At 62.4% G+C, this 57,310-nt stretch carries 54 protein-coding genes (2 of these 54 only partly in view); 33 read left to right on the forward strand and 21 right to left on the reverse strand.

All coding sequences use genetic code 11. The annotated features are described in order from the left end of the window. The 5 genes from AC1DLT_RS21730 to coxB all read right to left on the reverse strand — a co-directional run. Positions 1–522 carry the 5' portion of a cytochrome c oxidase assembly protein gene (locus AC1DLT_RS21730; RefSeq protein WP_038548842.1) on the reverse strand. Its footprint begins 114 nt before the window's first position, so the window shows 522 of its 636 coding nt (coding positions 1–522); it begins with the start codon at positions 520–522; the stop codon falls past the left edge of the window. A 10-nt stretch (positions 523–532) separates the two neighbouring features. Beyond that, a complete protein-coding gene (locus AC1DLT_RS21735; protein ID WP_162182318.1) occupies positions 533–673 on the reverse strand; it encodes a hypothetical protein in 141 nt (46 codons plus the stop codon). Next, on the reverse strand, positions 670–1,626 hold the full coding sequence (locus AC1DLT_RS21740) for a heme o synthase (RefSeq protein WP_477488126.1): 957 nt from the start codon (positions 1,624–1,626) through the stop codon (positions 670–672). The genes AC1DLT_RS21735 and AC1DLT_RS21740 overlap by 4 nt, the downstream gene beginning before the upstream one ends. A 67-nt stretch (positions 1,627–1,693) precedes the next feature. Then, positions 1,694–3,397 (reverse strand): cytochrome c oxidase subunit I, encoded by a 1,704-nt coding sequence (gene ctaD, locus AC1DLT_RS21745; RefSeq protein WP_038540628.1) that lies wholly within the window; start codon positions 3,395–3,397, stop codon positions 1,694–1,696. An 18-nt stretch (positions 3,398–3,415) separates the two neighbouring features. Next, entirely contained in the window at positions 3,416–4,300 is an 885-nt protein-coding gene (gene coxB, locus AC1DLT_RS21750) for a cytochrome c oxidase subunit II (protein ID WP_046601497.1), read from the reverse strand. Positions 4,301–4,711: 411 nt separating this feature from the next. On the opposite strand from coxB, the gene AC1DLT_RS21755 reads away from it, so the two are divergent. From AC1DLT_RS21755 to tldD, 3 genes are all read left to right on the forward strand, one after another. Then, positions 4,712–5,362 (forward strand): invasion associated locus B family protein, encoded by a 651-nt coding sequence (locus AC1DLT_RS21755; protein WP_477488127.1) that lies wholly within the window; start codon positions 4,712–4,714, stop codon positions 5,360–5,362. A gap of 28 nt (positions 5,363–5,390) precedes the next feature. Further along, complete coding sequence (locus AC1DLT_RS21760; RefSeq protein ID WP_247036838.1) at positions 5,391–5,879, forward strand: YcxB family protein; 489 nt, start codon at positions 5,391–5,393, stop codon at positions 5,877–5,879. A gap of 85 nt (positions 5,880–5,964) precedes the next feature. Then, positions 5,965–7,380: a metalloprotease TldD gene (gene tldD / locus AC1DLT_RS21765; RefSeq protein ID WP_477488128.1), complete on the forward strand. Its 1,416-nt coding sequence runs from the start codon at positions 5,965–5,967 to the stop codon at positions 7,378–7,380. A 79-nt stretch (positions 7,381–7,459) separates the two neighbouring features. Here tldD and AC1DLT_RS21770 read toward each other — a convergent pair whose 3' ends face one another. Continuing rightward, entirely contained in the window at positions 7,460–7,768 is a 309-nt protein-coding gene (locus tag AC1DLT_RS21770) for a pyrophosphatase (protein WP_477488129.1), read from the reverse strand. A 127-nt stretch (positions 7,769–7,895) separates the two neighbouring features. Between AC1DLT_RS21770 and AC1DLT_RS21775 the strand changes: the two genes are divergently transcribed. Together AC1DLT_RS21775 and AC1DLT_RS21780 are read left to right on the forward strand one after the other, a co-directional pair. Then, entirely contained in the window at positions 7,896–8,687 is a 792-nt protein-coding gene (locus tag AC1DLT_RS21775) for a sulfite exporter TauE/SafE family protein (protein WP_477488130.1), read from the forward strand. Positions 8,688–8,852: 165 nt separating this feature from the next. Next, positions 8,853–9,836 (forward strand): polysaccharide deacetylase family protein, encoded by a 984-nt coding sequence (locus AC1DLT_RS21780; RefSeq protein ID WP_477488170.1) that lies wholly within the window; start codon positions 8,853–8,855, stop codon positions 9,834–9,836. A 15-nt stretch (positions 9,837–9,851) separates the two neighbouring features. Here the strand turns inward: AC1DLT_RS21780 and pdxH are convergent, their stop codons facing one another. Beyond that, the gene (gene pdxH / locus AC1DLT_RS21785; RefSeq protein ID WP_477488131.1) at positions 9,852–10,472 is read right to left on the reverse strand and encodes a pyridoxamine 5'-phosphate oxidase; all 621 of its coding nucleotides are present in this window, start codon (positions 10,470–10,472) and stop codon (positions 9,852–9,854) included. Positions 10,473–10,536: 64 nt separating this feature from the next. On the opposite strand from pdxH, the gene AC1DLT_RS21790 reads away from it, so the two are divergent. From AC1DLT_RS21790 to AC1DLT_RS21805, 4 genes are all read left to right on the forward strand, one after another. Continuing rightward, positions 10,537–10,995: an RT0821/Lpp0805 family surface protein gene (locus AC1DLT_RS21790; RefSeq protein ID WP_477488132.1), complete on the forward strand. Its 459-nt coding sequence runs from the start codon at positions 10,537–10,539 to the stop codon at positions 10,993–10,995. A 278-nt stretch (positions 10,996–11,273) separates the two neighbouring features. After that, on the forward strand, positions 11,274–12,440 hold the full coding sequence (locus AC1DLT_RS21795; RefSeq protein WP_477488133.1) for a DnaJ C-terminal domain-containing protein: 1,167 nt from the start codon (positions 11,274–11,276) through the stop codon (positions 12,438–12,440). Positions 12,441–12,591: 151 nt separating this feature from the next. Then, positions 12,592–13,410: an enoyl-ACP reductase FabI gene (fabI, locus tag AC1DLT_RS21800; RefSeq protein WP_038540600.1), complete on the forward strand. Its 819-nt coding sequence runs from the start codon at positions 12,592–12,594 to the stop codon at positions 13,408–13,410. Between the two features lie 22 nt (positions 13,411–13,432). Further along, on the forward strand, positions 13,433–14,020 hold the full coding sequence (locus AC1DLT_RS21805) for a histidine phosphatase family protein (protein ID WP_477488134.1): 588 nt from the start codon (positions 13,433–13,435) through the stop codon (positions 14,018–14,020). Between the two features lie 57 nt (positions 14,021–14,077). Here AC1DLT_RS21805 and AC1DLT_RS21810 read toward each other — a convergent pair whose 3' ends face one another. After that, a complete protein-coding gene (locus AC1DLT_RS21810; protein ID WP_038540593.1) occupies positions 14,078–14,338 on the reverse strand; it encodes a DUF1344 domain-containing protein in 261 nt (86 codons plus the stop codon). Between the two features lie 301 nt (positions 14,339–14,639). On the opposite strand from AC1DLT_RS21810, the gene AC1DLT_RS21815 reads away from it, so the two are divergent. From AC1DLT_RS21815 to AC1DLT_RS21835, 5 genes are all read left to right on the forward strand, one after another. Beyond that, complete coding sequence (locus AC1DLT_RS21815) at positions 14,640–17,801, forward strand: bifunctional diguanylate cyclase/phosphodiesterase (protein ID WP_477488135.1); 3,162 nt, start codon at positions 14,640–14,642, stop codon at positions 17,799–17,801. Between the two features lie 134 nt (positions 17,802–17,935). Beyond that, entirely contained in the window at positions 17,936–19,048 is a 1,113-nt protein-coding gene (gene aroC / locus AC1DLT_RS21820) for a chorismate synthase (RefSeq protein WP_038540587.1), read from the forward strand. 12 nt (positions 19,049–19,060) lie between these two features. Next, on the forward strand, positions 19,061–20,161 hold the full coding sequence (ribB, locus tag AC1DLT_RS21825) for a 3,4-dihydroxy-2-butanone-4-phosphate synthase (RefSeq protein ID WP_038540584.1): 1,101 nt from the start codon (positions 19,061–19,063) through the stop codon (positions 20,159–20,161). Positions 20,162–20,250: 89 nt separating this feature from the next. Further along, a complete protein-coding gene (locus AC1DLT_RS21830) occupies positions 20,251–20,499 on the forward strand; it encodes a BrnT family toxin (RefSeq protein WP_477488136.1) in 249 nt (82 codons plus the stop codon). After that, positions 20,496–20,810, forward strand: coding sequence for a BrnA antitoxin family protein (locus tag AC1DLT_RS21835; protein ID WP_477488137.1), 315 nt, complete (start codon positions 20,496–20,498; stop codon positions 20,808–20,810). The genes AC1DLT_RS21830 and AC1DLT_RS21835 overlap by 4 nt, the downstream gene beginning before the upstream one ends. Positions 20,811–20,816: 6 nt before the next feature. Here the strand turns inward: AC1DLT_RS21835 and AC1DLT_RS21840 are convergent, their stop codons facing one another. The 11 genes from AC1DLT_RS21840 to AC1DLT_RS21890 form a co-directional block, all read right to left on the reverse strand. Then, positions 20,817–21,818: a Gfo/Idh/MocA family protein gene (locus tag AC1DLT_RS21840; RefSeq protein WP_477488138.1), complete on the reverse strand. Its 1,002-nt coding sequence runs from the start codon at positions 21,816–21,818 to the stop codon at positions 20,817–20,819. A 25-nt stretch (positions 21,819–21,843) separates the two neighbouring features. Then, on the reverse strand, positions 21,844–23,019 hold the full coding sequence (uxuA, locus tag AC1DLT_RS21845; RefSeq protein WP_477488139.1) for a mannonate dehydratase: 1,176 nt from the start codon (positions 23,017–23,019) through the stop codon (positions 21,844–21,846). Positions 23,020–23,040: 21 nt separating this feature from the next. Next, positions 23,041–24,108: an ABC transporter ATP-binding protein gene (locus AC1DLT_RS21850; RefSeq protein ID WP_477488140.1), complete on the reverse strand. Its 1,068-nt coding sequence runs from the start codon at positions 24,106–24,108 to the stop codon at positions 23,041–23,043. Between the two features lie 4 nt (positions 24,109–24,112). Next, on the reverse strand, positions 24,113–25,345 hold the full coding sequence (locus AC1DLT_RS21855; protein WP_477488141.1) for an AGE family epimerase/isomerase: 1,233 nt from the start codon (positions 25,343–25,345) through the stop codon (positions 24,113–24,115). 2 nt (positions 25,346–25,347) lie between these two features. After that, on the reverse strand, positions 25,348–26,241 hold the full coding sequence (locus AC1DLT_RS21860; protein ID WP_477488142.1) for a carbohydrate ABC transporter permease: 894 nt from the start codon (positions 26,239–26,241) through the stop codon (positions 25,348–25,350). Beyond that, entirely contained in the window at positions 26,238–27,125 is an 888-nt protein-coding gene (locus tag AC1DLT_RS21865) for a carbohydrate ABC transporter permease (protein ID WP_477488143.1), read from the reverse strand. Before AC1DLT_RS21865 ends, AC1DLT_RS21860 begins: the two co-directional genes overlap by 4 nt. Positions 27,126–27,244: 119 nt before the next feature. Further along, a complete protein-coding gene (locus AC1DLT_RS21870) occupies positions 27,245–28,552 on the reverse strand; it encodes an ABC transporter substrate-binding protein (protein WP_477488144.1) in 1,308 nt (435 codons plus the stop codon). Between the two features lie 89 nt (positions 28,553–28,641). Then, positions 28,642–29,913 (reverse strand): neutral/alkaline non-lysosomal ceramidase N-terminal domain-containing protein, encoded by a 1,272-nt coding sequence (locus AC1DLT_RS21875; RefSeq protein ID WP_477488145.1) that lies wholly within the window; start codon positions 29,911–29,913, stop codon positions 28,642–28,644. Continuing rightward, positions 29,910–31,049, reverse strand: coding sequence for an N-acetylglucosamine-6-phosphate deacetylase (locus AC1DLT_RS21880; RefSeq protein WP_477488146.1), 1,140 nt, complete (start codon positions 31,047–31,049; stop codon positions 29,910–29,912). Before AC1DLT_RS21880 ends, AC1DLT_RS21875 begins: the two co-directional genes overlap by 4 nt. Positions 31,050–31,051: 2 nt before the next feature. Next, on the reverse strand, positions 31,052–31,831 hold the full coding sequence (locus AC1DLT_RS21885) for a sugar isomerase domain-containing protein (RefSeq protein WP_477488147.1): 780 nt from the start codon (positions 31,829–31,831) through the stop codon (positions 31,052–31,054). Then, the gene (locus AC1DLT_RS21890) at positions 31,824–32,612 is read right to left on the reverse strand and encodes a 6-phosphogluconolactonase (protein ID WP_477488148.1); all 789 of its coding nucleotides are present in this window, start codon (positions 32,610–32,612) and stop codon (positions 31,824–31,826) included. The genes AC1DLT_RS21885 and AC1DLT_RS21890 overlap by 8 nt, the downstream gene beginning before the upstream one ends. A 212-nt stretch (positions 32,613–32,824) precedes the next feature. Here AC1DLT_RS21890 and AC1DLT_RS21895 point away from each other — a divergent pair, with 212 nt between their 5' ends. The 7 genes from AC1DLT_RS21895 to glgB all read left to right on the forward strand — a co-directional run bounded on the left by AC1DLT_RS21895 (position 32,825) and on the right by glgB (position 45,047). Beyond that, entirely contained in the window at positions 32,825–33,817 is a 993-nt protein-coding gene (locus tag AC1DLT_RS21895; RefSeq protein ID WP_247136043.1) for a LacI family DNA-binding transcriptional regulator, read from the forward strand. 56 nt (positions 33,818–33,873) lie between these two features. Next, positions 33,874–34,164, forward strand: a complete 291-nt coding sequence (locus tag AC1DLT_RS21900) for a DUF3175 domain-containing protein (RefSeq protein WP_477488171.1) — start codon at positions 33,874–33,876, stop codon at positions 34,162–34,164. Between the two features lie 25 nt (positions 34,165–34,189). Beyond that, the gene (locus AC1DLT_RS21905; protein ID WP_477488172.1) at positions 34,190–34,714 is read left to right on the forward strand and encodes a cupin; all 525 of its coding nucleotides are present in this window, start codon (positions 34,190–34,192) and stop codon (positions 34,712–34,714) included. A 306-nt stretch (positions 34,715–35,020) separates the two neighbouring features. Beyond that, positions 35,021–36,001 (forward strand): Bug family tripartite tricarboxylate transporter substrate binding protein, encoded by a 981-nt coding sequence (locus tag AC1DLT_RS21910; protein ID WP_477484303.1) that lies wholly within the window; start codon positions 35,021–35,023, stop codon positions 35,999–36,001. 259 nt (positions 36,002–36,260) lie between these two features. Further along, on the forward strand, positions 36,261–39,515 hold the full coding sequence (locus tag AC1DLT_RS21915; protein WP_477488149.1) for a maltotransferase domain-containing protein: 3,255 nt from the start codon (positions 36,261–36,263) through the stop codon (positions 39,513–39,515). Positions 39,516–39,534: 19 nt separating this feature from the next. Beyond that, positions 39,535–42,840 carry a maltose alpha-D-glucosyltransferase gene (treS, locus tag AC1DLT_RS21920; RefSeq protein WP_477488173.1) on the forward strand — a complete coding sequence of 1,102 codons (3,306 nt, stop codon included), beginning with the start codon at positions 39,535–39,537 and terminating at the stop codon, positions 42,838–42,840. Then, entirely contained in the window at positions 42,837–45,047 is a 2,211-nt protein-coding gene (gene glgB / locus AC1DLT_RS21925; protein WP_477488150.1) for a 1,4-alpha-glucan branching protein GlgB, read from the forward strand. The genes treS and glgB overlap by 4 nt, the downstream gene beginning before the upstream one ends. A 230-nt stretch (positions 45,048–45,277) precedes the next feature. Here the strand turns inward: glgB and AC1DLT_RS21930 are convergent, their stop codons facing one another. Then, the gene (locus tag AC1DLT_RS21930; protein WP_477488151.1) at positions 45,278–46,471 is read right to left on the reverse strand and encodes a winged helix-turn-helix domain-containing protein; all 1,194 of its coding nucleotides are present in this window, start codon (positions 46,469–46,471) and stop codon (positions 45,278–45,280) included. 108 nt (positions 46,472–46,579) lie between these two features. On the opposite strand from AC1DLT_RS21930, the gene AC1DLT_RS21935 reads away from it, so the two are divergent. From AC1DLT_RS21935 to AC1DLT_RS21945, 3 genes are read left to right on the forward strand one after another with little or no spacing between them, the layout of a single operon-like run. Beyond that, on the forward strand, positions 46,580–47,257 hold the full coding sequence (locus AC1DLT_RS21935; protein ID WP_477488152.1) for an energy-coupling factor ABC transporter ATP-binding protein: 678 nt from the start codon (positions 46,580–46,582) through the stop codon (positions 47,255–47,257). Further along, positions 47,254–47,859 carry an energy-coupling factor transporter transmembrane component T family protein gene (locus AC1DLT_RS21940; protein ID WP_477488153.1) on the forward strand — a complete coding sequence of 202 codons (606 nt, stop codon included), beginning with the start codon at positions 47,254–47,256 and terminating at the stop codon, positions 47,857–47,859. The genes AC1DLT_RS21935 and AC1DLT_RS21940 overlap by 4 nt, the downstream gene beginning before the upstream one ends. Before the next feature lie 29 nt (positions 47,860–47,888). Continuing rightward, positions 47,889–48,452, forward strand: coding sequence for a biotin transporter BioY (locus AC1DLT_RS21945; protein WP_038540528.1), 564 nt, complete (start codon positions 47,889–47,891; stop codon positions 48,450–48,452). 14 nt (positions 48,453–48,466) lie between these two features. Here the strand turns inward: AC1DLT_RS21945 and AC1DLT_RS21950 are convergent, their stop codons facing one another. Further along, positions 48,467–48,865 carry an acyl-CoA thioesterase gene (locus AC1DLT_RS21950; RefSeq protein ID WP_247034434.1) on the reverse strand — a complete coding sequence of 133 codons (399 nt, stop codon included), beginning with the start codon at positions 48,863–48,865 and terminating at the stop codon, positions 48,467–48,469. Between the two features lie 147 nt (positions 48,866–49,012). Here AC1DLT_RS21950 and AC1DLT_RS21955 point away from each other — a divergent pair, with 147 nt between their 5' ends. From AC1DLT_RS21955 to dxs, 9 genes are all read left to right on the forward strand, one after another. Further along, positions 49,013–49,945 carry a histone deacetylase family protein gene (locus tag AC1DLT_RS21955; protein WP_477488154.1) on the forward strand — a complete coding sequence of 311 codons (933 nt, stop codon included), beginning with the start codon at positions 49,013–49,015 and terminating at the stop codon, positions 49,943–49,945. A gap of 3 nt (positions 49,946–49,948) precedes the next feature. Then, complete coding sequence (locus AC1DLT_RS21960; protein ID WP_038540522.1) at positions 49,949–50,203, forward strand: exodeoxyribonuclease VII small subunit; 255 nt, start codon at positions 49,949–49,951, stop codon at positions 50,201–50,203. A 158-nt stretch (positions 50,204–50,361) separates the two neighbouring features. Continuing rightward, positions 50,362–51,297: a TAXI family TRAP transporter solute-binding subunit gene (locus AC1DLT_RS21965; protein WP_038592907.1), complete on the forward strand. Its 936-nt coding sequence runs from the start codon at positions 50,362–50,364 to the stop codon at positions 51,295–51,297. Between the two features lie 185 nt (positions 51,298–51,482). After that, a complete protein-coding gene (locus AC1DLT_RS21970; RefSeq protein ID WP_477488155.1) occupies positions 51,483–53,591 on the forward strand; it encodes a TRAP transporter permease in 2,109 nt (702 codons plus the stop codon). A gap of 10 nt (positions 53,592–53,601) precedes the next feature. Beyond that, positions 53,602–53,964: a DUF1850 domain-containing protein gene (locus AC1DLT_RS21975; RefSeq protein WP_477488156.1), complete on the forward strand. Its 363-nt coding sequence runs from the start codon at positions 53,602–53,604 to the stop codon at positions 53,962–53,964. Positions 53,965–54,005: 41 nt separating this feature from the next. Beyond that, positions 54,006–54,317, forward strand: a complete 312-nt coding sequence (locus AC1DLT_RS21980) for a nucleotidyltransferase family protein (protein WP_046599439.1) — start codon at positions 54,006–54,008, stop codon at positions 54,315–54,317. 16 nt (positions 54,318–54,333) lie between these two features. Beyond that, positions 54,334–54,669: a HepT-like ribonuclease domain-containing protein gene (locus AC1DLT_RS21985; protein ID WP_477488157.1), complete on the forward strand. Its 336-nt coding sequence runs from the start codon at positions 54,334–54,336 to the stop codon at positions 54,667–54,669. 10 nt (positions 54,670–54,679) lie between these two features. Beyond that, entirely contained in the window at positions 54,680–55,603 is a 924-nt protein-coding gene (locus AC1DLT_RS21990) for a pirin family protein (protein ID WP_477488158.1), read from the forward strand. Between the two features lie 100 nt (positions 55,604–55,703). Next, positions 55,704–57,310 carry the 5' portion of a 1-deoxy-D-xylulose-5-phosphate synthase gene (dxs, locus tag AC1DLT_RS21995; RefSeq protein ID WP_477488159.1) on the forward strand. The gene runs 313 nt beyond the window's last position, so 1,607 of the gene's 1,920 nt are visible here — the first part of the coding sequence; the start codon lies at positions 55,704–55,706; its stop codon lies off the right edge, out of view.

The following is a 57,310-nucleotide window of genomic DNA, read 5'->3' on the forward strand; positions in this document are numbered from 1 at the left end:
CAGAGTGATCGTCTTGATGTTCTTGGTCTCTTGGGCCGTGGCGAACTCCGGGTCAACGAAGAACACCACCGGCATCTGGACCGACTGGCCGGGCTGCAGCGTCTGCTCCGTGAAGCAGAAGCACTCGACCTTGTTGAAATAGGCGCCCGCTTCCATCGGCGTGACGTTGAAGACGGCGCTGCCCGTCGTCGGCTTCGACGATCGATTGGTGGCGCTATATTCGATCTGCACGGTCTCGCCGATCTTCGGGCTGACTGCCTTGGCGGGCTTGAACTCCCAGTTCAGGCCCGGCGAAATGTTGGCGTCGAACGTCACCTGGATCGACTTGTTCAAGATCTTGTCGGAATACTGCTCGACGCGCTGGGTGGTGCCGTTATAGCCGGTGACCTGGCAGAACAGCCGGTAGAGCGGCACGGACGCATAGGCGGCGCCGACCATGCCTGCCACGAAAACAGCGCAGCCGGCGAAGATCGCGGCGTTGCTCACCCGTTTTGCCTGACCGTTCTGAATTCCGTCCGCCATCGGTTCCACCCTAGTTCCCGACCCCGCCGATTTTCACCAGCGTCATGATGTAGAAGAGGACCACAAGCCCGGCCAAAACCAGGCCGAGCGCGATATTGCGGTTGCGGCGCGACTTCTTCTGGACTTCGCTGAGCTTGACTGTCTCGATCACAGCAAACCTCCCAGGAGGTGCGGCACCCCCGCCAGCAGCCGGTCGGCCAGCAGGCCCGAGAAGATCGCAAAGAGATAGATGATCGAATAGGCGAACATCTTCTTCGCCGGCATCATCTTCTCGTCGCCGTCTGGCATGCGCCGGACGGCGATGGAACAGATGACGAAGATCGCGCCAAGCACGGCGGCGAAGATGCCGTAACCGAAGCCGGCAAGACCGGTGAAGGTGGGAGCGACCGCAATGACAGCGGTCAGCACAGCATAGACGATCATCTGGTTCTTGGTGGAGGCTTCGCCTGCAACATTCGGCATCATCGGCACGCCGACCGAGCCGTAGTCGCGCATCTTGAAGAGCGCGAGCGCCCAGAAATGCGCCGGCGTCCACAGGAAGATGATCAGGAACAGAAGAATGCTGTCGAGCGACACGCCGCCCGTCACGCAGGCCCAGCCAATCATCGGCGGGAAAGCGCCGGAAGCGCCGCCGATGACGATGTTTTGCGGCGTCGAACGCTTCAGCCACATCGTGTAGACGACGGCGTAAAAGAAGATCGTGAAAGCGAGCAGGCCGGCTGAAAACCAGTTGACCGCGAGGCCGAGGATGACCACCGAAAAGACCGAAAGCGTCAGGCCGAAAGCGAGCGCTTCCTCGGGCAGGATGCGCCCGGCCGGAATTGGGCGCTTGGCGGTGCGGCTCATAATGGCGTCGATATCGGCGTCGTACCACATGTTGAGCGCCCCGGAGGCGCCGGCGCCGACGGCGATGCAGAGAATGGAAATCACGCCGAGGACCGGATTGATCTGACCTGGCGCCAGAATGAGGCCGGCGAATGCGGTGAAGACCACGAGCGACATCACCCGGGGCTTCAGGAGCTCGAAGAAATCGCGCGCGCTCGCTTCCGAGAGGCGCGAGCCTCCATCGGTGCCGAGAGCGTCGTGATTGTCCATAACCGTCATTGAACCGTCCTGTTTGGTATTTCAAGGCATCGCGCTGCCGCGATGCCCTTCTTCAAAGATGAACCGCTTACTTGACGCGCGGCAGCTGTTCCCACTGGTGGTACGGCGGCGGCGAAGAAAGCTGCCATTCCAGCGTCGTCGCGCCTTCGCCCCATGGATTGTCGCCGGCAACGCGCTTCTTTGCGAAGGCTTCCCAGACGCCGAAGAGGAAGATCAGCACGCCGACGAAGGAGATGTAGGAGCCGACGGAGGAAACGTAGTTCCAACCGGCGAATGCATCCGGATAGTCGATGTAGCGGCGCGGCATGCCGGCGAGGCCGAGGAAATGCTGCGGGAAGAACACCAGGTTCACACCGATGAACATGACCCAGAAGTGCAGCTTGCCGATGAACTCGTTGTACATGTAGCCGAACATCTTCGGGAACCAATAATACCAGGCCGCGAAGATGGCGAAGACCGCGCCGAGCGACAGAACGTAGTGGAAGTGGGCCACGACGTAATAGGTATCATGCAGCGACCGGTCGAGGCCGGCATTGGCGAGCTGAACGCCCGTGACGCCGCCGACGGTGAACAGGAAGATGAAGCCGATCGCCCAGATCATCGGCGTCGAGAAGGTCAGCGAGCCGCCCCACATCGTCGCGATCCAGGAGAAGATCTTGATGCCGGTCGGAACCGCGATGACCATCGTCGCGAAAACGAAGTAACGCTGCGTGTCGAGCGACATGCCGACCGTGTACATGTGGTGGGCCCAGACGATGAAGCCGACGGCGCCGATCGCGACCATGGCGTAGGCCATGCCGAGGTAACCGAAGACGGGCTTCTTCGAGAAGGTCGAAACGATATGGCTGATGATGCCGAAGCCGGGCAGGATCAGGATGTAGACTTCCGGGTGACCGAAGAACCAGAACAGGTGCTGGAACAGGATCGGGTCGCCGCCGCCTTCCGGAGAGAAGAAGGTGGTGCCGAAGTTGCGGTCGGTCAGAAGCATGGTGATGGCGCCCGCCAGGACCGGCAGCGAAAGCAGCAGCAGGAAGGCGGTAACCAGAACCGACCAGGCGAAGAGCGGCATCTTGTGCAGCGTCATGCCCGGAGCGCGCATGTTGAGGATCGTGGTGATGAAGTTGATCGCACCGAGGATCGAGGACGCGCCGGCGACATGCAGCGCGAAGATCGCCAGGTCGACTGCCGGTCCCGGATTGCCTGCAGTCGAGAGCGGCGGATACATGGTCCAGCCGCCACCGACGCCATAGGCGCCTGCCGGGCCCTCGACGAACATCGACAGCAGCAGCAGCAGGAAGGCCGGAACGATCAGCCAGAAGGAGATGTTGTTCAGGCGCGGAAAAGCCATGTCCGGCGCGCCGATCATGATCGGCACCATCCAGTTGGCGAAACCGCCGATCATCGCCGGCATGACCATGAAGAAGATCATGATGAGTGCGTGAGCGGTGGTGAACATGTTGAACATCTGCTTGCCGCCATCGATCGCGGCGTCGCCTTCGTAGCCGTAGACTATCGCGGCCAGGCCGTGGAAGATCTGGATGCCAGGCTCCTGCAGCTCCATGCGCATGGCAACAGAAAGAAGGCCGCCAATGATGCCCGCGATGATCGCGAAGATCAGGTAGAGCGTGCCGATGTCCTTGTGGTTGGTCGAAAACAGCCAGCGGGCGGCAAAGCCCGGCTTATGCGAATGATCATGATGATCGTCGTGAGCATGCGCATCGTGAGAGGTGCGAGCCTGAGCGTGATCGTCGTGAGCGGAATGTCCAGCCATTGTCCTCACTCCCCTTGATTACTTGGATTCGTTTGCGGCGACGGCGAAGTTGCCGGCCGGCTTGTCGACGGCTGCCATCAGGCCCTTGTAGGCGCCCGGCAGGTCGGTCGCAGCAGCAGCGAGCCAAGCCTTGTACTTGTCTTCAGACACGACGCGGATGGCGATCGGCATGAAGGCATGGTCCTTGCCGCAAAGCTCGGAGCACTGGCCATAATAGAGGCCTTCGTTCTCGGCCTTGAACCAGGTTTCGTTGAGGCGACCCGGAACGGCGTCGATCTTGATGCCGAAAGCCGGCATGGCGAAGGCATGGATAACGTCGGACGGAGCGGCCGTCACCAGCATGCGCACGGTCTTGTTGACCGGGATGATCAGTTCGTTATCGACGGCCAGCAGCTTCGGATAGACGGCGAGATCGGTCTTGCCGGCGCTCGCGCGATCGGGATCCTTCAGCAGGTACGAATCGAAGGCGACCGGGGTCTGCATGCCTTCATATTCGTAGTTCCACTGCCACTGGGTGGCAGTGGCCTTGACGGTCATGTCCGAGTCCGGAATTTCGAGCTGGGCATTCAACAGGTTGAAGGAGGGGATGGCGAGGAAGAAGAGAATGAGAACCGGGCCAAGCGTCCAGATGATCTCGATCGCCGTATTGTGGCTGACGCGCGACGGCACCGGATTGGCGCTCGCACGGAACTTCACCGCGACGACGACCAGCAGCGCCAGGACCAGCAGCGTCACCGGCACGATGAACCACAGGGTATAATGGTTGAACCAGCGGATCTGGTGCATGATCGGCGTTGCAGCCGCCTGGAAATCAATCTGCCACGGATGCGGCTGGTCCGCAAAACCTGCGGAAGCAAAGAGCAGACAGATGAGCGCCGTCATCACTGCAAAAGCCCTGTTCATCACTACATATCTCCCCATGCGTCTGATCTCGATCAAACCGAACGCAGAATCCAAGCTATATGGTCTGCTTCAATCACAGTTTGCCTGCCGCCGCAATATCTGGCGGGAAAAGCCCGTGCGGCATTTTTGCGCCTCCCGGAGAAGCCCGAAATCGTGCCATAATGATAGGCTATAGAGTCCCCTTTTTGGGGCGTTCGGCCCGTATTCCATAGGCCTTCCACACTTTCGGCGGCCTAACTATAGCCCTGCGCCGACCAAAATCCGGCGATTTCTTTATAATAATGTCGGTGGCGCCACTGGCCCGGGCCGAGTCCCATTTTCGCCGTACTCCACTGGAAAGAGGTCAGGGCTTTTCATTTCGCCCGGCGAACGCCAAGAATAGCCGCACTGATTCGTCTTCCAGAGGTTTCCATGGGTCGTCCCTCCCTGATCTGCGCCGGTCTAGCCGTGATGCTTGCAGCCGCCGTTTCGCTTCCCGCGTTCGCGCAGCAGCCGCAGCCCGCCCCGCGCCCCGCCGCGCCCCAGCCGGCCCCCCTGCCGGCTCAGGGCGCGAAACCGGGGCCACAGCCGCCCCGGCCGGCGCCGAACGGTGGGCAGGCCCAGCAGCCCCCGGGGCAGCAGGCGCAACCGCCCGGCAATGTGCGTGAAAACCACGGCGCATGGTCGATCATCTGCGACCGCCCGGCCGGCGCTTCCGCCGACCAATGCGCGCTGATGCAGAACGTCATTGCCGAGGACCGGCCGGAAGTCGGCCTGTCGGTGGTGGTACTGAAGACCGCCGACCGCAAGGCGCGCATCCTGCGCATCCTCGCGCCGCTCGGCGTGCTCCTGAAGGATGGCATGGAACTCTATGTCGACAACAACAATATCGGCCGCGCCTATTTCACCCGCTGCTTCTCCGAGGGCTGCTATGTGGAAGTGGAGATCGACGAGGAACTGATGCGCATCCTCCGGGCCGGCAAGGCCGCCGTCTTTGCCCTGCGCGAATCCGCCGATCAGGACCGGGTCGGTATTCCGATCGAGCTGACCGGCTTCGGCGAAGGTTACGACGCACTTCCGTGATCACGTTATTATAAAGAAACGATCGTTCATGGAGCTTCGCGGCAGCCATACCTTTCCCGTCCATTTCGACGACGAGGTCGTGCGCGATGCGGTGCGCGTGTTCGTCATAGAGCGCACGATGCGCGAGCAGAAGGGGAAGTGGGCGGCGGCGGGGCTGGTGGTCGTCGCCGGCGTCGTACTCCTGTTCCAGGGCAACTTCACCCTCGCGCTGCTGGCGTTCCTCGTCGCCTGTTTCCCGGCGATTTTCAGCGCCGTGGTCTGGCGCGCGCATTCCGCCAGCGCCTTTGGCCGCTACAGGCGCATGACCGATCGCAGCGCCGAAGTCACCATCGATCCGGATGGGTTCGGCATCGCCTCCAACCTCGGCGACGGGCGGCTCAACTGGCCCAATGTCACCGAGATCTGGGAAAGGCCGCTTTCGTTCATGCTGTTCAGCGGCACATCGGCCTTCAATATCCTGCCGCGAAAGGCCATGCCGCAGGAGGTGCAGGCCTTCCTTAGCGCAAAAGCCATCTGAAGACAGGCTTGCTTCGGTCCCTCCCCGGACCTACATCGGTTGGAACAGAGCGCGTCTTCCAGTGGCAGCGCAGAAGGAGCATCCCATGAATACCGACCTTCTCAACCTTTTCGACTGCGACGAGACCAAGCTGCGCTCGATCCTCTCCGAGGCGCTTACCGGCGCCGATGACGGCGAGCTTTTCGTGGAACATGCCCAGGCGGAATCGCTGACCTTCGACAATGGTCGCCTGAAGGGCGGTTCGTTCAACACCGACCAGGGTTTTGGCCTGCGCTCGGTCGCCGGCGAAGCGGTCGGTTACGCGCATGCGGGCGAGCTTTCCGCCGCAGCGCTGTCCCGTGCCTCGGATGCGGTGCGGGCAGTGACCTCCGGTTATTCCGGCTCCTACGCGGCCGCCCCACAGCGCACCAACAAGAAATATTACGGCGACGAGAACCCGATCGGCAGCCCCAGTTTCGAAGAGAAGGTCAAGCTGCTCACCGAGATCGACGCCTATCTGCGCTCCAAGGACGACAAGGTGCGGCAGGTGACGGCGACCGTTTCGGCAAGCTGGCAGGTGGTCGACATCCTGCGCGCCGATGGCCACCGGGTGCACGACATCCGCCCGATGACCCGCATCAACATTTCCGTCGTCGTCGGTGACGGCGACCGGCAAGAATCGGGTTCGTTCGGCACCGGCGGCCGCATCGGCTTCGGCGATTTCGTGACGGAAGGCAACTGGCAGACCGGCGCCGACGAGGCGCTGCGCCAGGCGCTCGTCAACCTTTCCGCAATCGACGCGCCGGCCGGCACCATGGATGTCGTGCTCGGCTCCGGCTGGCCGGGCGTGATGCTCCACGAGGCGGTCGGCCACGGGCTGGAAGGCGATTTCAACCGCAAGAAGACCTCGGCCTTTGCCGGTCTTTTGGGGGAAATGGTCGCGGCTCCGGGCGTCACCGTCGTCGACGACGGCACGATCGACAACCGCCGCGGCTCGATCACCATAGACGACGAAGGCACGCCGTCGGCCTACAACGTGCTGATCGAGAACGGCAAGCTGGTAGGTTACATGCAGGACCGCCAGAACGCCCGGCTGATGGGCGTCGCGCCGACCGGCAACGGCCGCCGGCAGGGTTATGCCTATACGCCGATGCCTCGGATGACCAATACCTACATGCTCGGCGGCGACAAATCGCCCGAAGAGATCATCGCCTCGGTGAAGAAGGGCATCTACGCCGTCTCCTTCGGCGGCGGCCAGGTGGACATCACCTCCGGCAAGTTCGTGTTCGGCTGCACCGAGGCCTACATGATCGAGGACGGTAAAATCGGCCCGGCCATCAAGGGAGCCATGCTGATCGGCAACGGCCCGGATGCGATGCGCCGCGTCTCGATGGTCGGCAACGACATGAAGCTCGACACCGGTATCGGCAATTGCGGCAAGGGCGGCCAATGGGTCCCCGTCGGCGTCGGCCAGCCGCATCTGCGGATGGACCAGGTGACGGTGGGCGGGACGAAGGCGTAAAGCCGGAGCAATTTGCCTGACGATAGAAACGCCGAAGTTTCTATCGTCAGATCCCGATGCCGGAGAATGAGCCTGAACTTCACCCCTCATCCGGCCTGAACAGCCATTTCCGCTCGATCGCCGATACAAGATCGATCCGGTTGTTGCGGGCAAACAGCAGGATATGGCCGAGAAGATCGGCCGTCTCGTCGGCAAGGTCGCGGCTGAGATCCGCGTCGCTCCTGCCCTTTTTCCGTCCGCGGCCGGTGGCGCGGTTCCAGGCCTGGGTCAGTTCGCCCATCTCCTCCTGCAGCTTCAGGAGAAACCAGTCGGGATCGCGGATCATTCCGTGGGTTTCGGCATAAGTTGCGGATGCGGCCTCGAATTGTTCGGTAAGTTTGCCCAGCATAACGTTCTCCTTTTGTATCCACAGGAGAATGCCGATTCCAGCGCCGTGTCCAGAGGGTTTGCTTGACACCCTCACCCAAATCCCGGCAGGTGCGGGCCATCCGATCTCATCCGCATCACGGCATTCCATGGACTCCGCCAATCCGATTTCTGCCTTGCTGGACGCATGGGTTCCGGGCCACGGGGCGGCGCAGCTCGTCTTTCTTTTCCTCTCGGCGCTGATCGCCGGACTGGCACGCGGGTTTTCCGGGTTCGGCGGAGCGCTGATCTTCGTTCCGCTTGCAGGTGCTGCCGTCGGCCCGAAGATCGCCCCGGCCCTGCTGCTCGTCATCGACGGGGTGACGACGCTCGGCATGCTGCCGGATGGGTGGAGGCGGGCGAACCGGCGAGAAGTGGGCACGATGCTGATCGGTACGCTGGTCGGCGTGCCGGCGGGTACGACGCTGCTGGCCCTGATCGATCCAACGGCGTTGCGCTGGCTGATCTCGGTCGTCGTGCTCTGCCTGCTGATCTTCCTGATTTCCGGCTGGCGTTACCATGGCAAGCCGAAGACGCCGCTGACCATCGGCGTCGGAGCGCTTGCCGGCCTGTTCGGCGGTGCGGCGCAGCTTTCCGGCCCTCCGGTCGTCGCCTACTGGCTCGGCGGCGCCATTCCGCCGCTCACCGTACGCGCCAATCTCATCCTTTATTTCGCGCTTTCGACGGTGATTTCGGCCACCGCCTATGTCATCGGCCACCTTTTGACGCTCGACGTCCTTGCCCTCGCACTGATCGCGGGGCCGGGTTACGGCCTCGGTGTGACCGCCGGTTCGAAACTGTTCGGATTTGCCTCCGAAGGCACCTTTCGGCGCATCTGCTTCCTGCTGATCGCCATGGCGGCGATCGTCAGCCTGCCGCTTTTCGATGTGCTGCGGCCCTGAGCAGGATTCAGCACGGCGTTATTCAGCAAGACTTAACCCGTCCGAGAGTAGGGTCGGCCTCACCGAAGTAACGTGGGCGTGATCGCGGTGGGGAACACGAAGGAGAGGTTTCAGGCGCTTTGGCGCCGGGATGTCAAACGCCGGCTTGTCGCCGGTGGCCTCGACATGGCGGCAGCGCTTGCACGTGCCGGAATGATGCCCAATGCCCGCGGCCACGGCGCCATCTTCACACTTCATCACGTGCGGCCGAAACAGAGCCGCCCGCTGAAACCGAGCGGCCATCTCGAAGTGACGCCGGATTTCCTCGGCGAAGCGATCGAACGGCTTTCGGCGGAGGGTTACGAGTTCATCCCCTTGAGCGACGTGCCGGCACGGCTTGCCGCGCCGACCAAACAGCCGTTTGCCGCCTTCACGCTCGACGACGGTTATCGCAACAACGCCGAATACGCCCTGCCCGTTTTTGCCCGCTACGGCGTGCCCTTCACCATTTTCGTCACCCGCGGATTTGCCGAGCGGACCCATTCGCTGTGGTGGGAAACGGTTGCCGAACTGCTCGGACGCGAACGCGAGGTGACGTTCGACTTCGGCGGCGGGCCTGAAATCCTCGACCTCACCTCCGAGGCGCGCAAGTTCGACGCCTTCGACCGGTTCTCCAGCTATGTCCTCGAAGTCGAGGAATCGACCGCCGTCTCGCGGATCGATGCGCTGGCGAGAAAACACGGCATCGACCCGCTAAAAATCACTGCCGATCTCACCATGAATGCCGAGGAGCTCCGCTCGGCCGCCGTCCATCCGCTGGCTTCGCTCGGGGCCCATACAACGAGCCACCGCGCCGTCGCCCGGCTTTCGGCGGAAGAGGCCCGTGCGGAGATGAAGCAGTCAGCCGACTGGATCGAGGCTTTGACCGGCGAACGGCCGCAAACAATCGCCTATCCCTATGGCAGCCGCGCCGCGGTTTCCGAGCGCGACTACGCAATTGCCAAGGAACTCGGCTTTTCAGTCGCGGTGACGACGCAGCCGGGCACGCTCTGCGCCAAATATGTCAACAGGCTTACCGGCCTGCCGCGCATCTCGCTCAACGGTTATTACCAGCAGCCGCGCTACGTCTCGGCCCTCGCGTCAGGCATCCCGTTCGCGATCGGGCGATGAGAGCCGCCCTCCCCTTCACGGATACATCCGCACCTTTTCCCACGGGCCGTCGGCGATGGGGCGGCGGAATTCGATGCGGTCGTGCAGGCGGAACTGGCGGTCGTGCCAGAACTCGATCGATACCGGCTTGATGCGGAAACCGGACCAGTAGGGCGGACGCGGAATGTCGCCGATCGCGTATCTTGCGGTGTATTCGGCAACCGATTTTTCGAGCGCGAAACGGGTTTCGAGCGGGCGGGACTGTTTCGACGCCCAGGCGCCGATGCGGCTGCCGCGAGCGCGAGTGGCGTAATAGGCATCCGCCTCCGCATCGCTCACCACCTCCACCTCACCCCGCAGGCGAACCTGTCGGCGCAGCGATTTCCAGTGGAAACACATGGCCGCCTTCTTCTGGCCGAGAATCTCGCGGCCCTTCTGGCTTTCGAAATTGGTATAGAAGACGAAACCGTTCTCGTCATACCCCTTCAACAGGACCATACGAACGTTCGGCATGCCGTTTTCGTCGACGGTCGCAACCGCAACGGCATTCGGATCGTTGGGTTCGGAGGCCTCGGCATCCTTCAGCCAGGCACCGAAAAGCGCGAAAGGCTCGTTCTCGGCGGTGAAGTCACCAGTTGTTAACCCGCTCTCAGACATATTGACTAAAATACTCCCAATCTCATGAAAAATGCCCGAGTTTTTCAGTCGGACAGGACGCACGGTGGTAGTGATAGCAAAGTCGAAGAGCCGCACAAAGAGGTCGTTTCTCCTCGGCAGACGGGCAGCCGCCCTCTGCCTTGCCGGGTTTTCGCTTACCGGTTGTACCAGCAGCCTCGATCTCTTCGGAAGTTCCCCGAAAGTCGACCGCTCGATCGCGACCGGCACCGTGCCGGGCACACAGCCGCACACCGGCGCTACGCTTTCCGACGAGGCGACGGTGCGCAATGCGGTCTCCTCGGCCGATCTTGCAAAGGTCGGCGCAGCCTCGGTTCCGTGGGCGAATACCGCCACCGGCAGCGCCGGCGTCGTTTCACAGATCCGCGAGGCCCGCAACGGCGAGCAGATCTGCCGCGCCTTCACCACCACGCGGCATTCCTACGAGGGTATTGCGATGTTTTCCGGCCAGACCTGCCTCACCGGCAGCGGCGATTGGATGCTGACGGCCTTCGACCGCCAGTAGTCGCCGTCATCCCTGCCCCACACCCGATGCGGCTGCAAGGAAACGGTTTTCGGGCGTTTGCGTAATTCGTGTTGGAAACGATTCGTTTACCTTAACGAGTGCTGCCGGCGGCGGTGTAACCACTGATTCACAAGTCCTAACATAGGCTCTCCGGACGTAAGCAGTAATCTGTCCGGGACATGAGGAACCGGCGGACGGCTGTCGGAGTTGTGACGAATAATGGAGGGGTCCAAGGATCAAGCGGGGACCCGCCGTTTCAGGTAACCGGTGGTCCCACGATGCGTGATCCCTATTCTCTTCTCGGCGTGAAGCGCAATGCCGAGCCCGACGAAATCAAGGCAGCCTGGCGCGCCAAGGCCAAGACAGTTCATCCCGACCAGAATCAGGACGATCCGTCTGCGACGAGCCGTTTCGCAGAGATCGGCCAGGCCTACGAGGTCCTGAAGGATCCCGAGCGCCGCAAGCGATACGACAGGGCCGCCGAGATGCACCAGACCATCATGCAGCAGCGCAATGCCGCCCGCGAAGCCGCCGAACGCGCCAAGGTCGCAAAGGCCAACGCCGAAAAGGTCATGGAAGAGCTCGCCAAGACCAATGCGCAAAACGCCAAGTCCCAGGCGCAACCGCAGGCACAGGCTCGCGGCCAATCGCAAACCCAATCACATTCCCAATCTCAGGCCCAATCTCAGGCCCATCCCCAGAATCAGTCCGGCCCTGCAGGCGAAACGCCGGAGGACATGATCGAGCGTATCTTCGGCGCCGCGGCGGCCGAGCAGGCAAAAGCTCAGGCGGGCGGCACGGCGCAGGGGGGCGGCGATTCGGTCGAAACGGCCAAGGCAGATCCATCGGGGAGCGAGAGACCGCCGCTTCCAGCCCTTGCCATCGACCTGATCGCCTCCATCGTGCGCCGTTTCCGCGGCACGACGCCGGCTCCGGAAAAGGCACCGGATATCTCCGTCGAAGCCACGGTGACCGTCGAGGATCTCCTGAAGCTCAACACGATCACGCTGAAAATGGCCGACGACCGCGAAGTGCGCCTTGCCTTGGAAAGGGGCATGACCGAAGGCCATGTGGCGCGCCTCAAGGGCCAGGGCCTCAAGCTCACCGGCATGAAATCCGGCGACCTGCTCGCCTCGATCAAGATTGCCCGCGACAGCCGTTTCCGGGTCGAGGGTTTCGATCTCCACACGACCTTGTCGATCTCGCTCGAGGATGCGGTGCTCGGCGGCGACGCATCGGTCGAGACACCGGACGGCGATCGCAGCCTCAGCATTCCGGCCTGGTCCGGTTCCGACCAGACGATCCGGCTGGAGGGCCTCGGCCTCCATGACGATGCCGGCGGCCGCGGCGATCTCGTCGTCGAGCTGCGCGTCGTCCTGTGGGAAAAGCCGAACGAAAAGGTCACCGACCTGATGCGGCACATGCGCCACGGACTGTATGTCTGACGGGCCTTGCCCAGTATGACAGTTTTGCGTCGGTATTCACCGCTGCGCACCCTTTGTTACGGCTACTAACACGAGATGATCCAACTCAGCTTGAACCCTTGAGCCGCCTATGTCATAGGCAGCGTTCATCTAAGGTATCAGGGGACTATGAATGGTTCAGGCTTCCGGCCTCATGGCAGGCAAACGCGGTCTCATCATGGGCGTTGCCAATAATCGTTCGATCGCGTGGGGCATTGCCAAGGCCATCCACAGCCAAGGCGGGGAAGTTGCATTCACCTACCAGGGCGATGCACTCAAGAAGCGGGTTGAGCCGCTGGCTGCAGAACTGGGCGCCTACATGGCCGGCCATTGCGACGTCGGCGACGAATCGACCATCGACGAGGTCTTCGCAAATCTTGAAAAGCACTGGGGCAAGATCGACTTCCTCGTGCATGCGATCGGCTTTTCCGACAAGGACGAGCTGACCGGCCGTTACGTCGACACCTCGGCTGACAACTTCGCCAAGACGATGCAGATCTCGGTCTATTCCTTTACGTCGGTCGCAAGGCGGGCGGAAAAGCTGATGACCGACGGCGGTTCGATGCTGACGCTCACCTATTATGGTGCGGAAAAGGTCATGCCGAACTACAACGTCATGGGCGTTGCAAAGGCCGCGCTCGAAGCCAGCGTCAAATATCTCGCCGTCGATCTCGGCCCGAAGAACATCCGCGTCAACGCGATCTCGGCCGGGCCGATCAAGACGCTTGCCGCTTCCGGCATCGGCGACTTCCGCTACATCCTCAAGTGGAACGAGTACAATGCGCCGCTGCGCCGTACCGTCACCATCGAGGAAGTGGGCGATGTCGGCCTCTACATGCTGTCCGACCTGTCGCGGTCCGTCACCGGCGAAACCCATCACGCCGACAGCGGCTACCATGTCGTCGGCATGAAGGCCGTCGATGCGCCGGACATTTCGGTCATCAAGGACTGATGCTCTTCCAGGGACGTCTGCCGTGCTCATCTATATGATCCGCCACGGGCAGACGGACTGGAATGCCGAAGGCCGGCTTCAGGGCCAGCAGGACATTCCGCTCAATGCGCTCGGCCGTTCTCAGGCAACGCGGAACGGCGAGCGGCTGCGCGAGATGATCGGCGCGGCCGAAGGTTTCTCCTTCGTTGCCAGCCCACTGTCGCGGACCCGCGAAACCATGGAACGGCTGCGCACCGCCATGGGGCTGGATCCCCTCGCCTACCGGATCGACGAGCGGCTGGTCGAAGTCTCCTTCGGCGACTGGGAAGGCCATACGCTCGAGGAGATCAGCCGGATTTCTCCGGACCGACTCGCCGCCCGGGCCGAGCAGAAGTGGAGCTTCATTCCGCCGGGCATCTCTGCCGAAAGCTATGAGATTCTCTGCTGGCGGATCGGCGCCTGGCTGCAGTCCATTGACGGTCCGACCGTGTGCATCAGCCACGGCGGGGTGATCCGCTCGCTCTTCCGGCTGATCGGCAATCTCGACGAAGACGAGGCGGCCACCATTCCAACCCCGCAGGACCGCATCCTGATGATCGATACCGACCTCAGCCGGATGGCATGGCTCTGATCGGAATATCCGCAGCGCAGCGGATATTCTAAATTATACTTCGCTAATTCTGCGGTATTACTGAACGATCTGGAGATCGTCGACGACGCGGTTGCCATCGACGACCGTGTAGAAGACCAGCACTTTCACGCCGGCCTTTAAGCCCTCGAAATTGAATTCCTCGGGCACTTTATAGGTCTTTCCGTCGTCGAGCGTTAAGTTGAGCGCCTTCGCATCCACGGCCTTGATCGTGGCTTCGACGTCGGCACTTTGAGCCCAGCTGTTGAGGGGCGAAAAGATGCTGGCAGTGGCAAGCAGAGCAGCAATCAGGATGCGCATGGTCGGAAGCCTTGATGAGGTCGATGATGTCTTGTTCCGACGCACAGATAGCCTCCCGATTGTGGCGAAAATCGCCCGTTACCGTGACATTTTCCGTATAAGTAATGACCTGATTGTTAACGCTTTTCAAGGGCGGGATACCGCCCTGTGACGGGGTCCGGCGGCATTTGCGAAACCAATCCCAAGTATTCCCTTACAATAAATCGGACCAAAGTTTGTAGGGTGCCGTGAAAGCGTAAATTAACCCCCGCCCCATAGGCTCGACCGTCTGCCACAGGGGTTAATGAGAAGGTTCGCGCACGTGAAATTCTGGCCGTCGTCCGGTTCCAAATCACTGCGCTTCGCACGCAGCACCAAGACCCCGACGACAATCGCGTTCGTTATCACCCTTGCGGTCATCTCGATCGGCGTCATCATCGACCAACGTTATACCGAAGGCTTTCGCAGCGACCTGCGGGCAACGACGGAAAAAGTCGGCGGCCTGTTGGCGCGGCGCCTCATCGTACGCGTAGAGACCGACATCGCCGCCACCGATCATCTGGTTCACGTGCTGAGGGACGATTTCAGCGGATCGACAGATACATTCAAGCGCCATGTCGAAAAGCAACTTGGCGAAGTCACGCATTTTTCGGGCGTCGCGGTCGCACCCAATTTCGAGCTTGCCCAGGTCATCACGCGCGACGGCATTGTCGGCGGCGGGGCGGGCAAGATCGGCAAAATCGATCTGCTGCGCCTTGCAAACGACCTGAAATCCGTGAGCGGCCGCAACCGCGTATCTCTGCTGAGCGGCACCCAGGAAGGAGATTTGACGCTCGTCGTACCGGTGTCGAAGGAAGAGGACGGTGGGGACCTTTGGGGCGCGATCGCCGTGCTGATCGATAAGCAGGGCCTGATGGAGGCATCCGGCGTCACCTTCTCCCCTGCCGCGGCAAGGAAACCGAACCTGATCAATCTCGACTGGCTGAACGTCGTTCTGCGGGACGACGACAGGCCGCAATATTTCGCCTTCTTCGGCAATGATTCCATCGAAAACCAATCTCCGATGAAATGGACGGTGCCCATCAACGGCGCCAACTGGACGCTGCTTGCCGCTCCCCGTTCCGGTTGGGACATCGTGCCGCCCAACCAGCTCGGGTTCCGCCTCGCCATCGTGCTTGCCGCACTCGGGGTGATCGTGCCGATCTTCATCGCCACCTCGCTGATTTCCGAACGCAACCGCAATATCGAGGCGCTGAAGGCCCGTGAGCTTAATCTCATCGAGCTGTCGCAGCGCTTCAACCTTGCCATGGAAGCCTCCAATATCGGCATCTGGGAGGTGACGGGCAACGGCAACAGTCTGTTCTGGGACAAGCGGGCCGCGGGGCTGCACGACAAGCCGGCAGCCAGCGAGGGCAACCGTCTCTACGACTGGCTCGGGTCGATCTATCCGCCGGACCGGACTGCAGCGGAGACACATTTCGCCGACTGCGCCTCCTGCAACACGCCCTGTAGCGAAACCTACCGGGTGCAGTTGCCGGACGGCACGCTGCGATACCTGAAATCGGCAGGTGCGAACTATCGCAATGCCGACGGCACCCTGCGCACCACCGGCATTGTCTGGGACGTCACCGGCGACGTGGTGATGACGCAGACGCTGCGCAACGCCAAGGAAAATACCGACATCAAGAATGCCGAACTGGAACTGGCGCTCGATGAACTGTCGAACCGCGAGCAGGACCTGGAAGAGCTGTCGAGCCGCCTCGATCTGGCGCTTGATTCCTACAATTGCGGCATATGGGAATCCAATCCGGTCACGCATATCGAAACCTGGGACGCCCGGATGTGCCAGCTGCACGGCATCCCCTTTACCGATGGCTTCGTCCGGGTCGACACCTGGATCGAGCTCATCCATCCCGACGACCGGGAGCACGCCAAGCGCAGCTCCTACAATTTCACCGAGAACTTCCTGGCGGGTCCGCTGGTCGTGCGCGTGCCCCAACCGGATGGTTCGATCCGCTATATCCGCTCCATCGGCAAGGTGCATACGATGCGCGACGGATCCCAGAAGGTGGTGGGCATTGCCTTCGACGTCACCCAGGACGCGATCCTGACCCGGGAACTGAAAGCCGCCAAGGACGAGGCCGACGCCAAGAACGCCGAACTCGAACTCGCCAAGAGCCGCATCGAGCACAATTCGTTGCATGACCCGCTGACCCTGCTCGCCAACCGCCGCAAGCTCGACATGGAGCTCGACCGGCTCTCGCGCTCCAGCCACAACGAGCGCCAGAAATTCTCGATCCTGCATCTCGATCTCGACCGCTTCAAGCAGATCAACGACACGCTCGGCCACGCGGCGGGCGACGCGATGCTCGTACACGCCTCACGCATCCTGTCGCGCAACGTCCGCGGCAGCGATATCGTCGCGCGTATCGGCGGCGACGAATTCGTCATCCTCGCCACCGACAATTCGAGCACCGAGGAGGTAAGTCAGCTCGCTCAGCGCATCATCGCCGAATTCCACCAGCCGATCGACTTTGAAGGTTTCGCCTGCCGCTGCGGCGTATCCATCGGCATCGCCCAGGCAAGCGGCATGAATGTCGATGCACGCCGCACGCTCGTCAATGCCGATATCGCGCTCTACCGGGCGAAGGGCATGGGCCGCAACCGCTACGAATTCTTCACGCAGAACCTGCAGGCCGAGATCGTCAGCCACAAGCGCACCGCCGACGAGGTCCTTACCGGTATCGACAATGACGAATTCATCACCTTCTACCAGCCGCAGTTCGATGCCCGCACCAACCAGCTGACCGGCGTCGAGGCGCTGATCCGCTGGAACCATCCGCATCACGGAATTCTTGCGCCCGACCGGTTCCTCAAGATTGCAGAAGATTTGAACGTCTCGGCAGCACTCGACCATATCGTGCTCCAGACGGTGCTGAAGGACAAGATGCGCTGGGCTGCACTCGGCGTCCGGGTGCCGAAGGTTTCCGTCAACGTCTCCTCAAAACGCCTCAACGACGAAGCGCTGATCGACACGCTGCAGACGCTGGCGATCGTGCCCGGCGAGATTTCCTTCGAACTGGTGGAATCGATCTTCCTCGACGAGAGCGAAGCGGCCGCGACCAGCAATCTCGAACGCATCAAGGAACTCGGCATCGACATCGAGATCGACGATTTCGGCACCGGCCATACCTCGATCGTCAGCCTTTTGAAACTGAAGCCGAAACGGCTGAAGATCGACCGGCAGCTCGTCATGCCGATCCTGACCTCGCCGCAGGAACGCGCGCTGGTGCGCTCGATCATCGACATTGCCCGTTCGCTCGGCGTCGAAACCGTGGCGGAAGGCGTCGAGACCATGCAGCATGCGAGCCTTCTGCGCGAACTCGGCTGCGACCTGCTGCAGGGTTATGCCTTCGCCCGGCCGCTTTCCTTCGACGATTTCACCGCAGCCGCGCATGCGGGCTGGCGCAGGGCCGCCGCCTAGAACCATCATTGTTCACCATTTCCGGCGCGACAGTTCTGCCAAGAAAGACTTGTCGCCCGGCAACCTTTTCCATATGACAACCGCGTCAGAAGTTGGCGAAAGGCCAGCTCCGCCACAGCTGGTCCTGTAACGCCATGTCGCACAACACTTTCGGTCACCTTTTCCGTGTCACCACCTGGGGCGAAAGCCATGGCCCGGCGCTCGGCTGCGTGGTCGACGGCTGCCCGCCCGGCATCCGCTTCACGCTGGCGGAAATCCAGGCCTGGATGGACAAGCGCAAGCCCGGACAGTCGCGCTTCGTGACGCAGCGGCGCGAGGACGATATCGTCAAGGTGCTCTCCGGCGTGATGATGGATGCCGACGGCGAGACGATGATCTCGACCGGTACGCCAATCTCCATGCTGATCGAGAATACCGACCAGCGCTCCAAGGACTACGGCGAGATCGCCCGCCGCTATCGTCCCGGCCATGCGGACTATACCTATGACGTCAAATACGGCATCCGCGACTATCGCGGCGGCGGCCGCTCTTCGGCCCGCGAGACGGCAGCCCGCGTTGCCGCCGGGGCGCTCGCCCGCAGGATCGTGCCGGGCGTCCAAGTCCGCGCCGCGCTGATCCAGATCGGCAAGCACAGAATAAACCGCGCCAACTGGGACTGGGATCAGATCGGCCAGAACCCGTTCTTCTGCCCGGACGCGGCGATGGTGCCCGTCTGGGAAGACTATCTCGACGGCATCCGCAAAGCCGGCTCCTCGATCGGCGCCGTGGTGGAGGTGATCGCCGAAGGCGTGCCCGCCGGGCTCGGTGCACCGGTCTATGGCAAGCTCGATCAGGATATCGCCAGCCTTCTGATGTCGATCAACGCCGTCAAGGGCGTCGAGATCGGCGACGGTTTCGGTGTCGCCGAACTTTCCGGCGAGGAAGACGCCGACGAGATGCGCATGGGCAATGACGGCAAGCGCATTTTCCTCTCCAACCATGCAGGCGGCATTCTCGGCGGCATCTCGACCGGCGAGGCGGTTGTCGCCCGCTTCGCGATCAAGCCCACTTCCTCCATTCTCACCGAGCAGCGCTCGATCGACGTCGACGGCAACAATGTCGAAGTCCGCACCAAGGGCCGCCACGACCCTTGCGTCGGCATCCGCGCCGTACCGATCGGCGAGGCGATGGTTGCATGCGCGATTGCCGATCACTATCTCCGCGACCGGGCCCAGATTGGCTCCAGTATTACCGGGCGAAATCTCTAGGAAACAACATCCATGGCCTATGATCAGAAGCGCGTCGTCGACGCCCTCCGCGCCTTCGAAGCCGGCGAAATCGTCGTCGTCACCGATGACGACGACCGCGAGAACGAAGGCGACCTTATCGTCGCCGCAGTCCACTGCACGCCGGACAAGATGGCCTTCATCGTGCGCCACACGTCCGGCATCGTCTGCGCGCCGATGCCGCGCGAGGAGGCCAAGCGGCTCAACCTCAATGCCATGGTGGCGGAAAACGACAGCGCCCATACGACCGCCTTCACCGTCACCGTCGACTTCAAGCACGGCACGACGACCGGCATTTCCGCCGAGGACCGGACGCTGACCGTCCGCAATCTCGCCAATCCGAATGTCGGCGCGAGCGATTTCGTGCGGCCCGGTCATATCTTCCCGCTGATCGCCCGCGAAGGCGGCGTGCTGATGCGCTCCGGTCATACGGAGGCGGCCGTCGACCTCTGCAGGCTCGCCGGCCTTCCGCCGATCGGGGTCATCTGCGAACTCGTCAATGACGACGGCACCGTGACGCGTGGCCAGCAGGTTACCGATTTTGCCGCCAAACACGGCTTGAAACAGGTTTCCGTCGCCGACCTGATCGCCTACCGCCAGCGCAAGGAAACGTTGATCGAGCTGCAGACGTCGTTCGACGTCGAGACACCGCATGGCAAGGCGAAGGCACATGCCTATTCGCTGCCCTGGGACCCGATGCAGCATGTGGCGGTAATCTTCGGCGACATCCGTGACGGCGTCGATATTCCCGTCCGCCTGCATCTCGAAAACGTCACCCGAGACGTATTCGGCACTCAGCGCTCGGTCGATCGTTACATGGCGAAAATCGAGGAAGAGGGTCGCGGCGTGATCATCTACCTGCGCGAAGGTTCGGTCGGGGTCGGCCAGAAGGACCATGGCCGCAAGCTGCGCCAGGACCAGGAGGGCCATGCCGAAGCCCAGGCCCGCGAGAGCGAATGGCTGGAAATCGGCCTCGGCGCACAGATATTGAAGGATCTCGGCGTCACCTCCATCAAGCTCTTGACCCGCAGCGAGCGCCACTATGTCGGCCTCGAAGGTTTCGGCATCAAGATCGCCGAGACGGTGATCTGCTGATCTCCCTCAATCCTTAAGGTTGCAAAAGGTTTCGTGCCGTTCCATCGTCGCTCGTTGTCGGGCGGCGATTTTTCGTGTACGGATAATAGTTGAAGATCATTTGGGACGAGACGAAACGAATTGTGAACCTCGAGAAGCATGGTCTCGATTTCGCTGATCTTTATTTCGAATTCTTCGCGACGGCGGTGACCACGCCCGCCAGAAAGGCGAGGTCGAAAGCTGTCGGCCGCCTGAAGGATGGAACGATTGTCGTAATATTCCTAACGCTTGGCTCGGAAGCAATCTCGGTCATTTCGATGCGCCCTGCCCGAAAAGATGAGAGGAGCATGATCGAATGAACATCAAGCACGAAAAACAGAAGGAATTTCGCCCTGGTCGCGGATACACCAAAAAGGACTGGGACGCGGTCGACAGTCCACCACTGACTGCTGAAGAGATGGCGAGTATGCGGCCGTTCCGGGAAGTGTTTCCCGAGATCGCCGCAAAAATGGAACAGGCGATCGCCGCTCGCGGCCGGCCGAAGGTCGAGGCGCCGAAGGTGGCCGTGACGCTCAGGCTCGATCCGGACGTGCTCGAAAAATTCAAGGCGTCCGGCAAGGACTGGCGAGCCAAAATGGCCGAGGAGCTGCGCAAGGCAGCCGACCTCTGAAACGGTCTACCGGCCAGCAGCCAGAATCTGCTCGATGAAGCGGTGCGCCTTGAGCGCATCCTCGCCGGTGACGCGCAGCGGTGCGCCGGTTCGAACCGCATCGATGAAATTCCCGACCAGGGCCCGGTGCATTTCATGGCCGAAGGCCATCGGGTTGGCCCCTGCCCCGCTGCCCGTTTTCTCGCCGCCTTCCGTGATGCTGGTGCCGTCCATGAAGGCGGCTTTCAGCGTATCGCCGGTCAAGACTGCCGTACCGTGGGTGCCGAGCAGCTCGATGCGTTCCGGCAGGCCGGGATAGGCGCAGGTGGTGGCGTTGAGCGTTCCTATCGCACCGTTTTCGAATGCGAAGGTCGCCGTCACCAGGTCTTCGGTCTCCATCGAATGGATCGGGCTGGTGCGGACGAAGGACGAGACGTCTTTCGGGGTACCGGCATAACTCAGCAGCAAGTCGATCGTGTGAATGCCCTGGGTCAGCAGCACGCCGCCGCCATCGCGTGCCATCGTGCCACGGCCCTCGACGTCGTAATAGCTCTGCGGTCGCCAGTTGCGGATCGCGACGGACGCCTCGATCAACTGCCCCAACCGCTCGGACTTGACGATCTCGTCGAGTTTCAGCGCCGCTGCGCGAAAACGGTTCTGCAGCACCATGGCCAGCAGCACACCCGCTTGCCTCGCAGCGCGGACGATCGCTTCCGAGCGCTCGAACGAGATATCGAGCGGCTTTTCCAGCAGGATATGCTTTTTCGCCGCCGCGCAGCGCTCTACGAGTTCCAGGTGGCTGCTCGGCGGGGTGAGGATCAATACGGCCTCGATCGCCTTGTCCGCAAAGATCGCATCGAGATCGCCGGTCGTGGAGATCGGGTATTGAGCGGCAAATGCCTCGCGCCGGGCGGCCGTCTGGCTGAAAGCCGCGACGCATTCGATCCTGTCGGACAAATCGAGCATGGCGCGGGCGTGGTGCCCCGCCGCCATACCAAGCCCGATCATCGCTACTTTCAGTTTGGTCATCGTCCACTCCCCCTCGAGATCCGTTTCAGCCGAGAACTTCGAGCGTGCGCATGATGCCGCGCAGCTCCGCCAGTCCTTTCAGTCGCCCGATGCAGGAATAACCGGGATTGACGCGTCTGCCTATGTCGTCGACGATCGCGTGGCCGTGGTCGGGTCGCATCGGGATCTGCCAGTCCACCCTGCCTTCGCCCTTTCGGCGCTTTTCCTCGGCCATCAGCGCCATGGTGACCCGCACCATGTCCGTATCCCCGTCCAGATGCTCTGCCTCGTGGAAGGAACCATTGCCTTCCTTGGTGACGTTGCGCAGGTGGGCGAAATGGATGTCGTTTGCGAACTCCTTCGCCATCGCCACCAGATCGTTCTCCGGATTGGCGCCATAGGAGCCGGTGCAGAGCGTGATGCCGTTCGAGGGCGACTTCACGGCCGCAAGGAGCGCGCGTGCATCGGAAGCCCTGCAGACCACCCGCGGCAGGCCGAAGAGCGGGAATGGCGGATCGTCCGGATGAATCGCCATTTTCACGCCCGCCTCTTCGGCAACCGGGATGATCTCGCTTAGGAAAGTGAAGAGGTTTTCGCGGAAACCGGCCTCCGACAGTTCCCTATAGATATCCAGCATGCGGTTGAGGCTTTGCCGGTCGTAGACGAATTCGCGGGCCGGCACCCATTCGATCAGGTTGCGTTCCAGCCGGGCGAGATCGCTCTCGCTCGCCGTCTTCAGCCAGTCTTGAGCCTTGGCGATGCGGTCGGCGGGATGGTCCTGCTCGGCACCGGGGCGTTTGAGGATGAAGACGTCATAGGCGCAGAATTCGACGATATCGAAACGCAAGGCTGTGCCGCCATGCGGCATCTCGTATTCGAGGTCGGTGCGCGTCCAGTCGGTGATCGCCATGAAATTGTAGCAGACCGTCCCGATGCCAGCCTTGGCGACCGCGCGGATCGAGGCCTTGTAGTTGTCGATCAGCTCGCGGTAACGGCCGGTGCGGGTCTTGATGTCTTCGTGAACGATGATGCTTTCGACCACCGACCAGGTGAGCCCCGCCTCCTCGATGATCGCCTTGCGCTTTAAAATCTCGTTGTCCGGCCAGATGCGGCCGTCATTCAAGTGATGCAGCGCACTGACGATGCCGGTCGCGCCCGCCTGTTTCACATGCGAAAGCGTGACCGTGTCGTCCGGCCCAAACCAACGCCAAGACTGTTCCATCGTATTGCTACCTTATGCTTGTCAGCCGAGCCGCATGCCGGTGGCGGCATCGAAGATGTGGCTGTTGGTAAGCGCGAGCGCCAGATTGAGTATTTCACCGGTCTTGATGAAAAGCCGCTCGCGCAGCTGCGCCGAAAATTTCTGGCCGTCGACCGTCCCCTGCACGAAAGTTTCCGAACCGGTCGGCTCGATATTCGTCACGGTCATCGGAATGCCCTCGTTCCCGGAGGCGATGGCGAGATGTTCGGGGCGGATGCCGTAGTTGACAGCGGTGCCGGGGGGCGTGGAAGCCTCCGGGCCGAGCGGCAGGCGGACGCCATTTTCGGTCAGCACGGACTTACGATCCTCAGCCACCGTGCCGGAGAGGAAATTCATCGAGGGCGAGCCGATGAAGCTGGCAACGAACATGTTGACCGGCTTGTCGTAAAGCTCCAGCGGCGCGCCGACCTGCTCGACAATACCGTCCCTCATCACCACGATCCGGTCGGCCATGGTCATCGCCTCGATCTGGTCGTGGGTGACGTAGACGGTGGTGGTCTTGATGCGGGCGTGGATGTCCTTGAGTTCCGCGCGCATCTGCACGCGCAGCTTGGCGTCGAGGTTGGAAAGCGGCTCGTCGAACAGGAAAACCTTGGGGTTGCGGACGATGGCGCGGCCCATGGCGACGCGCTGGCGCTGGCCGCCGGAGAGCTGTTTCGGGTAACGCTTGAGGTAATCGGTAAGCCCCAGGATACGCGCGGCGTCACTGACCCGCTCGGCGATCTCCTCCTTGGATTTCTTCGCCAGCCGCAGCGAGAAGCCCATGTTCTCGGCAATCGTCATATGCGGGTAGAGCGCATAGTTCTGAAAAACCATGGCGATATCGCGGTTCTTCGGCTCGACCTCGTTGATGACGCGACCGTCGATGCGGATCGTGCCGCCCGAGATGTCTTCGAGCCCGGCGATCATCCGCAACAGCGTGGACTTGCCGCAGCCGGAGGGGCCGACAAGGACGACAAAGGCGCCATCCGGCACATCGACCGACACGCCCTTGATGGTCTCGAAGTCGCCATAGGCCTTGCGGACGTTCTGGATTTCAACGGAAGCCATGAGTTTATCCTGAAACTGTTCGGGTTTGAGGCTTCAACCGATCTGCGGCGTGAATGGCTGCGAGCAGGCTGAGGCCGGTGTGATAGCCGGGATCGAGATCCGGCGTCGCGGGCACGAAATCGACCGGGCCGTCCTTGGTCATGGTCTGGTAGGCGATCGGCGGTGTGCCGCGCCAGTAGCGCTCAAAGAAGGCGGCATGCGCGGTCTTCCAGACGCCGAGGCTCGCGGTGCTGCCGGTGCGCTCGTGGGCGAGAGCTGCCGATCGGATGGTTTCCGGCAGCGACCACCAGGGGCAATAGGGGCTCTGTGCCTCGCCGGTCTTGATGGACACCGTGAGCGTGATGCCCGGACCGACGAAGCCCTTGTCGAAGGAAGAAACGAGGATGCGCTCCAGTTTGTCGATCAGGGCCGGGTCGGCGGTGTCGTCGAGATAGTCGAGCGCGAAGCCGACGAACTCGATTCCGTGTCCGACATTGCAGTTGTCCTCGCCTGGTACGTTGCGCAGCAGAGCGGTTGCGGCGTCATAGTGCCTGTCGATGACATGGGCGATGAAGCGGTCGGCAAAGGCGAGATGCGCCGTGTGGCCGGCGCGTTTCAGCATGCCGGCAGCACCGAGCAGGATCATGCGCGGGCCGAAATCGTCGGATTGCGCGGCGAGGCTGTCGAGCGACAGCGGCCGGCGTTCGTCCATCTGGAAACGGCCGGTTTCGATGGCTGTGATCACCCTGTCGAAATAAACGAGGTGATCGGCGATTTCCGGCAGACCGTAACGGCTGGCGGCGGCGACCAGCCCCTTGGCCACGAAGGCGTCGGAATAGGTGTAGATCAGGGCCGGCTTTTCCTGGGCGTGGAGCACGTTGGACTGATCCGCGTAGACGGCCTGCATGTCGCGGTCGTAACAGAAATAGGCGTGGCCATCCGGCTTCTGCAAGGCGGCCAGTAGGTCGTAAAGACGGCAGCCGGCGGTATCGAGCTTTTTGGCGAGGGGCGGCAGCTCGTCTTCAAAGAACTCCGCATGTCCAACCAAGGCCTCCAGCCCGCGCCCCTGGATCCAGCCATAGGTGTAATCCGGGCCGCGGACACCGTCCTCCGCGCCATAATCCTTCAGCGTCAGGCTGTTCAGCTTGGTGTTCAGAAATCCGCCACCGAGCATCGGCCGCTGCAGCATCCAGTAAAGCGTGCCGGCATTGGCGGCGGCATAGGTGGTGCGGGCTTCGTCAAAGAAATCCATCGCCATGGTCACTCCTTGAGGCCGGTGCTGGCGACACCCTGCACGAAGTTGCGGCGCAGGATGACGAAGAGCAGGATGGACGGAATGAGGACCGTAGCGGAGGCGGCGCTGAGGCGGCCGAGATCGACCGTGAAGCCGGTCTGGAACAGCGCCAGCCCGACCTCGATCGTATAGCTGGTGCGGGTCGTGGTAACGATCATCGGCCAGGCAAACGCGGTCCAGGCCTGGAAAAAGGCGAGCACGGCGAGTGCGCCGAGCGCACCGCGCAAAAGCGGCAGCACGATATGCAGGAAAATCCAGAACTCGCCGGCGCCGTCGATGCGGGCGGCTTCCAGCAGCTCGTCGGGGATCGAGTGGATGACGTTCTGGCGGATCAGGAAGATGCCGAAGCTCATCACCAGATAACCGAGCAGCAGGCCCCAGACGGAATTGAGGATGCCGAGGCTTTTTGCCTGGAAATAGAGCGGGATCATGTAGACCTCGAACGGCACGATGGCGGTCGCGAGGAACAGCGCGAAGAGGATGTTCATCGTCCGGAAGCGGAATTTTCCGAAGATATAACCGGCGATCGCCGAGGTGGCGACGATGGCGATCGTCGACATCACCGCAAAGGCGATGCTATTGCCGATCCAGCGCAGGAGCGGCGTTTCGCCGAGCACGGCGGAAAAATTGGCGATCGTCGGGTCGCGCGGAATGACGGTCGGCGGCCAGCTGAGCATCTCCGCGGGCGTCTTGAAGGCGTTGGCGACCAGGAAGACCAGCGGCAAGAGCATCAGGATCGAGACGACGATGAGGAAGACGTCGATCGCGAAGTTGACTACGCGCTTCTTGCGGCGCAGGCGCAGGCCTTCGGCAAGCTCTTCGGTGGTCGGCTCGACATAGTTCACGGTGTTGGTGGTCATGCCTTGCCCCTTTCCCGCAGTATCGAGAACTGGATGAGCGTCAGCCCCAGCACGATGACCAGAAGCACGACGGCTTCGGAGGCTGCGTAGCCGACGCGGTAATTGCGAAAACTGTTTTCCAGCATGTCGAGAACCAGAACCCGCACCTGCCGTCCGGGCGCCCCTTGCGCATCGGAGGCGAGCACGAAGGCCTGGGCATAGACGTTGAAACCGGAGACCAGCGTCACGACCGAGACGTAGAGGGTGATGGGTTTCAGCATCGGGATCGACAGGTACCAGAAGCTCTGCGGCCCGGAGGCACCATCGAGCTTGGCGGCTTCATAAAGCGAGACCGGCAGGTTCTTGAAACCGACGATATAGATCAGCACCGCATATCCCAACGCCTGCCAGGAGCAGAGAATGATGATGCAGATGACCGACAGGACAGGATCGAACAGCCAGGATTGTGCCGGGATGCCAAAGAAGGTCAAAAGCGCATTCAGCGGCCCGAGGCGAGCGTCAAAAATCCATTTCCAGGCCATGGCGGCGGGGACCAGCGACACGACATGCGGAATGAAGACCGCGGTCTCGTAAAAACCGGCCATCCGAGAACGGGTGCGGTGGAAGATCAGCGCGGCGATGATCAGCGCCATCGGGATGGTCAGGATCAGGACGCCGAAGGCGATGATCGTGGTGTTGACCAGCGCATCGATGAACAGGTGGTCGCCCATCAGCTCGCGGAAATTGGCGAGGCCGACGAAGGGCTTGTTCTTCGACAGGATGTCCCACTTGAAAAGGCTGAGCCTCAGCGTGTCGGCGATCGGATAAAGCCGGACATAGGCAAAGATTGCCAGGGTCGGCAAAATCGCAAGGATCGCAAAAATCCATCTTTTGCGCTTCAGCATAAAATTTGGCCTGTAGACAGCAGGGTTCGGCCGCGGCGCGGGTCGGACCCTGGATCCCCGTTTAAGTGCCCGGAGCAATGATGCCCCGGGCCCATGCGATTGGCGAGTGGTGCCGGCGATTATTTCGCAGCCAGGCCTTCGCGGGCGAGGATGGTGTTCACTTCGTCGCTGGTCTTCTTGAGGAAGGCGTCGATCTTTGCATCGTCGCCGGCCATGGACGTGTCGCCGAAGGCAACGACGAGCTGGGCAGCAACGCGGGTCAGGATTTCCTCGATCGGGCCGATCGACGGCAGCGTGAAGAACTCATAGCCCTTCGGATAGTCGACGAAGGCGGCGAAGGCCGGCTGCTTGGAGGTGACGGCCGAATAATCGACACCCGAACGGTTCGGCAGCCAGCCGACGTTCTGGAGCAGCCAGACGAGGTTGTCCGGCGAATTGGCCGCCTTGGCGAATTCCCAGCCGACCTTGGCATCGGCGCCTTTGCCGGCAACATAGAGGTTGGTCGGCAGCGCGATCGAACCCTTCGGCAGAGGTGCTGTGGCGTATTTCAGATCCGGTGCCTTCTTGGCAATGTCGCCGATCACCCAGGATTCGCGGATGAACATGGCAGTCTGGCCGCGCTCGAAGGCATCGGCGTCAGCCGGCATTTCCGGGGTGACCGTCTTGGTGGTGAAGATGTTGGTGAGATACTGTTTCAGCGCCTTGCGGCCAGCTTCATTGGCGAAATTGGGCTTCCACTTGCCGTCGCCTGCGGGAACCAGGATGGCGCCACCATATTGATGCATGTTGATCCAGAATTTCTCGGCAATGCCCTGGCCACCGCCCGAGAGACGCATGCTCCAGCCCGACACCGTCGCCTTGCCGGAGGCATCGCGCTTGGTCAGCTTCTCGGCATAGGCCGAATATTCCTCCATGGTCTTCGGCGCGGCGGTCAGGCCGGCAGCCTTGAACATGTCGGTGTTATAATAGAGGGCGCCTTGGCCGCGGAAGAGCGGCACGCCATAGACCTTGCCGCCCTGGCCTGCGGTATCGCTGAAGAACTTGTCGAAGTTCTTCGGGTCCTTCACGAAGGTCGAGATATCGGCCGGCGCTTCCGGCAGAAGATCGTTTTCGAGGTAACGGGTGGCGGTCGAGCCGGAGAGCTCGATGACCGTCGTGCCGTCCTGGCCACCTGTGAGGCCGAGCGCGACGCGCTTTTCATGTTCGCGAAGGGCGATCGCCTCGACCTTCACGTCGAGTTTCGGATAGGCGGCCTTCATGCCCTGCGCGACATGTTCGTAGAACGGCGCCATTTCCGGATAACCGCTCCAGACCGTCAGCGTTTCGGCCGAAACGCTGGACGCGCCCGAGAGAAGTGCGGCGCCGAATGCCGCGCTTACAAGCAGCGCGCGGGTCGAAATCCTAGTCTTTGCTGGTCTGTTTTTCATGTCCCTGTTCCCTTTGTTGTTGTTGATAAAAAGCTCTCATGCAACCGGTTGCGTGTCAAGCATCGGATCGTTTGCGGCAGCCCATCGGCTCATGCTGCCCCGCTTCCACTGGAGGTGGCTTTCGCGAGTTCGATGGCGCGGGCCGCCAGCGCTTCCGCCGAGCCCGGCGCGAAGGTCGCGGCGAGGCCGTAATAGCGATGCGCCTCGTCGACTTCGTAGCCGCCGAACTGGAATTCGCTGGCCGGCGGGATGTAGCCTGGATTGTCGTCAGCAAAGCCGATGACGAAGGCTGGCTTGCCCAGGCCAAGTGCGGCTCGGATCGTCAGCGCCGTTTCCGCAAAGATCTCGCCCGGCAGCGCCACGATCGGCACGCCGCCCCAATCGAGCACGGTCACGCGGGCTGCAAGCGGCTCGGGTTTAAGCGGCGCGATATCGCGTGCCCAATCGGCCCAATAGCCAAGCAAGCTTTTGCGGGCGGGTTCGGCGCTCAGAGCCTCTTCCCGCCAGCGGTTTTCGAGAAAGTCGGGGGCTTCGGTCTCGCGGCGCGCGAAGACGAGACTGACAGTGCCGTTGCGGGCGTTTAATGTCTCCGAGACCGGCTGTTCCTCAGCGCCAAGCGCCGCCTCGGCGATCTTGCGGCCGATCCGTTCGGCAGAAGCAAAGCTGCGATCCGGGTTTGCGGCAAGCGAGATCGAGGCATGCGCCGAATGGCCGGTATTGGCGTCCCCGACGCAGCCGGTCATGAACAGGGCAACCGCGTCCGGATAGGCTTCTTCCAGCGCCTGCCGCACGAAATGCGGATAATCCGCCGTCCAGAGGAGATTGTCGGCCGCCAGCACCACCGGATGGCAGGCATAGGCGGTGACGACGGCGATCATGCTGCCATCCGCAGCGCGGATGCGAAGGAGTGGCAGAGAAGTGTCCACGGGTCCGCCGGGATGGCGCCGATTACGCGCAATCCCCGGATCACTTCCCTGCCCCACAGTGATTGTTGCCGGCCGACGCGCGGCGGCGGCCTTGTCGATGGCGGCGATGCAGGCGTCTTCCAGCCGCTCCAGATAGGCGGGATCGGCGGCGATGCTGAGCCGGCCGGCCATGGAAACCGGACCGCCGTGATTGTGGAGTGCTGCGACCACCACGTTATCCGCCGGCAGGATGCAGCGCTTGCGGATCCGGGCGCTCGTCGCGGCGTCGATGCCGATGACATCGGCGATAACGACTGCCGTGTCCCCGACCACCACGGCGCGGACCGTCAGGGTATCATGGGCGCCTCTGGCCGGCAGGGTGCGGGCCGCAAAGCCGGACATCGCAAGGCCGGGCGGCGGGGTGATATCGACGATGGCGGCTCCGGCCTCGATCATGCACAATAAGCCTTCTCGCCGCCGACCCAGGTTTCGCGAATATACAATTCCCGCTCGCCTTCAGACCATTCGAAACGGACGAGATCGGCCCGCGCGCCGACTTCCAGCCGTCCTCGCCCCCCAACGAAACGGCCCGGATTTGCCGTAGCGAGCAGAAGCGTATCGGCGAGCGGAAGACCTGCCATCTCGGATGCGATCGCGACATTGGCCGAAAGCGGCAGGCTGGCGCCGGCCAGATAGGGCGTGCCGGCAACGCTGATCCGGCCTTCGGCAGACACCTCGACGCGGCCGCCGACCGGCTGGTCGTAAATGCCGGCGGGCATGCCGGCGAGCGCCACCATGTCGGACACGAGGATCGCCCGATCCAGGCCCTTGGCGCGCAGCATGGCCTTGAACGTATCGGCAGGCAGATGCCAGCCATCGGCAATGAAGCTTGCCGTCAGCCGGTCGTCAGCAAGCTGCGCCCAGATGAAATTCGGATGGCGCGGCAGCATGGCGGCTGCGCCGTTGCCAAGGTGGGTGGAGAGAACAGCGCCCGCCTCCACTGCGGCATGGATCTGCTCCGGGGCCGCGGCAGTGTGGCCGAGCGCCGCGTGAACGCCGCGGGCCGTCAGAGCGCGGATGTAGTCGGCGCTGCCCTCATGTTCCGGTGCAAGCGTCACCATCGAGACCAGATTGCCGGAAGCCTGCTGCCAGCGATGGAACTCTTCGATCGACGGTGGCCGGACATGCGCCAGCGGATGCGCGCCGCGCGGGCCGTCCTTGTCGGAGATGGAGGGCCCCTCGACATGGATGCCCGGCACCATTTCAGCGATCAGCCGGTGGCTGGCGCGGATTTTTGCGATTTCGGAAAGGGCCTGAAGAATGGAGGTCTCGGAGGCGGTAATGATGGTCGGCAGAAAGGTGGTGACGCCGACGCTCAGCAGTTCCTCGCAGAGCGAGAGGAGGATGTTGGGAGTGATTTCGCCATTGTTCAGGTCGAAGCCGCAATAACCGTTGACCTGCAGGTCGATCAGTCCGGCGGAGAGATAAAATGGACTGGTATTTTCCGCCGGGCGGATGGCGGCAATCTTGCCCTCGGCGATTTCGATCGCAAAACCTTTGCCGGTGCGGGGATCGATACCGTCGACGACCATGGTCAGAGCGCCCTCACCCGGCCTTGGAAATTGGCGATGAAACGGCCGTTCGCCTCGTCGCCTCCCGGCGCATTGCCGCTGCGCCAGACCGGCGGCTCGATGCCGCGCTCGACAAGCTTCGCCACCGTGCGGATCACCAGGCAGTTCAACGTGAATGCGTTGGCGAAGGTGGAGATCGCCGCGATGTTTTCGCCCATGCCGGGGACCTTCACGACCGCATCGCCGATCGGCACCTTGCAGTCGATGGCGATGTCGACGACGTCATGGAGGTTCTGCCGGGTCGGATGGCGAGCCGGATGATCGGGCGAGGTTTTCGAGGCATGTTCGCGCGAGCTGACGCCGATCAGGAAGGCGCCGCGACGTTTGGCTTCCAGCGCCGCATCGATCAGCGCGGCGTTGATGCCATAGGCGTTGACGAGGATCAGCAGGTCGGTATCGCCGAGCCGCTGGTTTGCGATGACCACCTTGCCGTAACCGGGCGTGCGTTCGATCGCCATGGAGCGGAGCGCGCCGTTCGATAGCAGCGTACCCTCGTCGAGAATGGCGCTGATATGCATCAGCCCGCCGGCACGGAAGAAGACCTCCTGCGAGGCGAGGTTGGAATGGCCGCCGGGACCATAGATATGCACCAGCCGGTCGGCGGCGATCTGGTCGGCGAGTTTTGCTGCGGCCTGATCGAGCGGTGCTTTTTCCTCTTCCAGCACCCGCCGCATCAGGGCTTGGGTCGAGGCAAGATAACCTTCGCAGAGCGCGTCCGCATCGATGACGGGGTGATCAGGCATCGGGGTCGGAATCCTTGTCGATATAAAGGGTGCAGGCGGCGTGGAAGCGCAGGACGCTTGCCGGGCATTCGGTAGTCAGCGGGCCGTAAAGCGTCTTCGAAACAGCGTCGCGCTTGACGGCGCCCGGCACGACGCAGAACATCCGGTCGGCTCTGAGCAGGCGCGGCACCGTCAGCGTGATCGCCTCGTGCGGCACGGAGGCGAGATCGGCGAAACAATCGTCATCGACCTGCTGCTGGCGGCAGATATCGTCCAGTTCGACGATCTTGACGTCCAGTGGGTCGTTGAAATCGGCGACCGGCGGATCGTTGAAGGCGATATGGCCGTTGACGCCGATGCCGAGGCAGACGAAATCGATCGGCGCCTCGTTCAGCAAGTCGGAATAACGGCGCACTTCGGCGCCGGCATCCGGCTCGGGCGTGATGCGGTGCACGGCGGCGAACGGCAGCTTGTCGAACACATGCTCGTCCAGCCAGTTGACGAAACGCGCCGGCGAGGATGGCGACAGGCCGATATATTCATCCATGTGAAAGGCGGTGACACGGCCCCAGTCGATGCCCGGCACGGCGCAGAGCGCCTTCAGCATGTCGGCCTGGCTGGGGGCGGCAGCGAAGATCATTCTGACACCGGTCTGGCCTGCGAGGCGCTCTGTCAAGGCGGCGGCAATGTCGGCGGCCGCAGCGGCGCCCATCTCGGCCCGTGTTGCAAAGCTTTCGACCGACAGGCGGTCGAAAGTCCGCCGCGTTTGCGGCGAAGGACGATGGGCGGTGGCGATGGTCAACGCGGTCTCCATGTCTGCAGGGTCGCACCGGCTGGCGGGCTTCGCCTCGCCGCATCCGTTGCGGGTCCCTTATCTGTGGCGAAAGACTTCCATGCAACCGGTTGCATGTCAAGTGGAGGAATGTCAGTCTGCAAGTCGAATTGCGGGCAGAATTGATAGCGCCGCGGACTTCATGCTAAGTGCCAGGCCAAACGGGCGAGTTTCCAACTTTCATGATCAAGCGGACCAAGGGCGTCACCATCAGCCAGGTCGCGGATGCGGCAGGCGTCGCGCGTTCGAGCGTCTCGCGCGCCTTCACGCGGCCGGACATGCTCTCCCCGGAAACCGTGACCCGCATCATGAAGGCGGCAGAAGCGCTCGGTTATGTGCCGAACCACACGGCGCGGGCACTCAGCACCGGGCGGCACGGCAATGTCGGGCTGATCGTACCCGATATCGCCAACCCGTTCTTTCCGCCGCTGATCCAGGCGGCCCAACTGGAGGCGGACCGTTCCGATTTCTGCATCTTCCTCGGCAATACCGAGGAGAACCCGACGCAGGAGGACAAGCTGGTCGGCCGGTTCGCCGGCCAGGTGGAAGGCTTGGTACTCGCCTCCTCCCGCCTTTCGGACGAGCGCATCCGCGCCCATGCGAACCTGCTGCCGCTGGTACTGATCAACCGCGACATCGACGGCATTCCGCGGGTGCTGATCGACAGCGGGTCGGGCGTCCGCGAGGCGGTCGAGCATCTCGCCAAGCTCGGTCACCGCCGGATCGTCTATGTCAGTGGCCCGTCGAATTCCTGGTCGAACAAGCAGCGCCGCACCGCCATCAAGGCCGCCGCATCAAAGCTGGATATCGTGGTCGAAACCGTCCCGGCGGTGCTGGCGAGCTACAATTCCGGCCGCAATGCGGTGAGCGCCATCCTTGCCACCGGCGCCACGGCGGCCGTCGCCTTCGACGACCTGACGGCGCAGGGCGTGCTGGCCGGCCTTTCCGAAAAGCGGGTCTCGGTGCCCGGCGATTTCAGCCTGATCGGCTGCGACGACGTGCTTGGCGCCGTCACCTACCCGGCGCTGACATCGGTCTCCAATCGGTCCACGGAAGCCGGCCGGGTGGCCGTCTCGCTGCTCCTCGACATGCTGCAGTCGCGTGCCATCCGTGACGTGCGCTACGTGCTGGAAACCCATCTCGTGGTGCGCAATACGACGGCCGCGGCACGATAAGCGGGAACCTTGCCGGCAGCGGCAGGTTCGGGAGGATATCCAATCTTCCACGGGAGATTTCCATGCCCAAGAAGAAATGGTCCCAGGACGTGACCGAACACAGCGATGCGATGGACCTGAAGGACGGCGTGTTCAAATCGCGCAGCCCGAAAAAGATCGCCGACTCCCTTCAGCACTCAGCCGAGGAGAGTCATCGCCGCAAGTCGAGCCCGTTGCAATCGGCGATGTCGATGCTGAATTTCTACATCAACCGCGCCGGCGGCCAACTTTCGAAATCGCGCCGCGCGACGCTGGAAAAGGCCAAGGATGAGCTTCGCAAGGATTTCGGCCGTGAACCGAAGCATTAAGATCACCCCGCCGAGCCTCGATGCCATGGACTCCACCGCCGATACCACCCTCGAAACCATTGTCTTCGAACCCAGCGCCTGGGTGCCGAACAATCCCGAACTGCCGGTGCTGGTCTATCGTAACGTCATTCCGGCGGAAGGCGAGATGGCGCCGAAGTTCGAAAGCCGGTTCCGAGAGAATGGCTGGGAGGGGATCTGGCGCAATGGCGTCTTCGACTATCAGCATTATCACACCGGCGCCCACGAAGTGCTGGGCATCGCCGGCGGCCGGGCACGGCTGCTGATCGGCGGGCCGGACGGCACGGAACTCAGCGTCCATACCGGCGACTGCCTGATCCTGCCCGCCGGCACCGGCCATATGCGGATCGACGCCAGCCGGGACTTCCTGGTCGTCGGCGCCTACCCGTCCGGGCAGAAGGCGGATATCCAGACGGGGCCGGCGAGCGAGGCGCAGCTCGCCAGGATCGCCAACCTGCCGCTTCCAAAGACCGATCCTGTCGGAGGCGCCGCCGGCGCCCTTCTCCGCGCCTGGCCGCCACGCCGATCCTAAAGCCTCCTCACACTCCAGGTGCCGGGCGGAATGACGGTCTTCATCTCGGCTTTTCGGAGTGGCGAGATCTCGTGTTTTGGGCCTCGAAATCGCCCGAAAATCGGGTCTCTTGCGGCCGCGGCATAAGCGCGGCCATCGCGCCCATTAGATTTTAGCCGGAAGCCACTTTCACACCGGCAGGGCATTTGACGGTCCCCAAAATGTATGGCTACCTTATATTTTAGCGCGAGCGGGAGGAGACTGTTCGCGTCATCACATTCCGGCCTCGCCTACGATGTTCCGGACTGACTCTAGGAGGAGAGTGCAGTGAAGAAATTTTTAGCAGGCGCCCTGGCGCTGGTGTTTTCCGCATACATTCCGGGAGGTACAGCCACCGCCGGCGACGACAACTACCCAAGCCGGCAGATCACGCTGATCGCGGGCTTCCCGGCCGGCAGCGGCGCAGACGTCTATGCCCGCTTCTTTGCCAAGAAGCTCGAAGAACAGCTGAAGCAGACGGTCATCGTCGACAACAAGCCGGGCGGCCTCGGAAGCCTTTCGGTGGTGGCACTCAAGAACGCCAAGCCGGACGGTTACACGATGCTGATCGGCTCGGCCGACCAGTTTACCGCGGCGCCTTACGTCTTCAACGCGCCGCCTTATGACCCGCTCAAGGATTTCGACTATGTCGCGCCGGTGTTCAGCCAGGCATTCATGATGCTGGTCAACGCCAAGTCGCCCTACCAGAAGATTTCCGACCTGACCAAGGCGATGAAGGAAAAGGCCGCCAAGGGCTCCTACGCCACGTCGAACTTCCCGTCGGTGATCCTGGCCGAAATGTACAAGGCTAATACCGGCGTGCCGGACACGCTTCAGGTGCGCTACAAGACCAGCGCCGACTCGCTCAACGACTTTGCAAGCGGCGCCATCGACTACATGGTCGGCGACCCGGTCTTCGGCCTTGCCCGCTCGCGTGATGGAACACTGCGGGTGCTGGCCGTCAGCACGGCGAAGCGCATTTCCTCAGTCCCGGATATCCCGACCTTCGCCGAAGAAGGCGTGCCGAATGTCGATGTGCGCATCTGGTGGGTTCTCGCTGCGCCCAAGGGCACGCCGAAGGATATTGTCGACAAGATGCACAAGGTGATGACGCAGGTCACCACCAGCGAGGAAGCCCGCAAGTTCGTCGGCATCAATGGCGGCGAGCCGATGACGCTCGACAGCCCGAAGGCGACCCTCGACTATGCGACGATGGACACCAAGCGCTGGGAAGAGTGGGCCAAGATCGGCAAGATCGAAAAGCAGTAAGGCTTCCGGAAACCTGACCACACCAGCAAGGCCGGAGCGATCTCCGGCCTTTTCCGATTAAGCTTGTCGGGAAATAAGGCTTGCGAAGCGCCCTCGGGGACAACTGCGGATTGATCATCCGCTTCAATGACTTCCGTCAAGATGCATGTCCGGAGAGCTTGAAAACCGGCTGGCCTCAGGACTTTTATCGGAACAACCGCCGCCGCCCGACAGTTAGACCGCAAATTCGACGGCTCTAATCTGCGGCGAGGAAAATCCGATGAACACGCGCCCCCAATTCATCGCCGGGACATCCCTCGCACAACTCCCCCCACAGATTTATTACGTTCATCCCCTGATGCTGAGGGGGCTGGACGCCTGGCGCGAGGTTTTCGCGCATGCCAGGGATCTCGGTTTCGATACGGTGCTGACGGCGCCGCTTTTCGAACGGGGCCACAATGCCAGCGTCTTCGTCACGAAGAATTTCGATCGCCTCGACCCGGAGCTTCAGCTCGGTTCCTCCGTCGAGGACGGGATCAAGGCGCTGATCCAGGCGGCGGGCGAAAACAAGATCAAGCTGATGCTCGACCTCGTGGTCGACCGTGTCGCGATGGACGCGGAACATGCCGGGCCGATCCTCGCCGATCCGCGTGTCGCGCCGCGCGATAGCTGCAGCCGCAGCATCGATTTCATGAACGAAGCCCGTCATGTCGAGGACTGGCGCAACCGCATGGCGCGGCTTGCCGGCCTTGGGGTTGCCGGTTTCCGCTGCCTCGGCATCGGCCGCCTTGCGCCGGAAGCCTGGTACGACCTGATCGTCTCGACCCGCAAGACGACGCCGGAAACCACCTTTCTGGCATGGACGCCCGGCACTTCCTTCGAGGACCGGCGGGCGCTCGAGGGCGCCGGTTTCGACGGCAGCTTCTCGTCGCTTGCCTGGTGGAACCTGGAGGAGCGCTGGATCCTCGACGAATATCAGATCCAGCGGCAGCTGGGATATCAGGTCACGTTTCCGGAAGCGCCGTTCGGCAAACGCATCGCCCATGGCACCGACAGTTGCGAAGTGCTGCAAAGGAAGGCGGTCCGATCGCTGAAACTCGCCTCGGCCTTCGCCAGCGGGCTGATGATCCCGATGGGGTTCGAATTCGGCGCTTCCACGCCGCTCGACCCGCTGCACGGCGACGGGATGGGGCTCAGGGGCCTGCGCGAACAGGGCTCGTTCGATCTCTCGATCGATATACGCAGCGTCAATGCCGGTACCAACAAGACCGCTGCCGGGTTCGCCCGCCAGCCGCTCCGTCTCATCTCCACCAGCCAGACACCCGCGGTGGCGCTGATGCAGACCGACCGGGAAGACGTCCGTTCGGCGCAGAAGGTGCGGGTGGTGGTCCTCAACCGCGATCTGCGCCGTGCCGTGGCTGCTCCCTTCAACGCGCTCCGGGAGGCCGCCTCCCCGTTCCTGCCGCTCGAAGCGCCGGAGACGGATGGCGAAGCTTTTGCCGCGCAGCTCAAGCTGAAACCCGGCGAGATCAGGATATTCGAAGGCCGGTCGTCGGTCCCGATCGTCGATGCCGTGCCTGTGCCGGCCGTGGACAAGGCGACCGCTTCACCCCGGCTGGCGATCGAAAAGATCACGCCCTCCGTCGATGACGGCCGTTTCGTGGTCAAACGGGTGGTCGGCGAGACGGTAAAGGTCGAGGCGGACATTTTCGGCGATGGCCATGATCCGTTGGCGGCGGCCCTGCTCTGGCGCGCAGTCGACGAGACGGAATGGACCGAAGAGCGCATGCAGCTCGTCCTGAACGATCGATGGAATGCGGAATTCACACTGAAGCGGATGGGACGCCATGAGTTCCTCATCGAAGCCTGGCGTAATCCCTTTGCGATATTCCGCTACGAATTCGTCAAGAAGCACGAGGCCCGGCTCGATCTGCGGCTCGAAATCCAGGAAGGCATCAACCTCGTCCTCGATGCGCTGGACAACTCGTCGGGCAGGATCAAGACACGGCTCAAAACACTGTTCGACAAGCTGACCGAGGTGCAGGACCCGCAGCGCACCGAAATCCTGCTGGCGCCCGAGACCGCCGAGCTGATGGCGGAGGCCGACCGTCGGCCGTTCAAGGTCCGCTCGCAGGCAATCCCGGTCGACGCGGAACGTATCGCTGCCGGTTTCGCCAGTTGGTACCAGATCTTTCCCCGCTCGCAGAGCGGCGATCCGAACCGGCACGGCACTTTCGACGACGTCATCAGGCGGCTGCCCGCCATCCGCGACATGGGCTTCGACGTTCTCTACTTCCCGCCCATCCACCCGATCGGCAAGACCAACCGCAAGGGACGCAACAACACATTGCACGCGGCGCCGGAGGATCCGGGCAGCCCTTATGCGATCGGTTCGGAGGAAGGCGGTCATGACGCGATCCATCCTGAGCTCGGCACGTTCGAGGACTTCCGCCGGCTGGTGGATGCCGCCAAGGACGAAGGCCTCGAAATCGCGCTCGACCTGGCGATCCAGGCATCTCCCGACCATCCGTGGCTGAAATCACATCCCGGCTGGTTCGACTGGCGGCCGGACGGGACGATCCGTTATGCGGAAAACCCGCCGAAGAAATACGAGGACATCGTCAACGTCGATTTCTACGCCCATGACGCGATCCCCTCGCTTTGGGTCGAGCTCCGCGATGTCGTGCAGAAATGGGTCGACAACGGCGTAAAGCTGTTCCGCGTCGACAATCCGCACACCAAACCTTTCCCATTCTGGGAGTGGCTGATCGCCGACATCCGCGCGCGGCATCCGGATGTCGTCTTCCTGTCGGAGGCCTTCACCAAGCCGAAAGTCATGTACCGGCTCGCTAAGGTCGGTTTCTCGCAGTCCTATACCTATTTCACCTGGCGCAATGCCAAGTGGGAGCTCGAGCAGTATATGCGCGAGATCACCACCGAAGAGCCGAAGGAGTTCTTCCGGCCGCATTTCTTCGTCAACACCCATGACATCAACCCGGACTTCCTCCAGAACGCGCCGCGGCCGGCCTATCTGATCCGTGCCGCACTTGCCGCAACGCTGTCCGGCCTTTGGGGCGTCTATAACGGTTTCGAACTCTGCGAGGGCCGGCCGGACGCCAAGCGCAAGGAATATGCGGACTCGGAGAAATACGAGATCCGTGCCTGGGACTATGACCGCCCGGGCAATATCAAGGGCGAGATCACGCTTCTCAACCGGCTCCGCCGGGAAAACCCCGCGCTGCATTCGCATCTCGGCCTGCAGCTTCTCACCGCCTGGAACGACAACATCATGTTCTTCGAGAAGGCCAGCGCCGGTCGCGAGAACGTGCTGCTGATCGCAATCAACCTCGATCCGTACAACGCCCACGAGGCGGATGTCGAAATACCGCTCTGGTCATGGAACCTCCCGGACCATGGCGCACTTGACGTCGAAGACCTGATCACCGGCCACAAATTCACCTGGGCCGGCAAGGTGCAGAGGCTGCGTCTCGATCCCCATTGGGGCCTGCCTTTCGGGATTTGGCGCGTGCGATAGGGAGGAAAGCAAAATGGACATGACGAGCGCGAACCGGAGCCAGGGGCAGAACCAGGCACAGATCAATGAGGGCGATCCGCTATGGTATAAGGACGCAATCATCTATCAGCTGCACATCAAGTCGTTCTTCGACGCGAATGGCGACGGGATCGGCGATTTTCAGGGCCTGCACGAAAAGCTCGATCATATCGCCTCGCTCGGCGCCAACGCCATATGGCTGCTGCCCTTCTTTCCCTCGCCGCGCCGCGACGACGGCTACGACATTGCCGACTATGGCAGCGTCAGCCCCGATTACGGTACCGTCGACGAGTTCAAGGCCTTTGTCGAGGCGGCGCACCAGCGCGGCATCCGGGTTATCATCGAGCTCGTCATCAACCACACGTCCGACCAGCATCCCTGGTTCCAGCGGGCGCGCCATGCGCCGGCCGGCTCTCCGGAACGGGACTTCTACGTCTGGTCGGATACGGACCAGAAATTCCCGGAAACCCGGATCATCTTCCTCGACACGGAAAAATCCAACTGGACCTGGGACCCGGTCGCCGGCGCCTATTACTGGCATCGCTTCTATTCCCACCAGCCGGACCTCAACTTCGACAATCCGCAGGTGCTGGAAGAACTGCTCGGCGTGATGCGCTTCTGGGCCGATACCGGCATCGATGGGTTCCGGCTGGATGCGATCCCCTATCTCGTCGAGCGCGAGGGCACGAACAATGAAAACCTGCCCGAGACGCACGACGTCCTGAAGAAGATCCGCGCTTCGCTCGATTCCACCCATCCCGGCAAGATGCTGCTCGCCGAGGCCAATCAATGGCCGGAGGACACGAGTGAATATTTCGGCAATGGCGACGAATGCAACATGGCATTCCATTTCCCGCTGATGCCGCGCATGTACATGGCGATCGCCAAGGAAGACCGTTTCCCGATCACCGACATTATGCGGCAGACGCCGGAAATTCCGGAAAACTGCCAATGGGCGATCTTCCTTCGCAATCATGACGAGCTGACGCTCGAAATGGTGACCGACGAGGAACGCGATTACCTCTGGAACATCTATGCCGCCGACCGCCGCGCCCGCATCAACCTCGGCATCCGCCGCCGCCTCGCTCCCCTGATGGAGCGCGACCGCCGCCGCATCGAACTGATGAACGCACTGCTTCTCTCCATGCCCGGAACGCCGGTTCTCTATTACGGCGACGAGATCGGCATGGGCGACAACATCTATCTCGGCGACCGCGACGGGGTGCGCACGCCGATGCAATGGTCGCCGGATCGCAATGGCGGGTTCTCCAAGGCCGACCCGGCGCGGCTCGTGCTGCCGCCGATAATGGATCCGCTCTACGGATATGAAGCGCTCAATGTCGAGGCGCAGGGGGCCGACGCCCATTCGTTGCTCAACTGGACGCGGCGGATGCTGGCATTGCGCAACAAACATTTCGCATTCGGCCGTGGTTCGCTGAAGTTCCTGTCGCCGGGCAACCGCAAGATCCTTGCCTATCTGCGTGAATACAATGGCGACACGATCCTCTGCGTCGCCAATCTCTCACGCTTGCCACAGGCGGTAGAGCTCGACCTGGCCCAGTTCGCCGGCCGTGTGCCGATCGAACTTTCCGGCATGTCGCCCTTTCCGCCGATCGGGCAGCTGACCTATCTGCTCACCCTGCAGCCCTACGGTTTCTTCTGGTTCAATCTGGTAGCGGAAGCGGACGGTCCGGTCTGGCGTAAGGAGCCGCCGGAGCAGATGCAGGACATGGTGACCATGGTCACTCGCCGCGACCTGCAGGAACTGGTCGATCAGCCGAGGCTTGCGACTACGCTGTCGAACGAGGTCCTGCCCGCCTATCTCGGCAAGCGCCGCTGGTTCGGTTCGAAGGGCGAAATCCTGACCGGTGCTTCGCTGGTTGCCGCAACGCCGATCGCGTTTGCCAACAACATCCTGCTTGGCGAACTCGAAGCCGAGGTGGACGGCCGCAAGGACACATACCTGCTGCCGCTCGCCGTTTCCTGGGACGATGCCCAGCCGACGGCGCTCGCCCAGCAGCTGGCGCTCGCCCGCATCCGCCAGGGCCGCCGCGTCGGCTTCCTGACTGACGGGTTCGCGATGGAAGGACTGGCGCGCGGGGTGATCCGCGGCCTCTGCGAGCGGTCGGTGATATCAGGTCGCGCCGGCACACTGGAATTTATCGGCACCGACAAGCTCGACTGCCTGACCATCAACGACGACATGGCCGTCCGCTGGCTGTCCGCCGAGCAATCCAACAGTTCGCTTATTCTGGGCGACATGGCGATGGTGAAGCTCATCCGCCACGTCTTCCCCGGCATGCATCCCGAGGTCGAGATGACCCGGTACCTGACCAATGTCGGCTATCAGAACACCGCGCAATTGCTCGGCGAGGTCGCCCGCACGGCACCGGATGGCAGTCGCTACACGCTGATCATCGTGCAGAGCGCGATCCGCAACCAGGGCGACGCCTGGAACTGGATGCTCAGCAACCTGCGCCGCGCCATCGACGAAATCGTGGTGACCGGCCTTGAGGGCGAGGTGGTGGACGAGCATTTCAAGCCGCTCGTCAATTTTGTCGCGACAATCGGCAAGCGGCTGGGCGAACTGCATGTGGCGCTCGCCCAGCCGACCGACGATCCGGACTTTCAGCCGGTCCGGGCAAAGGCGGCCGATGCCGAAAAATGGCGCGAGGCTGTCACGGGCCAAATCTCCCGCAGCCTCTCGATCCTCGAAAAGACCGTCGAGGACCTGGATTCGGATATTGCCCGCGAGGCAAAAATACTACTAGGCCGCCGTGACGATCTTCTCGGCCTCGCCGCGCATCTTGCGAGCGCGGTGGAAGGCACGCTGATGACCCGCAATCACGGCGATTTCCATCTCGGCCAGATCCTGGTCTCGGAGGGCGACGCCTATATCATCGATTTCGAAGGCGAACCAACCCGCGACCTTTCCGAACGCCGCGCCAAGACCAATCCCTTGCGCGACGCCGCCGGGCTGCTGCGGTCGCTCAGTTATCTCGCAGCCTCGGCCGACCTCGACCGGGAAATCGTCAGCGAGGTGGACGACGCCCGCCATAAAGAGCTGGTCACACGTTTCATGGAGATGGCGGAGCCAGCCTTCCTCGATACCTATTTCGAAGTGACCGGGAATTCCCAGGAATTGCGCATCTCGCCGGAGGCCCGTGGCCGCATTCTCGATCTCTTCCTGCTCGAAAAGGCTGCCTACGAGATCGCCTACGAAGTGCGCAGCCGCCCGCATTGGCTTCCCCTCCCGCTTGCCGGCTTCTCGGCGATCGCATCCCGACTTCTGGAGAACGTCTCATGAGATACGAGCGCACCGATTTGATGATCGGCACCGTCCAGGAAGGCCTGCAGGCCCTGGTCGAAGGGCGGCACGGCGACCCGTTCTCGATCCTCGGACGCCATCAATACGGCAATCTCACCGTGGTCCGGGCGCTGCTGCCGGGCGCGCTGTCGGTCGAGGTGGTGGAGACCGATACCGGCAAGGTGCTGGCCGAACTCGAAACGATTCATGAGGGTGGGCTGTTTGCCGGGGTGACCGGCAGCACCGCGCCATATTTCTTCCGGATCCATTGGCCGGACGCCATCCAGGAGATGGAGGACCCCTACTCCTTCCCGCTGCTGCTCGGCGATCTCGATCTGCACCTGATTGGTCAAGGGACACACTACGATCTTGGCCGGACGCTCGGCGCCATTCCGATGGAGGTCGAAGGGGTCGAGGGCGTGCGCTTTTCCGTCTGGGCGCCGAATGCCCGGCGCGTCTCTGTCGTCGGCGATTTCAATTCCTGGGATGGGCGACGTTATCCGATGCGGCTGCGTCCGCAGGCGGGCATCTGGGAACTGTTCATCCCGCGCCTGACCCACGGGGAGCGCTACAAGTTCGAGATTCTCGACGGCAACGGCAATCTGCTGCCGCAAAAGGCGGATCCGGTTGCCCGCGCCAGCGAGGCTGCCCCGTCGACGGCTTCGATCGTCGCATCGTCCAAACCGTTCCGCTGGAGCGATGAGGACTGGATGCGCAGGCAGCGCGCAGACCGGGATCGCGAAGGCGCGATGTCGATCTACGAGGTGCATCTGGGCTCGTGGCTCCGGATCGCCGAGGAAGGCAACCGCCATCTCGACTGGGTCGAACTCAGCCAGCGGCTGATTCCCTACGTGCAGAACCTCGGCTTCACCCATATCGAGATGCTGCCGATCATGGAACATCCGTTCGGCGGCTCCTGGGGTTACCAGCCGCTTGGGTTGTTCGCCCCGACCGGACGTCACGGCACGCCGGAGGATTTCGCCTATTTCATCGATCGCTGCCATCAGGCCGGTATCGGCGTCATCCTCGACTGGGTGCCGGCGCATTTTCCGACCGACGTCTGGGGGCTCGCCAAATTCGACGGGACGCCGCTCTACGAGCATGCCGATCCGCGCGAAGGGTTCCACGGGGACTGGAACACGCTGATCTACAATCTCGGCCGCAACGAGGTGAAAGGGTTCCTGATCGCCTCGGCACTCGAATGGCTGGAGCATTACCATGTTGACGCTTTGCGCGTCGATGCGGTCGCCTCGATGCTCTACCGGGACTACAGCCGCAACGAAGGCGAATGGATCCCTAACAAATACGGCGGGCGCGAAAACCTTGAGGCGGTCGAGTTCTTCAAGCACCTGAACAGCATCGTCCACAACCGCTGCCCGCATGCCTTTACCGCGGCGGAGGAATCGACCGCCTGGCCGGGCGTCACCAGGAAGATCGAAGAAGGCGGCCTCGGCTTCGATTTCAAATGGAACATGGGCTGGATGCACGACACGCTGCATTACATGCAGGACGACCCGGTCTACCGGAAATACCATCATGGCGCCATGAGCTTCGGGATGATCTATGCCTATTCCGAGCGCTTCATCCTGCCGCTCTCCCATGACGAAGTGGTGCACGGCAAGGGCTCGCTGATGGTCAAGATGCCGGGCGACCGCTGGCAGAAGCTTGCGAACCTCCGCGCCTATTACGGCTTCATGTGGGGCCATCCCGGCAAGAAGCTCTTGTTCATGGGTGGCGAACTGGCGCAGGAGAGCGAATGGAACCATGACAGCTCGGTGGTCTGGGACCTGCTCGACAGCCCCGACCATGCGGGCGTCCAGCGGCTCGTCCGCGACCTGAACACGCTTTACGCCCAGGAACCGGCGCTGCAGTTCGGCGACCTGCATCACGAGGGGTTCGAGTGGGCGGTGGCGGATGATGCGGAAAATTCCGTCTACGGCATGCTGCGCTCGTCGCCGGATCGCTCGTCGCATATCCTGGTCGCCTCGAATCTGACGCCGATGCCGCGGCACGGGTATCGGATCGGAGTTCCGGCAGAGGGCCGCTGGGAGGTGGTGCTGAACACCGACGCAGCGCTTTACGGCGGGTCCAACCTGGGACAGACGGAGGTGTGGGCGGAACGGCAGGCGGCGCACGGGAAGGAATTTTCCATCTCCGCGGTATTGCCGCCTCTGGCGACTGTGTTTCTGCGGTGGCGGGCGCTTTGACGTTGAACTCCCCGGAGGCACCCCCCTCTGCCCTGCCGGGCATCTCCCCCACAAGGGGGGAGATTGGATGGGGTTAATGCCCTGCCCAAATGACAGCAGGAGATTGAGCCCCGAGCCTAGTGTCTCGCTCAAGAGTGAGCTGGGAGCCCGCCTCTGGCCGATCTCCCCCCTTGTGGGGGAGATGCCCGGCAGGGCAGAGGGGGGTGCCACGGCAAACGGCGCGGCCGCGCTTATTCGCCCCGCCAACCATTCTGATAAACCACCTTATCCACCCCCGCGAACCGTCCGACGCGGAGCAGTTCCGCGTCCAGCTTCTCCAGCCGCCCCGCCGAAGCCCGCACGCCCTTTTCCAGCCATAACCGCTTCACATCCAGCGTGCCGGATTTGCGGTCGGCTTTCATGTCGATGCGGCCGATCATGCGGTCGCCTTCCAAGAGCGGGAAGACGTAATAGCCGTATTGGCGCTTCGGTTCCGGCACGAAAACCTCGATGCGGTAGAAGAAGTTGAACAGCCGCTCGGCCCGGTCGCGGTTGCGCAGGAGCGGATCGAAGGGGCTGAGGACACGCACCCGCGCCGGCGGTTCCGGGATCTCACCCAGGTTTTCGGGGAAGCCAAGGAAGGCGAAGGAGGGGCGCGGCTTGCTGCCGTCGGCGGTCTCGATCAGCACTTCCACAAGTTCGTCGCGATGGGTCTTCACCCAGTCCTTTGCCTCGTCCGGCGTAACCAGATCGAAGAAGGCGGCAAGCTCTCCGGAGGTTGCAAAGCCGAGGCGGGTCATGGCACCGCGGCAGGCCCAGTCGATGAATTCCTCGTGGCTCACTTCCGGCTCGTGATGTTGCCGCGGGATCACCCGTTCCATAAGGTCGTAGATCTTCTGGAAGTTGACGCGGCCGGCGATCGCCAGCTTGCCGATGTGCCAGTAATATTCGAGCGCCGTCTTGTTCGGATGCCAGTTCCACCAGCCGCCGGATTTGTGGTCCTCCTGCTTCATGTCGCGGGACATGATGGCGCCATTCTCGGCGATGTGCTGGAAGGTCTCCTCGAAGGCTGCGTCGAACCCCTCGCCGTGCCATTTCCGCCAGCGTTCGGCCAGGATCGGCTCGCGGCGGCGAAAACGGTGTTTCCAGTAGCGGAAGAAGGCGGTCGGGATGATCGAGGCGTCATGCGTCCAGTGTTCGAACAGCTCGCCGTCCTTTTCCAGAAGTGCGGTCAGGTGTTCGCGCCGGTAGGTCTGGTTGCGCGAGAACAGGATCATGTGATGGGCGCGCTCGACGGTGGCGATACTGTCCACCTGGACGAAACCGAGATCGTCGATGAGCTGCAGCAGGCCGGCTTTGGTCAACGCCCGGCCCGGCGGTTCGCAGAGCCGCTGCCGTTCGAGGAAGATCCTGCGGGCCTGATCGTTTGGAATGAGAATCGCCATGGCATCTAGACTAGGATACCGCCGCGCCGGATTCAATGTTCACGTTCGGTTCCGCATTCCCCTTCCCCGTCTTCCGGTCTATAGACCGCTGAACACCGAGGGACTGGCTTGGATATCCGTTTCGAACAGGCAGAAGCGCGTTTCGAGGGACGCACCGTCGTTTATCCGCTGACGCTTCGCTTGAGCGAACGGCGGATCGGCGTGATCGGCCTCAACGGCTCGGGCAAGACGACGTTTGCGCGGATGATCAACGGGCTGGTGCTGCCTGCCGAGGGTCACGTGACCGTCAATGGGCTCGATACGGTGAAGGATGGCGACAAGGTTCGTGGCCAGGCCGGCTTCATTTTCCAGAACCCGCAGAACCAGATCATCCTGCCGATCCTGAAAGAAGATATCGCGCTCGGGCTGAAAAGCCAAAAACTCTCGAAGGCCGACACGGAGGCGGCGGTCGAGGCTGTGCTTGCCCGGTTCGGCATCGCCCATCTGGCCGACCGGCGGGTGCATGAACTTTCGGGCGGAGAACTGCAGCTGGCGGCGCTTGCCTCGGTTCTGGTGACCCGGCCGGATATCCTGATCATGGACGAACCGACCAACCAGCTGGATCTCCGCAACCGCGACCTCGTGGAGCGGACGATCCACGGGCTCGATGAAAACGTCATCGTCATCAGCCATGACCTTGGCCTGATCGCCGATTTCGACCGGGTTCTGCTCTTCCATGAAGGCCGCCTCGCCGATGACGGCGCGCCAGCCGAGGTCATCGCCCGCCACCGCGAGCTTGCGGTATGAAGACGCTTTACGTGGAAGGCGACACGTTTCTGCACCGGCTTTCGCCGCGGGCAAAGCTTCTCGGCCTCGCCGCGCTCAGCCTTGTCCTTTTCCTTGTCCGTTCGCCGGCCGTTCTGTCGGTCGCGGCCTTGCTCGGCGGCATCGTCTATTCGTCGCTCCGGCTCGGGTGGCGCCAATCCTGGCTGCGGCTGCGGCCGGTCCTGCTGACCATTGCGGTCGTGGCGCTCTTCACACTTGTCTTCAACGGCCGACATGACACGCTGGTCGTCGTCACGCGGCTGACGGCGCTTGCCCTCTTCGCCGCGGCCGTGACGGCGACCACCAGCACCGGCGATTTCATCGACGAGATCACCCGCCTTGCCATGCCGCTGGAGCGCCTGGGGCTCGTCAGGGCCGCGGATATCGGGCTTTCGATCGGTCTCGTCATCCGTTTCGTGCCGGAGATCCTCAGCCGTTACCAGGCTATCCGCGACGCCCATCGCGCCCGCGGGCTGAAGGTCCGGCCGCTGACGCTGGCGGTGCCACTGATCATCCTGACGCTCAAAAATGCCGACGAGATTGCCGCCGCCATTGACGCACGCGGCATCCGGGCGCAGAAATAACCTCATATAAAACTGGGGATTCGCATAGCATGACCACCCGTGATCTCGTTCTGGCCGCCCTTTTCGCCGCCATTATCGTAGCGCTCGGTCTCGTGCCGCCGATCATGCTCGGCTTCATTCCGGTACCGATCACCGCCCAGTCGCTCGGCGTTATGCTTGCGGGCGTCATCCTCGGCGCCAGGCGCGGCGGTTTTGCGGTGTTTCTGGTCCTGCTGCTGGTCGCGATCGGCCTGCCGGTTCTATCGGGCGGACGCGGCGGCCTTGCCACCTTTGTGTCGCCGACCGCCGGTTATCTCGTCGGCTGGTTCTTCGCAGCCGTCATCACCGGTTATTGTTCCGAACGGTTCGTCGAGCGTTCGCAGAGCGGCATCGTACAGATCACCGGCTTTTTCCTCGCAGCCCTGCTCGGCGGCGTGGTGGTCGACCACGCGCTCGGGGTCATCTACCTCGCTTATGTCACGGGCACCGGGCTTTCGACCGCCTTCATCGGTGACCTTTCCTTCGTTCCCGGCGACGTGCTGAAGGCGATGATCGCGGCACTCGCCGGCCGCGCAGTAATGGTCGGTTATCCGCTGCTGCCGCAACGGGCCTGATCGGCCGCGCCCCGTCAATCCAGGAACTGATAAAGCCAGTCGCGCAAGTCTTCGGGGAGCGGCACCGGTTCTCTGCTTTCGGGGTCACAAGTCATCCAGACGATTTCGGCTTCCGCGACCGCCTCGTTGCCCCGCAGCATATGCACCAGGAACCCCGCCGACTTTCCGCCGATCTTGCTGACGCCGATATGCGTGTGGACGACGTCACCCAGCTTCAAGGCCGAGTGAAACGTGCAGGTGATCTTGCCGATCCTGAAGAACGGATCGCCCTTTTGCGACCTGCGGCGACGCCAGAATTCCGTGACGGCCTCTTCCGCCCGCACGACATAGGCCGAGCGGAACATCTCGCCATGCATATCGACATCGCGGAAAGGAACGCGGAATTCCTGAGACTTGACTGGCTCTTTGACCACATTACCCTCTGGGTTGCACCCCTCTATGTAAGACCATTCTTTCAAGCTAAACAAGCGCAAGAGCAAGGGGTTGCGGCTTGAAAAAGTCAGCTTTCTGCGCCATGTCGGAAAGGTCCAGACCGGACTGACCCCTGACGAGGCCGCCGCATGACCACGCGCCTTTACGAACACAAGATCTTCCTCGAACACGGCACGCCGGAAGGACATCCCGAACGAGCGGACCGGCTGCGCTCGCTGGCGATCGCGCTGGAGCATCCGAATTTCGCCAGGCTCGACCGCAAGGACGCTCCCCAGGCGAACGAGGATGCGGTTCTGCTCGCCCATCCGGAAGAGCACCTACGCGCCGTCATGCGCGAAATCCCCGAGGAGGACACGATCCGCCAGATCGAGGCCGACACCTATGTGGGACCGAAGAGCTTTCAAGCTGCGCTGACCGGCATCGGCGGCGCGATGGCCGCCGTCGACGACGTGGCAAACGGCAAGGTCGACAACGCCTTCGTGGCGGCAAGGCCCCCCGGCCACCACGCCGAAAAAGACAAGGCGATGGGTTTTTGCCTGTTCAACAACGCCGCGATCGCCGCGCGCCACGCGCAGCGGAAATACGGCATGGAACGCGTCGCGATCGTCGATTGGGACGTGCATCACGGCAACGGCACGCAGGACATCTTCTGGGACGATCCGTCAGTGCTGTTCTGCTCGACGCACCAGATGCCGCTTTATCCCGGCACCGGCGCCAAGGACGAGACCGGCACCAGGAACAACGTGGTCAACGCGCCGCTTTCGCCCGACACCGGCAGCGAATATTTCCGTGAGGCGTTCAAATCGCGCGTGCTGCCGGCGCTCGACAATTTTCGACCGGATTTCATCATCATCTCGGCCGGCTTCGACGCGCATCATCGCGATCCGCTGGCGCAGATCAATCTGGTCGGCGACGATTTCGACTGGGCGACCGGCCGGCTGATGGAGATCGCCGGCAAATATGCCGGCAACCGTATCGTCAGCCTGCTCGAGGGCGGATATGATCTGGAAGGGCTCGCCGAATCGGCGGGCATGCACATCTGCAGACTGATGAAGGGATAGACGATGACCGAAAACACCGAGAGCCTCGATGTGAGCGGCTATTCCTTCGAGAAGGCCGTCGCCGAACTCGAAAGCATCGTGGCGCGGCTGGAACGGGGCGACGTGGCGCTCGACGAATCGATCGCCATCTACGAGCGCGGCGAAGCGCTGAAGAAACACTGCGAAAAGCTGCTGACAGCCGCTGAAAACCGCATCGAGAAGATCCGGCTCGACCGCGCCGGCAAGCCGCAGGGCGTCGAGCCGCTCGACGGCGAATAAGCCGGACGGCTAAACCAAAGTCTTACAACCTTCGCATGGAATGCGTCATAAACCGATTGACGCACCGGAAACGCCTCCCCATGATGGCCCCATCTGCGTGGTTGCTTTGGGAGGAGGCCATTATGAACTTCGGCGTGAAGTCCAGTAAAATCAATCTCATGTTCGTGGCGACGCTTGCCGTTTCGACGGCATTTTCCGCCGCCGGCGCGAAGGCTGCGGAATTCATCAACGTACTGACCGGTGGCACGTCCGGCGTGTATTATCCGCTCGGCGTGGCGCTTGCCGAAATCTACGGACAGGGCATCAAGGACGCGCGCACCCAGGTGCAGGCCACCAAGGCATCCGTCGAAAACCTCAACCTGCTGCAGGCAGGACGCGGCGAGATTGCCTTCTCGCTCGGCGATTCTGTCCAGGAAGCCTGGAAGGGCAACAAGGAAGCGGGCTTTCCCGCCAAGCTCGACAAGCTGCGCGGCATCGCCGCCATCTATCCGAACTATATCCAGGTGGTCGCCAGCGCCGAATCCGGCGTGAAGACGCTTGCCGATCTCAAGGGAAAGAGCCTGTCGGTTGGGGCGCCGGCCTCCGGCACGGAACTCAATGCCCGCGCCATCTTCACGGCGGCCGGCATGTCCTACAAGGATCTCGGCAAGACCGAATATCTGCCGTTCGCGGAATCCGTCGAGCTGATCAAGAACCGCCAACTCGATGCGACGCTGCAGTCGGCAGGTCTCGGCGTCGCCTCGATCCGCGACCTTGCGACCTCGCTGAAGATCAATGTCGTGGCGATCCCGGCCGCCGAGGTCGCCAAGATCGGCGCACCCTATGTCTCGGTGAAAATCCCGGCCGGCACCTATGAGGGGCAGACCGCCGATGTCGAGACCGCCGCCGTCGGCAACTTCCTGATCACCCATTCGGGCGTTTCCGACGAAACCGTCTACCAGATGACCAAGCTCTTGTTCTCCAACCTGCCGAAGCTTTCCGCAGCCCACGCCGCCGCCAAGGCTATCGACGTGAAGAAGGCACTGGAAGGCATGCCGGTGCCGCTGCATCCGGGCGCCGAACGGTATTACAAGGAAGTCGGGTTGTTGAAGTGAACGAGCGAGGATGAGGGCAATCTGCCCCTCATCCGGCTGCCGCCACCTTCTCCCCGTCTTCACGGGGAGAAGGATCTACGCCGCAACTGTATCTGTCCCCCTCTAACGTCGTTTGGGCCACCTATCCTTTTCCCCCAAACGGCGAGAGGATTAAGGTGAGGGGCAACGGAAACCTCGGAGAACCAATGTCCGAAACCCCAATGCAAAACTCGATGAATTCGCAGAGCGCCGAAGAGCCGATCGAGGGCCTGCCGGCCGGCTTCGGCGAGGGTTTGACCGGGCGGATCGCCTTCTGGATCGCCTTTGCCTTTACCCTCTTCCAGCTTTGGACCGCCGCCTACGGGACGCTTGCGAGCCAGATCGTCCGGGCCATGCATGTCGGCTTCCTGCTGCTGCTCGGTTTCGTGCTGATCGGCAATCTCGTCGCCAAAACGAAAGCCGGCAAGATCTGGTTCTGGGGGCTCGGCATCGTCGGCTTCCTGACCGGCCTCTACAATTGGGTCTTCTACCACGACCTGATCGTCAGGAGCGGGTTCCTGACAACGCCGGACCTCATCGTCGGAACCGTGCTGATCGTGCTGGTCTTCGAAGCGGCACGACGGCTGATGGGCCTGCCGTTGACGATCATCGCCGCCATATTCCTTGCCTATTGCTTTTTCGGCCAATACGCCCCCGGGCCGTTCGTCCATCGCGGCTATGATTTCGAACAGATCATCGAGAACTTTGCCTATGGGACCGAGGGCATTTACGGGACGCCGATCTACGTTTCGGCGGCCTATATCTTCATCTTCGTGGTCTTTGCGGCATTTCTGGAACGCGCCGGCATGCTGGCGCTGTTCAACGATTTCGCGCTCGGCCTCGTCGGCACCTGGCGCGGCGGGCCGGCGCAGGTCTGCGTCATGTCGTCGGCGCTGATGGGCACGATTTCCGGCTCGGGCGTCGCCAATGTCGTCGCCTCCGGACAGTTCACCATTCCGCTGATGAAGCGCTTCGGTTTCCGCTCGGCCTTTGCTGGCGGCGTCGAGGCGACCTCGTCGATGGGCGGGCAGATCATGCCGCCGGTCATGGGTGCCGTCGCCTTCATCATGGCGGAAACGCTCAACGTCTCCTATGCCGAGATCGTCAAGGCCGCGATCATCCCGGCCGTGCTTTATTTCGGCGTTTGCTTCTGGATGGTGTTCCTGGAAGCCGGCAAAGCGGGCCTCAAGGGCATGAGCAAAGCCGACCTGCCGAACCCCTGGGCTGCCGTCCGGGAACACTGGCCGCTGATCCTGCCGCTCGCCGCCCTCGTCTACCTGCTGTTTGCCGGTTATACGCCGATCTTCGCCGGGACGATGGGGCTGGCGCTGGTCATCGTGCTGATCCTCGGCATGCCGCTTGCCGCAAGCATCGGCCCGCTTGCCTTCCGCCTCGTCTTCTGGCTCGTGCTCGGCATCGCCGCCGCCTCCTTCCTGCGCTATGGGGTCAACTTCCTGGCGATCGTCATCCTCGCCCTGATCGTCGGCTGCATCTTCGTCAAGGGCGGTCGCGAGACCTTGGCGATCTGCCGCGACGCGATGGCCGAGGGAGCCAAGAACGCGCTGCCGGTCGGCATCGCCTGCGCCATCGTCGGCATCGTCATCGGCACGCTGACGCTGACCGGCATCGCCTCGACCTTTGTCGGCGCGATCATCCGGGTCGGCGAGCACAACCTGTTCCTGTCGCTGGTCCTGACGATGATCACCTGCCTGATCCTCGGCATGGGCATTCCGACAATCCCGAACTACATCATCACCTCGTCGCTTGCCGGACCTGCGCTGCTCGAACTCGGCGTGCCGCTGATCGTCAGCCACATGTTCGTCTTCTACTTCGGCATCATGGCGGACCTGACGCCGCCGGTGGCGCTCGCCGCCTTCGCGGCGGCACCGATGGCGAAGACCTCGGGGCTGAAGATCGGCGTGGAGGCGACCAAGCTCGCAACCGCCGGTTTCGTGGTGCCGTTCATGGCCGTCTACACGCCGGCCCTGATGCTGCAGGATCCGGGTGCGATTGCAGCGGCTTGGAGTTATCCGGTCGAGGTCGCCTATGTCTTCCTGAAGGCGTGCTTCGGCATCGCGCTCTGGGGCACGGCGGTGGTCGGCTTCCTGTTTGCCCGCATGGCAGCTTGGGAGCGCCTGCTCGCCTTCATCGCCGGTGCAAGTCTGGTGGTGGCATTTCCCTGGACCGACGAACTCGGCTGGGTACTCGGCGTCATCATCGTCGCGCAACACTGGTGGCGGAACCGCAGCGCGCCGGCCGCACCGGCGCTGACATGAGCAAGGGGCGATGAGCCTCTGCATCCTGGCCGGCGGCAAACTGACGGTGCTTGCCATCTCGATGTTCACGCTCTCCTGGACCCATTCGGTGCAGAGGACGGAATGGCGAGAGACGTGGGCCGTGACACCGGCCGGGCTGGAGCTTCGTCAGGCGGAGGTCAAAGGGTCCGGCGCCGGCATGGAACCTGGGGCGGACGCGCTGCTGAGGGACGGCTGGTGGGTTTGGCACCCGACGCTGCCGCCGCAGGAACGCATTTCGCTGGCGGCGTCGGGCATGACGCCGGGTGGGTGGAGGCTGTGTCATGCGGACGGCTGCGTCGAGCTTGGGGCGACGGCTGGGGAAGAGGCCGTTCTGAGTAAGTGTCCCGACTGAGAACTCTCGACCAGGACCGGAGGCTCCACTATATTGTCCGCATGGACAAAGATCTGGTCATCGCCAAGCTGAGAGAGCACGAAGACGAGTTGCGTGCCGCGGGTGCGGAGCATGTGTCGATCTTTGGCTCGGTTGCCCGAGGCGAAGCGACGGTCGAATCCGATCTTGACGTTCTCGTCAAATTTGCTGAACCCGTGATCCAGTCGGGTTTCGGCTACTTTAGCGCCCTTGAAGATCTACGCGTATTGATCTCAAGTATTACGGGTGCCAGCAGTGTGGATATCATTGCCGAACCGCTACAGAAGGAACGGCTCCGGCGAAATGTGGAACGGGATCGCGCCATTGCCTACTAAGCGCCCTCTTATCCGCATGCGTGATATTATCGAGAACGGGCAAGCCGTTCTTGAATACACCCTTGGTATGGATTTCACGATTTATTCCAAGAACCGTCTGACAAAGGATGCGTCTGAGCGATGCCTCGCGCGACTTTCGGAGGCAGCCGTTAAACTTGGCCCGCTTGCTGAAGAGCTGTTTCCGCAGCATGATTGGCGCGGCATACGAAACCTCGGCAATATCCTGCGGCATGACTATCCCGACGTACTCGATACGGTGATTTGGGCGGCGATCACGCATCGTCTGCCACCGTTGCTCGCCGATCTGGAAGCCTTTCTCGCCCGATATCCCGAAGACCAGGAAACGCTTTAGGAAGCCCCTCATGTCCTTCTTCCCCGGAAACGACCCGGTCGCCGGCGACGCCTTTGCCTGCGATGCCATCGAGAATCTGATCATTCCGCGCATCAGCGATATCGGTGGGTTTTCCGTGCGGCGCGCTTTGCCGAGCCGGCAGAGAAGACTGGTGGGACCCTTCATCTTCTTCGACCGGATGGGACCGGCGCTGCTGCGGGCCGACGAGGCGCTCGACGTCAAGCCGCATCCGCATATCGGGCTTTCCACCGTCACCTACCTGTTCGACGGCGAGATCAAGCACCGCGACAGCCTCGGCACCGAACTCACCATCCGGCCGGGCGATATCAACCTGATGACCGCGGGCCGCGGCATCGTGCATTCGGAGCGCACGCCGGAAAACCTGCGCGGCCATCCGATGTCGGTCTCCGGGCTGCAGACGTGGCTGGCACTGCCGGATAACAAGGAGGAGATCGATCCGACCTTCTCGCACACGGATAAGGAAAAGATGCCGGTCATCGATGCGGACGGGGCGAGCGGCCGGGTGGTGATCGGCGCTTTCGAAGGCCTCGGCTCACCCGTTTCGACCTTCACCGACACGCTCTATGTCGATCTCCGCCTCGAGGCTGGCAAGCGTTTCCCGTTTGCAGCGGCGCATGAGGAGCGGGCGATCTACATTCTTTCCGGCGAACTCGTCGTTTCGGGCGACCGTTTCGCGGCCGACCAGCTTCTCGTCTTCCGGCCGGGCGACGATATCACCCTCGAAGCAGGCGCTCCGGGCTGCCACCTGATGCTGTTCGGCGGGGCAGCGCTGAATTCCAAACGCTACATCTGGTGGAACTTCGTTTCCTCCTCCAAGGAGCGTATCGAAAAGGCGAAAGAGGAATGGCGCACCGGCCGTTTCGATATCGTGCCTGGGGACGAGGAGGAGTTTGTCCCCTTGCCCACCGCCTGAAATCGGTTAGAACCGCAGGTCATGCAACTTGAAAAAGCCTGCTTTCTTCTCATCTTGGGGGAGAACACGCTTCCGGAAAGAGCAGAAAAGGCCATCGTCCGTGACATCAATCCCCGCCACGCCATTGCTCGACAAGGTCAAGCTTCCCTCCGATCTTCGCGCCATCGAAGATCGCGACCTGACGCAGCTTGCCCGCGAATTGCGCGACGAGATGATCGATGCGGTGTCGCGCACCGGCGGCCATCTCGGCGCCGGCCTCGGCGTCGTGGAACTGACGATCGCCATTCACAAGGTATTCAACACGCCGGATGACCGGCTGATCTTCGATGTCGGCCATCAGTGTTATCCGCACAAGATCCTCACCGGCCGGCGCGACCGCATTCGCACGCTGCGGCAGGAGGATGGGCTTTCCGGCTTCACCCGCCGGGCCGAGAGCGAATACGATCCCTTCGGTGCCGCACATTCCTCCACCTCGATCTCCGCCGGCCTCGGCATGGCGGTCGCGGCCGATCTTTCCGGCTCGAAGCGCAATGTGATCGCGGTCATCGGCGACGGCGCGATGTCCGCCGGCATGGCCTATGAGGCGCTCAACAATGCCGGTGCGCTGGATGCCCGGCTGATCGTCATCTTGAACGACAACGACATGTCGATCGCCCCGCCGACCGGCGCGATGAGCGCTTATCTGGCGCGGCTCGCCTCCGGCCGCACCTATATGGGCTTTCGCGACCTCGGCAAGAAGCTGACCGCCTATCTCGGCAAGAATGTCGACCGGGCGATCACCCGCGCCGTCGAACATGCCCGCGGTTACGTCACCGGCGGCACGATGTTCGAGGAAATGGGCTTCTACCATATCGGCCCGATCGACGGTCATTCCTTCGACCACCTCCTGCCGGTCCTGCGCAATGTGCGCGACAATGCTCGCGGCCCGGTGCTGATCCATGTGGTGACGCAGAAGGGCAAGGGTTATGCGCCCGCGGAAGCCGCCGCCGACAAATATCACGGCGTCAACAAGTTCGACGTCATCACCGGCGCGCAGGCGAAATCGAAACCGAACGCACCGAGTTATACCAGCGTGTTCGGCGAGGCGTTGGTTCAGGAAGCAGCACTCGACGACAAGATCGTCGGCGTCACCGCCGCGATGCCGAACGGCACGGGCATCGACAAGCTGGCGGATGTCTTCCCGGCCCGGACCTTCGATGTCGGCATTGCCGAACAGCACGCGGTGACGTTTGCGGCGGGCCTTGCGGCAGAGGGCTACAAGCCTTTCTGCGCGCTCTATTCGACCTTCCTGCAGCGCGGTTACGACCAGGTCGTCCATGACGTGGCGATCCAGGGATTGCCGGTGCGTTTCCCGATCGACCGCGCCGGCTTCGTCGGCGCCGACGGGCCGACCCACGCGGGCTCGTTCGATACGACCTTCCTCGCCACCTTGCCGGGCATGGTGGTGATGGCGGCCGCCGACGAGGCGGAGCTGAAGCACATGGTGCGTACAGCCGCTGCCTATGACGAAGGCCCGATCTCCTTCCGTTATCCGCGCGGCGAAGGCGTCGGGGTCGAGCTGCCGGAACGCGGCCAGATTCTTGAAATCGGCAAGGGCCGGGTGGTCAAGCAAGGTGCCAAGGTAGCGCTGCTTTCCTTCGGCACGCGCCTTAAGGAATGTGTGCTTGCAGCCGAGGATCTCGACGCCGCCGGTCTTTCGACCACGGT

The organism is Neorhizobium sp. 05N33 (genome assembly GCF_056397445.1).

Coding starts and splice junctions, on each gene's coding strand:
- AC1DLT_RS21915 (WP_477488149.1), top strand. CDS start 36,261: ATGAACACGCGCCCCCAATTCATCGCCGGGACATCCCTCGCACAACTC.
- ctaD (WP_038540628.1), bottom strand. CDS start 3,397: ATGGCTGGACATTCCGCTCACGACGATCACGCTCAGGCTCGCACCTCT.
- AC1DLT_RS21755 (WP_477488127.1), top strand. CDS start 4,712: ATGGGTCGTCCCTCCCTGATCTGCGCCGGTCTAGCCGTGATGCTTGCA.
- uxuA (WP_477488139.1), bottom strand. CDS start 23,019: ATGGAACAGTCTTGGCGTTGGTTTGGGCCGGACGACACGGTCACGCTT.
- treS (WP_477488173.1), top strand. CDS start 39,535: ATGACGAGCGCGAACCGGAGCCAGGGGCAGAACCAGGCACAGATCAAT.
- AC1DLT_RS21895 (WP_247136043.1), top strand. CDS start 32,825: ATGATCAAGCGGACCAAGGGCGTCACCATCAGCCAGGTCGCGGATGCG.
- AC1DLT_RS21965 (WP_038592907.1), top strand. CDS start 50,362: ATGTTCGTGGCGACGCTTGCCGTTTCGACGGCATTTTCCGCCGCCGGC.
- fabI (WP_038540600.1), top strand. CDS start 12,592: ATGGTTCAGGCTTCCGGCCTCATGGCAGGCAAACGCGGTCTCATCATG.
- aroC (WP_038540587.1), top strand. CDS start 17,936: ATGTCGCACAACACTTTCGGTCACCTTTTCCGTGTCACCACCTGGGGC.
- AC1DLT_RS21945 (WP_038540528.1), top strand. CDS start 47,889: ATGACCACCCGTGATCTCGTTCTGGCCGCCCTTTTCGCCGCCATTATC.
- ribB (WP_038540584.1), top strand. CDS start 19,061: ATGGCCTATGATCAGAAGCGCGTCGTCGACGCCCTCCGCGCCTTCGAA.
- AC1DLT_RS21780 (WP_477488170.1), top strand. CDS start 8,853: ATGGCGGCAGCGCTTGCACGTGCCGGAATGATGCCCAATGCCCGCGGC.
- AC1DLT_RS21885 (WP_477488147.1), bottom strand. CDS start 31,831: ATGCCTGATCACCCCGTCATCGATGCGGACGCGCTCTGCGAAGGTTAT.
- AC1DLT_RS21955 (WP_477488154.1), top strand. CDS start 49,013: ATGACCACGCGCCTTTACGAACACAAGATCTTCCTCGAACACGGCACG.
- AC1DLT_RS21970 (WP_477488155.1), top strand. CDS start 51,483: ATGTCCGAAACCCCAATGCAAAACTCGATGAATTCGCAGAGCGCCGAA.
- AC1DLT_RS21810 (WP_038540593.1), bottom strand. CDS start 14,338: ATGCGCATCCTGATTGCTGCTCTGCTTGCCACTGCCAGCATCTTTTCG.
- AC1DLT_RS21960 (WP_038540522.1), top strand. CDS start 49,949: ATGACCGAAAACACCGAGAGCCTCGATGTGAGCGGCTATTCCTTCGAG.
- coxB (WP_046601497.1), bottom strand. CDS start 4,300: ATGAACAGGGCTTTTGCAGTGATGACGGCGCTCATCTGTCTGCTCTTT.
- AC1DLT_RS21855 (WP_477488141.1), bottom strand. CDS start 25,345: ATGGCGATGGATTTCTTTGACGAAGCCCGCACCACCTATGCCGCCGCC.
- AC1DLT_RS21940 (WP_477488153.1), top strand. CDS start 47,254: ATGAAGACGCTTTACGTGGAAGGCGACACGTTTCTGCACCGGCTTTCG.
- AC1DLT_RS21870 (WP_477488144.1), bottom strand. CDS start 28,552: ATGAAAAACAGACCAGCAAAGACTAGGATTTCGACCCGCGCGCTGCTT.
- AC1DLT_RS21905 (WP_477488172.1), top strand. CDS start 34,190: ATGGACTCCACCGCCGATACCACCCTCGAAACCATTGTCTTCGAACCC.
- AC1DLT_RS21860 (WP_477488142.1), bottom strand. CDS start 26,241: ATGACCACCAACACCGTGAACTATGTCGAGCCGACCACCGAAGAGCTT.
- AC1DLT_RS21880 (WP_477488146.1), bottom strand. CDS start 31,049: ATGGTCGTCGACGGTATCGATCCCCGCACCGGCAAAGGTTTTGCGATC.
- glgB (WP_477488150.1), top strand. CDS start 42,837: ATGAGATACGAGCGCACCGATTTGATGATCGGCACCGTCCAGGAAGGC.
- AC1DLT_RS21770 (WP_477488129.1), bottom strand. CDS start 7,768: ATGCTGGGCAAACTTACCGAACAATTCGAGGCCGCATCCGCAACTTAT.
- AC1DLT_RS21850 (WP_477488140.1), bottom strand. CDS start 24,108: ATGGCTTCCGTTGAAATCCAGAACGTCCGCAAGGCCTATGGCGACTTC.
- AC1DLT_RS21930 (WP_477488151.1), bottom strand. CDS start 46,471: ATGGCGATTCTCATTCCAAACGATCAGGCCCGCAGGATCTTCCTCGAA.
- AC1DLT_RS21990 (WP_477488158.1), top strand. CDS start 54,680: ATGTCCTTCTTCCCCGGAAACGACCCGGTCGCCGGCGACGCCTTTGCC.
- pdxH (WP_477488131.1), bottom strand. CDS start 10,472: ATGTCTGAGAGCGGGTTAACAACTGGTGACTTCACCGCCGAGAACGAG.
- AC1DLT_RS21740 (WP_477488126.1), bottom strand. CDS start 1,626: ATGACGGTTATGGACAATCACGACGCTCTCGGCACCGATGGAGGCTCG.
- AC1DLT_RS21985 (WP_477488157.1), top strand. CDS start 54,334: ATGCGTGATATTATCGAGAACGGGCAAGCCGTTCTTGAATACACCCTT.
- AC1DLT_RS21775 (WP_477488130.1), top strand. CDS start 7,896: ATGGACTCCGCCAATCCGATTTCTGCCTTGCTGGACGCATGGGTTCCG.
- AC1DLT_RS21865 (WP_477488143.1), bottom strand. CDS start 27,125: ATGCTGAAGCGCAAAAGATGGATTTTTGCGATCCTTGCGATTTTGCCG.
- AC1DLT_RS21875 (WP_477488145.1), bottom strand. CDS start 29,913: ATGATCGAGGCCGGAGCCGCCATCGTCGATATCACCCCGCCGCCCGGC.
- AC1DLT_RS21840 (WP_477488138.1), bottom strand. CDS start 21,818: ATGACCAAACTGAAAGTAGCGATGATCGGGCTTGGTATGGCGGCGGGG.
- AC1DLT_RS21760 (WP_247036838.1), top strand. CDS start 5,391: ATGGAGCTTCGCGGCAGCCATACCTTTCCCGTCCATTTCGACGACGAG.
- AC1DLT_RS21980 (WP_046599439.1), top strand. CDS start 54,006: ATGGACAAAGATCTGGTCATCGCCAAGCTGAGAGAGCACGAAGACGAG.
- AC1DLT_RS21975 (WP_477488156.1), top strand. CDS start 53,602: ATGAGCCTCTGCATCCTGGCCGGCGGCAAACTGACGGTGCTTGCCATC.
- AC1DLT_RS21795 (WP_477488133.1), top strand. CDS start 11,274: ATGCGTGATCCCTATTCTCTTCTCGGCGTGAAGCGCAATGCCGAGCCC.
- tldD (WP_477488128.1), top strand. CDS start 5,965: ATGAATACCGACCTTCTCAACCTTTTCGACTGCGACGAGACCAAGCTG.
- AC1DLT_RS21835 (WP_477488137.1), top strand. CDS start 20,496: ATGAACATCAAGCACGAAAAACAGAAGGAATTTCGCCCTGGTCGCGGA.